Source organism: Flavobacterium sp. (genome assembly GCF_043760115.1).
GTDB lineage: Bacteria > Bacteroidota > Bacteroidia > Flavobacteriales > Flavobacteriaceae > Flavobacterium.
This window is the reverse complement of record NZ_JAYUPK010000065.1, coordinates 1-55,805: the sequence shown is the minus strand read 5'-3', so window position 1 is coordinate 55,805 and position 55,805 is coordinate 1. Positions and strand designations below refer to the sequence as shown.

The following is a 55,805-nucleotide window of genomic DNA, read 5'->3' as shown; positions in this document are numbered from 1 at the left end:
CAACAAACGGTCATATTTTAAGCCACGAACGTTTATCAATTATCGATTTACATTCTGGTAAACAACCAATAAAAGGAACAACTTCTGCCTATATGGTTCATAACGGTGAAATTTACAATCATCAAGAATTACGAGACGGAATTCTAAAAGACCATACCTTTAAAACAAAATCCGATTCAGAAGTTATAGTTCATCTGTACGAAGAATTCAAATATGATTTTCTTCATCATTTAGATGGCGATTTTGCTTTTGTAGTTGTAGATGGCGATGATTTTATTGCTGGTCGTGATCCGCTTGGCGTAAAACCATTATATTATGGAATGGACGAAAGAGGAAGAACTTATTTCGCCTCAGAAATGAAACCCATATCAGATCAATGCAAAACATTTTCAACATTTCCTCCAGGACATTATTATACAGCAGAAACAGGATTTGTAAAATACTATAAACCAGAATATGAAGATTTTACAAAATGCGATAAAGAACTAAATTTAACCGCAATTAGAGAAGCATTGACAGAAGCTACTCGTAAACGATTAATGAGCGATGTTCCCATTGGAGTTTTACTTTCTGGTGGATTAGATTCATCGTTAACATCATCAATTGCAGCACGTTTATTAAAAGAAAAAGGCAAAGAATTACATTCGTTTTCAATAGGTTTAAATGAAGATGCTCCAGATGCAAAAGCAGCTAGAAAAGTAGCCGAATTTTTAGGCACAAATCACCACGAAGTACATTTTACAATAGAACAAGGAATAGAAATTCTAGACAAATTAGTTTGGCATTTAGAAACCTACGATGTAACCTCAATTCGCGCCAGCACACCAATGTATTTCTTGTCTAAAGCAATTACCGATATGGGAATTAAAGTAGTACTTTCTGGCGAAGGTGCAGACGAAATTTTTGGAGGATATCTTTATTTTAGAAACGCACCATCAACCGAAGATTTTACCAAAGAAACCATCGAAAGAGTACAAAAATTATTTACTGCCGATTTACTTCGTGCAGATAAATCAACTATGGCTCACGGTCTAGAAGCTAGAGTTCCGTTTCTTGACAAAGCATTTCTTGATGTTTCAATGAAAATAAAAGGAGAAGAAAAATTGCCAAAAACCTACGACGGAAAAGAAAAATACATCCTTAGAAAAGCATTCGACACACCAGACAATCCATACCTTCCAGACGAAGTTTTGTGGCGTCAAAAAGAACAATTTTCAGATGGCGTTGGTTACAACTGGATAGACCAATTAATAGAATATTGCTCCTCTAAAGTTACAGATGAACAACTTGAAAATGCAGCTATAGAATTTCCATATAATTCACCAACAACCAAAGAAGCTTACTTTTACAGAACCATTTTTCACAAATATTATCCACAACTTAGCGCAGCACAAACCGTTAGAAAATGGATACCAAAATGGCAAGAAAATCAAGATCCATCAGGTAGAGCAAACTCGGCACACGTTCAAGCCGATGTAGAAATCGCCAAAGCCACAATAGTTGCATAATTTAAAGTTACTATTAAAGTTTAGTTTGTTTGTTCAATCTGAACTAGATTCAGATTCTCTAACGTTTGTCAGCAATGGCAAGCGTTTTTTGTTAGTCATTGCGAGGCACGAAGCAATCTCATATTAATTAATTTTCAAGCAGCATAATATTAATTTCTCTAGAAGCAATTTCCAGCTTTACATTACAAGTTTTCACAATTAAACACTATTTTTCTAAGCCATAAAACGTGCTTCCGTTGGTCGCAGTTTTCTGTCAAGAAAAAGTAGCATTTAATTGTAAAAAGCTTTCCATTTCACTCTGGGCTAGACCAATCACTAGTGGTAATTAATAAATCACTAGTTCAGTAAAATCTAGTATGTACAATAAATATATTGATTTAAATCTCTCCAATTTCAAAATCAATTAAAGAGAATCTTCCATATTAAATTTTACCATATAAAAGTTAAAAATCTGTGTAAATCAGTAAAGATCCGTAAAATCCGTGGCAAAAAATTAAAAAACACATCGCTTTTAAAACTCAAAAACCAATATCAACAAATGTTAATAACTTACCATTCAAAACCGCTTAAAACACTTTAAAATCACTTCCGTTTTTATATATTTGCGTGTTAGACAAAATTCATACCAACGATACAAATTTTATGAGCGACGAGATTAAAAAAAATAATTATTCAGCCGATAGTATTCAAGCATTAGAAGGAATGGAGCACGTAAGAATGCGTCCATCAATGTACATCGGTGATACTGGAGTTAGAGGTTTACATCATCTTGTATATGAAGTAGTTGACAACTCAATTGATGAAGCACTTGCAGGTCATTGTGATACCATTTCACTTTTTATTAACGAAGATAATTCCATTACAGTTGAAGACAATGGTCGTGGTATTCCAGTTGATATGCACAAAAAAGAAGGAGTTTCTGCTCTAGAAGTAGTAATGACTAAAATTGGTGCAGGAGGAAAATTTGACAAAGATTCATACAAAGTTTCTGGTGGACTTCATGGAGTTGGAGTTTCTTGTGTAAACGCACTTTCCAATCACCTTCGTGCAACTGTTTTTAGAGACGGAAAAATCTACGAACAAGAGTACGAAAAAGGAAAAGCAATGTATCCAGTTAAGCAAATTGGCGAAAGCACAAAGCGCGGAACAATGGTTACTTTTCTTCCAGACAATACTATTTTTACACAATCAACCGAGTATAATTACGATACTATTGCAGGTAGAATGAGAGAATTGTCGTTCCTTAATAAAGGAATAACAATTACACTTACAGACAAACGCGATGTTAACGATAAAGGTGAATTTGCTTCAGAAGTTTTTCATTCAACCGAAGGATTAAAAGAGTTTGTTCGCTTTTTAGATAAAGGTCGTGAGGCAATTATTTCTCACGTAATTAGCATGGAGCACGAAAAAGGAGAAGTTCCTGTTGAGGTTGCTTTAATATACAATACAAGTTACTCAGAAAATATTTTTTCTTACGTAAATAATATCAATACACACGAAGGTGGAACGCACTTGCAAGGATTCCGTATGGGATTAACGCGTACACTTAAAAAATATGCTGACGCTTCTGGATTATTAGAAAAATTAAAATTTGAAATTTCTGGAGACGATTTCCGTGAAGGTTTAACAGCAATTATATCAGTAAAAGTTCAAGAACCACAATTCGAAGGACAAACTAAAACCAAGTTAGGAAATAGAGAAGTAGTTTCTCCAGTATCTCAAGCAGTTTCTGAAATGTTAGAAAACTACCTTGAAGAAAATCCTAACGATGCTAGAATTATTGTTCAAAAAGTGATTTTGGCTGCACAAGCACGTCACGCTGCAAAAAAAGCACGTGAAATGGTACAGCGTAAAACCGTACTTGGCGGTGGTGGTTTACCAGGAAAATTATCAGATTGTTCAGAGCAAGATCCAGCAAAATGTGAAGTCTATTTAGTCGAAGGAGACTCGGCTGGTGGAACAGCAAAACAAGGTCGCGATAGAGCATTTCAAGCTATTTTACCATTAAGAGGAAAAATATTGAATGTAGAAAAAGCAATGCACCACAAGGTTTTTGAAAATGAAGAAATTAGAAATATATTTACAGCACTTGGTGTAACAATTGGTACAGAAGAAGATTCTAAAGCATTAAATTTAGAAAAATTGCGTTACCATAAAGTAATTATTATGTGTGATGCCGATGTCGATGGAAGTCACATTTCTACATTAATTCTAACATTTTTCTTTAGATTTATGCGTGAATTAATTGAAGGCGGACACATTTACATCGCTGCGCCACCTCTATATTTAGTAAAAAAAGGAAATAAAAAAGAATACGCTTGGAACGACGATCAACGTGATATTGCTAATGAAAGAATGGGTGGAAGCGCTGCAATTCAACGTTATAAAGGTCTTGGAGAAATGAATGCAGAGCAATTGTGGGAAACGACAATGGATCCTTCTTTTAGAACTTTACGTCAAGTAACAATTGATAGTCTTGCAGAAGCAGACAGAGTTTTCTCAATGTTAATGGGAGATGAAGTACCACCAAGAAGAGAATTTATTGAAAAAAATGCAGTTTATGCTAAAATTGATGCGTAAGTAAAAGTTTATTGTTTTTGGTTTATAGTTTTTAGTTAACAAAAAACAATAAACCAAAAACTACAAACCATAAACATAACTATAAAATTATTATAAAATGAAAGTTACCATTGTAGGAGCAGGAAACGTAGGCGCAACTTGTGCTGACGCTATTGCTTATAGAAGAATTACAAGCGAAATTGTATTGCTAGACATTAGAGAAGGATTTGCAGAAGGAAAAGCATTAGATATTATGCAAACCCAAACCACACTTGGATTTAATACTAAAGTGGTTGGTGTTACTAATGATTATGCTAGAACAGCAGGAAGTGATGTTGTAGTTATAACGTCTGGTATTCCAAGAAAACCCGGAATGACACGTGAAGAGTTAATAAGCATTAATGCCGGAATTGTAAAATCGGTAGCAGAAAGTTTGTTGCAACATTCGCCTAATGCAATTGTTGTTGTAGTTTCTAACCCAATGGATACAATGACTTACTTAACATTAAAAGCTACAGGTTTACCTAAAAACAGAATAATAGGTATGGGTGGAACGCTAGACAGTTCTAGATTTAAAACCTATTTATCGCAAGCATTAGACAAACCAGCCAATGATATTTCTGGAATGGTAATTGGTGGTCATGGAGACACTACAATGATTCCGTTAACGCGTTTGGCAACTTATAATGGTGTTCCAGTTTCACAATTTTTATCGCAAGAACAACTTGATAAAGTAGCTGCAGATACTATGGTTGGTGGCGCAACTTTAACAGCATTACTTGGTACTTCTGCTTGGTATGCACCTGGAGCTTCGGTTGCTTATTTGGTAGATAGTATTTTAAACGATCAAAAGAAATTAATTCCTTGCTCAGTCTTTGTAGAAGGCGAATATGGGCAAAATGATATTTGCATTGGTGTACCTTGTATTATAGGTAAAAATGGTGTAGAAGAAATTGTTGATATCAAACTAAACGATGTTGAAAAAGCGTTGTTTGCTAAAAGTGCCGATGCTGTAAGAAGTATGAACGATGCCTTGAAATCGGTTTTATAAAAAAACTATTAATTTATATTTAAAAAGACTGCAATTTTTGTGGTCTTTTTTTATCTATAATGGTTTTATACAATTATTTTTTTTTTTTGGATAAATTTTCTTGCGAAATGTAAACTTGAATTTATTACAAAATTCACAATCTTGCCAAAAGCATTATAGAAGCTGGCTTTTATGATAAATTTCATTAATTTTCAATCTAATGACGTCATTCATATTTTAAATTAATCGTTGCTTTCAGAAATCAATTTATAAGAACAATAGAACAATGTTGACGCCAATAAATAAATTGCAATTAGTGAAAGGCCATAATTGTTATTTTCAGGAAATACAATATCGCCTAAATTATTTGAGTAATTCTTGTATTTATTTTCCAAAAAAGTAATTGGCGATATTGTTAATATTATACCAAGAATTAAAAATAGTTTTGATAAATTTTTTTTGTTGTATTGAATCATTAGTTTTTTTTATTTCAATTATTTAATTTTGAATGGTTTTTTATATGCATGCTTATCACAATTTAATAATTTTCCATCTTAAAAGCTTAAGCTAAATTCTTGTATTCTCCAAATCGGCTACGAGCTTGCTGCTAACTTATCAACAGACGCAATAATCAATTTATAAGCACCTCCAAATATAAAAAAAATCCTCAACCGTATTTACAATTAAGGATTAAAATTATTATAGCTAATTTTTATTTCTTTTTTAACACCTTGTATTCTTCATAACATTGACTTTTTGCATCAAGAATTTGCAAGTCATTGTCGGTCTGTATAAACGCATCAGAGTAACTATAATTTGATAGAATTTCTACAATTTCTAACACCAATTGGCAATTATCTCAAGAGGATATTTTAGAAAAAAGGTTGCTTTGGGCAAAGAATACTATTAAAGATATAAAGAGGATTGAGGAACGGTATTTCGCTGAAAATTAATATAATACTTGACTTTTAAATTGAATATCGGTTATTAAACTTGGATTTAATTCATATCTATAAAGTCCGTTATTGCCAATAGCAAAAAGTGAGTTTTCTTTTATAATTAAATCAAAACAATTTTTTTCGATAGTATTTACCAAAACTGGCTCATTTGGATTAGTAATATTGAATATTTTGATAACATCATCACACACAAAAAGATAGTTATTATAAAGTGCTAAACCTTTAGGATAAGTTAAATTTCTAGAATGAATTAATATTGGATTGTTTAAATTCGTTGTATTGTAAACTTGTAAAACATTTAGATTATTTCCACAAAAAGTACCAGAATGTAGTGTTACAAATGAATGTGTAGCATTTGCAACAACTGGATCACAAGAAGTAAAATGTTGCGCACTAGATAATTGAACAGGATTTTCTGGATTTTCTAAGGAGTAAATAAACATTCCGTTTCTTGAACCAATAAATAAATATTGATCATAAAAGAATAATGTTTCAATATTAAATCCAACTTCAACTTCGTTTACACTAACAGGAACTGATGAATTTAATAACGAAAAAACATTTAATTTAGAATTATCAACCGCATAAAGATAGTTTCCTTTTAGTGCAAATATTGCCAAAGAACCGCCTTGACCATCACTAGTTGATGAATTAGCTTTATCAGTGGAACAACTTGTTATCAATAAAATAAATACAAATAATGATATAATTTTTTTCATAATTTAGTTGTTAGGAATCCAATTTATAATTATCTGATCATTTGATCCATTGCCATTAAAACCTTGTGGAGAAAGTTTTTGAGGAAAAGCATTTTGAATTCTGTTGGTAACTAAAATAGAATTAGTAGAAACATTATAATTTACACTGACTAAATCTACTGCTTGATTAACATATAAAATACTATTTCGAATTGCCAAATCTGTTGCTCCAGGAAAGTTTATGTAACCTATTGCGATAGGATTAGAAGGATTGGAATAATTATATATTTGAAAACCTTTATTTACATCGTTAACAAACATTACATCATCTTTTATGTAAATTTTTCCAGAATTGATAGTTGTTTTTGGATTTTCTAATACAATCGAACTTTCTAATTGAGCTCTTGTTAAATATACAGGTTTATAATTATTAGGTAGCGTTTCTATTGGTTCAGGACGAAAAATACAACTTGTAAAAAGCTGCATAATAATTGCAAAATATAGAATGTATTTTTTATCCATTTTTATTTTTTCCTAAGATGAAAAATTATTGAAATGGTTGCGTTGGAATTTGTTAAAGTTTTAAATATGTTTTTTTAAAAAGAGTTTAATTTTTTTTTAATTGCTCCAAATGGCTGTGCTTGTTGCACAACTAAATAAATCTGCTAAAATTGATTTTGTATAAATAAAAAAACAAATTGTATTTGAAAATCAGATAGTTATATTTTTAATAAATTACTAAAACTAATTTTTTTGAAAATTTTTAGTTGTACAACAAGCATTGCTGTTGGCGGTAGTTTTCGTTCTAAATTTAGTCACTTTCATTTTTAAATCTTTCTGCCCATTTTGGATTTAATTGAAATAAAGTAAACTCAACTTTCCTTTTCAAAATTGTAGATGAACTTTTTTTCCACTTCGAGTTATTGATAAACATCCATGCGGTTGACCGGAAAATGAAATATAAAACTTCGCTTTTATCTTTGGTTTTAAATATTATCTTTGTTTCAAATTCTTCAATGTTTTGATAATCTTCGACAAAGTAATAATCAGGATTAACGCAAATAGCTTGAAGAATATAATATTCATCCTCGATTGATAAGAATGGTAAACAATCTTTATTCTCCTTTTCGTTTGGCAAATATTCAGATAAGCTACTACCAAATTTAGCCGCAATCTCTTCCATGTTTAGCTTCAAAGTTTGATAATTTTCTGGCATTGTCTTAATGTCTAGTTTTTGGTTTACGGTTCTCGAGAAAATTACGACTAACTCATAAACAGTCACAACAATCAATTCAAAAACATCACCAAATATAAAAAAATCCTTAACCGTATTTACAATTAAGGATTAAAATTATTATTTCTTAAAACCGCTATAAGCTGCTGTCTTTTATTTACATAAAGAATTATAAATCACAATCATTTTTGTAAACTCTTCATAACTGCTATCAAAATCTCCATTATATTCTGAATTAAAAGCATCACACTGTTTTAGATAGGGAATTATGTATTTTTTTCGGTCTCTACTTTTTCTTATGTCATAAAAAGTACCATCTGGCATTTTAATAAAAAATTTAGTTATAGAAGAATTTGTATTAACTCCACCCATAAAACCAGTGCCCATATTGTTAACACTCATTCCGTTATAATAGTAGTTTACTTTTAATTTGCCATCTACAACACGTCTTGCCCACTTTACATAGCTTTTAGGTTTATTAGCTTTTTGAGGGATTTTATCAATTACATTACCATTCATGTAAAATGATGTTACGTCAGTTAAGTTTTTCTTTCCCTTTAATTCGACAGTTTTACCTTCCATATCTGTGTAGTCTATACTTGACAAGTAGCTTTGAATAGTGAGGCTGTAATTTAATTGCTTTGCATATATAGTATCTGTGCCACGAACGAAATAAAAAACTTTATTCTGTGCAAAGGAACTTAAACAGCAAAAAATAGACATCAATAAAATTTTTTTCATAAATTTAAGATTTAGATTATAATTGCAAATATATTATTTAAATAATTACTTTTAATTTTGAATAGTCATTATTTTGAAATATAATACTACAACATATGCTATCAACCTATTTCAGGAAATGTCATTTATTTAGTTGTGCAACAAGTACCACTGTTAGGGGTAACTTTATTTTTTTCTATTTAAAATGATTTTTATAACTTTACTTATTGTTTTGTTGGATTGTTGTAATTTAATAGCTATTTTTTTGTGTATGCCAATTTCCCATGGTTCTTCTGGTAAAAGCTTCTCAACTTCATCAATTAATTCGTCACTAATTTCAACTTTTGGTTTTGGTTGTATATGAATTTTTTCCTTTTTTGGGAAATTAGGAATAATATAGTCATCATAAAGTATTTGAAAAAATTTCAAATTTTGATTTGTTTTCGATGTTTTTTTGAAAACATTTATAAAGTCTTTAATTTTATTTTTTTCTGAACATATTTTTACTTCAATAAAATTATCAAATAAAATTCTTTTTTCTAATAAAATATCTTTAAATGTAACTAATTCATCATTACACCAAAATGTATAATTATCATTAATTAAATCTAAATTTTCAGATTTTAGTTGAAATGAAAACCAAATCGTTCTGTTATCAATTTGTTTTTCATCAATTTGTTTTATGCTTTGCAAATATTTCAAAGTGTTTTTATTTACAATTTCTGCAAAGATTTTTATATCATCAATTGCGTTTGTAATATATTCATGACTTATTGAAACACCTAATTTGTCAGTATCATATTTTTTTCTATATTGTTTATCTGTTTTTCCAAGATTGTAAACGTGTAAATGTCTTCTATCATGATATTCAATAATTCTTTCTTTTGACGGAAAAAAAGAATTCAAATCTAGGTTAAATTTAGTTTTATAATATTTGATGATTTTATCAAATCCACCACTAGATAATTGTCTGCATTCTTTGTTAATAATTTTAGTAAAAATTTCTGTCAAAGATTTATATGATAAAAGCTCTTGATGTTGAAACTCAATTATATTATTGGTTCGAAATGGTTGTTTAGTTTCAGTAAAAATAAATTTAATATTGTCAATTAAATACTGTTCAAGTATTGAAATAGGTTTTATTAATAATAATTCTTTGAAATCAAATGAAAGAGTATTTATATTTGATTCAAAATCTTTTAGATTTTTAACTATACAATTTTCTATAGTACTTTCTATTTCCCAACTTGTTTTTTTTATTAGCCTTGTTTGTTCATATGCTATTAATGTAGAATTGTAGAGATTCAATAAATCTTCTATTTCATTTGTAAATATTTTATAAGCAATTTTCAAGATATTTCGTGTTTTTTAGAAACAATTACTGCCAACTCATAACCAGTCACAATAATCAATTCAAAAGTATCTCCAAATATAAAAAAATCCTTAACCGTTTTTACAATTAAGGATTAAAATTAGTATTTCTAATAATTATTTCTTTTTCAACACCTTATATTCTTCATAACATTGACTTATTGCATCAAGAATTTGCAAGTCATTGGCGGTTTGAATAAAAGCTTCGGAGTAACTGCAATGGGTTAAAATCTCTGCAATTTCTTTTTTGTCAATTCCTAAAAGTGCGGCTATGGTTTCTCTATCAAATTTGGTTTCTAATAAATTTCTAACCGTATCGTCTTTTTTCATTTCTTTTAATCGCTTCAATTCTTTAGGTTTTTTTCCAAAGAAATTATAAAGCATATCTGCCGGATTAAAAATAGAATTCATAACTCTAGAAAATGCATTGGGCGATTTATCGCCACCTTCATAAGCATTGGGCAAACCAGAAATGCTGTATCTATAATTCTCTTGCTCTGGAATTAGTTTGGTATCAACTTCTAAATATCCGGTAAGTTTGTATTTTCTAATTATAACTTCTTCTAGTGCAATTGCTTTTTCTGTAAGTTGAATTTTAGCGTCGCCATTTTTTATCCAGTCATTTGTAACCTTTACTTTAATAGATTGATAACCTATCATAGTAATGTGCAAAGTATCAGTTGCATCAGCATCAATTTCAAAATATCCGCTTGTATTAGAAACGGTTCCTTTTACTTTATTAACATTTATAATATTTACGTTTGATAACGGATTTAAAGTGTTTCCATTAACAATTGTTCCTTTCACTTTTGTTTGAAATGAAACTCCTTGTCCTAACGAAATGGTAATGGTAAAAAAAAGTAAAAATGCTATACTATATTTCATCTTATTATTTGAAGGTTTAAAAGTAAAAAACTCTAAATGATATTTTGTTGCTTTTTTAAATTATTATAAGAAAATTAACAAATCAAAATTAGAATTTTATAATCTAAATAAAAAAAACACTAATCTTGATTTTGCAAAATTAGTGTTTTTAATAGTATAATTTTCAAGTTAAAATTTAACTTCTTCTTGGTCTTTTTGGTCTGTCTTCAGATGAATTACTTGAAGAACGTTCTTCACCATTGGCAGTAAAAGGTCTTGATTCTCTTTGAGCTGAACCTGGTTCTCTTCTTGGAGATGCACCTCTATCGCTTCCAAATCTGTTTTCTCTTGGAGCCGAATTTCTATCACTTCTAAAACCGCCTTCTCTTGGAGCTGCGTTTCTATCACTTCTAAATCCACCTTCTCTTGGAGCAGAATTTCTGTCGCTTCTAAAACCTCCAGAACCAGAACTTCTTTCGTTTCCACCTCTAAATCCGCCAGAACTTCTTCCGCCAAAACTTCCACCAGAACCTCTGTTGTTGTGATCGCGTCTTCCGCCACCATCGTTTTTAGAAATTTCTACATTAATACGTCTTCCTTCTAGTTGAACATTATTCAACACTTCCATTACTTTATCAGTATGTTCTGGATCAGTATTAAAGAAAGAAAATCCTTCTTTTACATCTACTTTAAAGACATCATCACGACCTAAATCTAATGTTTCTTTTAAATAATCTTTTAATGACATCCAATCGAAATTGTCTCTAGAACCAATATTTACAAAATAGCGAACTGCTCCACCATTATTGTTTTCTCTTGGTTCTCTATCGTCACGTCTTTCAGAACCTGATGATTGAGAAGATAAATCTCTAGTTTTCTTGTAATAATTAATAAATCTATTAAATTCTACAGAAACCATTTTTTTGATCAACTCTTCTTTAGATAAACTTTCCAATACATTATTAATTGCTGGAAGGTAATTGTCAATTTCGTGATCTACTTCGGTATCTTTAATTTTGTTTGCCAAATGCAGTAATTGTATTTCGCAAATTTCTATTCCAGACGGAATTGTTTTTTCTTCAAATTTTTGCTTAATAATTCTTTCAATTGAAGAAATTTTACGCAATTCACTTTTAGTAACAATTACAATAGAAGTTCCTAATTTTCCTGCTCTACCAGTTCTTCCAGAACGGTGATTGTAGGTTTCAATTTCGTCTGGCAATTGATAATTTACTACGTGAGTAATGTTATCAACATCAATTCCACGAGCTGCAACATCTGTAGCAACAAGCATTTGAATTTGTCTTCCTCTAAACGATTTCATAACGCCATCACGTTGTGCTTGAGATAAATCTCCGTGCAATGCTGCTGCGCTATAACCGTCTTCAATTAATTTTTCGGCAACGGCTTGTGTATCACGTTTTGTTCTACAAAAAATTACCGAGAAAATATCTGGATTACAATCTGCCAATCGTTTCAATGCTTCGTATCTATCACGAGCATTTACTAAATAATATTCGTGAGAAACTGTAGCCGAACCTGAATTTTTAGCTCCAACTGTAATTTCTACTGGATCGTGCATAAATTGTTTTGCAATTCTAGCGACTTCTGCTGGCATAGTTGCTGAGAACAACCATGTACTTTTTTCATCTGGTGTTGTTGAAAGTATGTTTACGATGTCTTCGTAAAAACCCATATTCAACATTTCGTCTGCTTCGTCTAGAATACAGTAATTAATTTGAGAAATATTTACTAATCCTCTATTAATCATATCTTGCATTCTTCCTGGAGTTGCCACAATTACTTGTGCACCTCTTTTAATGTCTCTAGCTTGCTCTGTAATACTAGCTCCACCGTAAACTGCTACCACATTAATACCTTTTTCGTATTTAGAGTAGTTTTTAATTTCGTTGGTAATCTGTAAGCAAAGTTCGCGAGTAGGAGATAAAATTAACGCCTGTGTATTTCTATTGTTGGCATCAATTTTCTGAATAACTGGAAAACCAAAAGCTGCCGTTTTCCCTGTCCCAGTTTGAGCCAACGCAACTAAATCAATGTCTTTTTCCAATAAGAGAGGTATCGCTTTCTCCTGTACTTCGGTCGGATTCTCAAATCCTAGATCTAAAATCGCCTTCAGTAACGATTCACTCAATCCTAATTGTTCAAATTTATTCATATAATATTTTAAATATTTTGCAAAAGTACGGCAAATTATTGTTAATAACTAATGATAAATTGAGATTTGGCTTTTTATTAATCTTTGATTTTCAGATTATTACGTTTTTAATTTAATAATAAGGAATTTTTAATTAATGATTTAACGTCGTTTAAAGTCAATAATAGCTTTAAAATTCAAAATTATAAGTTATTTAAATAGGTTATTAATTGTTTTACTGCAATTCCGCGATGGCTAATTCTAGCTTTTTCTTCAATTTCAAATTGCCCAAAAGTTATATCACAATTATTTGGTTTAAATAGTGGATCGTATCCAAAACCATTAGTACCGATTTTTTCTTTTGTAATTATTCCATCAATTATTCCTGTAAATAAAGTCTGTTTACCATCTAAATTTAAAGCAATTACTGTTTTAAAATTGGCTTTTCTGTTGGTTACAAATTCTAATTTTGCTAATAATTTATCCATATTATCAGCATCATTTCTTTGTTCGCCAGCATATCTTGCAGAATGTACTCCAGGTTTTCCATTTAAAATTTCTACTTCAAGTCCAGAATCGTCTGCGAAGCAATTGTGACCATATTTAGTAGTTACATAATTGGCTTTTAAAATTGCATTTCCTTCTATTGTTGAAGCATTTTCCTCAATTTCTTCAAAGCAACCAATATCTTCTAGACTTAAAATTGTTATTGAATTAGGTAAAAGAAGTTGAATTTCTTTTATTTTGTTTTTATTATTTGAAGCAAAAACTAATTCCATATTTATTTGTTAAACCAAAGTTAAATTTTTTACGTATGTTTATATTCCCAATCTTAATTAAACCTAAATGAAAAATTTTTACTCACATTTTTTAGTAACAATTTTGTGTCTGTTTTTTTCAAATTTTCTTTATTCACAGTTTGAAATAAATAATAATAGTGAATTTGACGAAAAATCACTTCATACTTTCACAAAAATAATAAATTTAAAACAAGAAAATCTTTCAATAAACGATATTTTAAAAATTTCTGATAAAAAGTTTAAGAATTTAACTTCTGAAAATACCGATTTAGGATTTACAAATGACAATTATTGGCTAAAATTTTCTGTTAAAAATAATTCTATTCAAAAACAAAAGTATTTTATAGAAACATCTAGACCGATTGTAGATTATGCAGCTTTTTATAAAGTTTCAAATAATTATGTTGTAGAAATACAAAAAAGTGGCGATCATATTCCTTTTAACCAGAAAAGTGTAAATCATAGAAAAACCATTTTTAAGCTAAACTTAAATCCTAGCGAATTTTCAGAATATTACATCCATTTAAAAAGCGATGGCGAAGTTATAAATGCTCCAATACTTATTAGAACCACAGAAAATTTAATAGATAATACAGCTTTTGAACAAATTGTATTTGGCTTTTTTTATGGTATTTTATTGATTACAAGTATTTTATATTTTTTCTTTCATTATGCAATGAAAGAAAAAGTTTTTTTGTTTTACAGTTTGTATGTAGTACTAATTGGGTTGTTGCAATTTTCTTTAGATGGCTATTTTCATCAGTATGTTTTGCCAAATGCTGGTTGGTTTTCAGACAAGTCAGTTTTAATTTTCGCTATTTTTTCTGCTATATTTCTTGGAAATTATGCTCAAGATTTTTTACATGTTAAAAAAGTAAATAAAAATTTAGATTATGCTTTTAATGCGTTATACATTTTACTTTCAATACTGTTTTTAATAATTGTTTTTTTACCTTTTTATTTTCAATATTGTTATCCTGCAATGAATGTTTTTGGGTTGTTTTTATTAATACTTATAGTTTCATCAATGGTTCAAATTTATGTAAAACTTAAACAATTTTATTTATTTTTTACATTAGGTATTTTCTTTTTAATATTAGGTTTTGTAGTTTTTATATTAAAGAATTTCAGTATTTTACCTTATAATTTTATTACAGAAAACAGTTCTAAATTAGGCACTGGAGTTGAAGTAATTTTTCTTTCACTTTCTATGGCAAGTTTAATTAAAAAACTGAAAGAAGATAGAGAAAGTTCTCAAGAATTAGCACTTCAAAAATCGGAAGAAATGAACGAGTTAAAATCTTATTTTTTATCAAATATTAGTCACGAATTGCGAACTCCATTAAATACAATTATGAATTTAATTGAACTAATAAATGGTGAAACAGATAGCAATGCTATTCAAAAAAAGTGTGAAATAATTAAATATTCATCTCAAAGTTTATTGAGTTCTGTTAACGATATCTTAGACTTTTCTAAAATTGAAAAAGACGAAATAGTCTTAGAAGAACTAGAATATGATGCACATAAATTATTTGAAGAAATTAAAAATAATTTTGCACAAAGAGCTAAGGAACAAGAAATTGATTTTCAGTTTTCTCAAGCAATAAATGTTCCTAAAATTATAAAAGGTGATTGTAGTAGAGTGCATCAAATTTTGACAAATATTCTTAATAATGCTTTTAAGTTTACTACAGATGGAATTATTAAATTTAAAATAGAATGCAAAGAAATTGACAGTGATAGTGTAGCATTAAATTTTATAATATCAGATACAGGAATTGGAATTCCTAAATCTAAAATAAATTCTATTTTTGATTCTTTTTCTCAATATAGTATTAATAATAAACGAAAATATGGTGGTTTAGGTCTTGGGTTATATATTGTAAAAGCTTTGGTAGATTTACACAAAGGTAAAATAGAAATGGACAGTATTGTAAATCAAGGAACGGTTTGTAAAGTATCATTTTCTGTAATAAAAGTAAAAGAACAAGAAATTATTGAGGTTGTATCAGAAGTAAATTATGATTTAAAAGGAAAACATATTTTGGTGGTAGAAGACAATGCTATGAACCAAATGGTAATTAAAATGATCACTAAAAAATGGTTAAATACAACTTTAGATTATGCTATAAACGGTCAAGAAGCTTTAAATTTAATGACTACAAATAGATATGATTTGATTTTAATGGATTTGCAAATGCCAATTATGGATGGTTATGAAGCCACAATAGCCATACGAAACGGAAATTGTGGCATAAATGATAGGAACATTCCAATAATTGCAGTTACTGCCGATGTTATGGAAACTACAAAAAATCGAGTAAAAGAAATTGGTATGAATCTTTATCTTTCGAAACCAATTAATAAAGAATTACTTTACAACTCTATAAAAGAGTTAATTTTAAAATAATGCATAGTAATTATTATGAATCAATTAAATTTATAATTACTTTTGCCACGTTTTAAAAACACTATTTTATTATGGTAAAAGATTTATTCGAAAGAATTCAAAACAATAAAGGTCCACTGGGAAAATGGGCTTCGCAAGCCGAAGGTTATTTTGTTTTTCCTAAACTTGAAGGAGAACTTGGACCAAGAATGCAATTTCACGGAAAAAATATTTTAAACTGGAGTTTGAACGACTATTTAGGTCTTGCCAATCATCCAGAAGTTAGAAAAGCAGATACTGATGCGGCAATTCAATATGGCGCAGCATATCCAATGGGCGCAAGAATGATGAGTGGTCACACTGATGCTCACGAACAACTTGAAAATGAATTGGCTGCTTTTGTAATGAAAGAATCTGCCTATTTATTAAACTTTGGTTATCAAGGAATTATGTCAACAATTGACGCATTAGTTACTAAAAATGATATTATTGTTTATGATGTAGATGCGCACGCTTGTATTATTGATGGTGTACGTTTGCACATGGGAAAACGCTTTACATACCGTCATAATGATTTAGAAAGTATGGAAAAAAACCTGCAACGTGCTACTAAAATGGCAACAGAAACTGGTGGCGGAATACTTTTTATTACCGAAGGAGTTTTTGGAATGCGAGGTCAGCAAGGAAAATTAAAAGAAATTGTTGCTTTAAAACAAAAATATAATTTTAGATTACTTGTAGACGATGCTCACGGTTTTGGAACCTTAGGAAAAACTGGTGCTGGCGCAGGTGAAGAACAAGGTGTTCAAGATGATATTGATGTTTATTTCTCAACATTTGCAAAATCCATGGCAAGTATTGGTGCTTTTATTGCTGCCGATAAAGAAATTATAGATTATTTAAAATACAATCTTCGTTCTCAAATGTTTGCTAAATCGTTACCAATGATTCAAACACTTGGCGCTTTAAAACGTTTAGAATTATTAAAAAATCATCCAGAATTAAAAGATAAACTTTGGGAAAACGTAAATGCATTACAAAATGGTTTGCGCCAAAGAAATTTTAATATTGGCGATACAAATACTTGTGTAACACCAGTTTATTTAGAAGGAAGTGTACCAGAAGCAATGATTATGGTAAACGATTTAAGAGAAAATTATGGTATTTTCTTGTCAATTGTAATTTATCCTGTAATTCCTAAAGGTATAATTTTACTTAGAATGATTCCTACAACTTCACACACAATTGATGATATTAATGAAACACTAACAGCATTTGAAGCAATTAGAGAAAAATTAGTAAACGGAACTTATAAAGAAATTGCAGACAAAACTACTGTAGATATGGATGCAGTGTAAGGAAATTCAATTGTAAAAAAGTTAAATCAAAATCCAATTTCAATTAGAAGTTGGATTTTTTTGTAGTTTTATAAAAACCAAAATTATGAAAAACAGAATCATTATTTTATCATTAGTAAGTAGTGCATTTTTTTCTTGTAAAAAAGTAGATGTAAGTGTTACAAAAAAGGTTACAGAAGAAAAAGAAATTTCTATAAATAATAGTATAACAGAATGTTATGAATACATTAAAAACAAAGACACAATAAAGGCGCAATTGGTAGTAAATGATACAATTGTTTCTGGCGATTTAAATTATAAATTATTTCAAAAAGACAAAAACACAGGTAAAATTGCAGGAACTTTAAGCGGAGATACAATTTTTGCAGATTATACTTTTATGTCTGAAGGAATAGAATCTGTTAGACAAGTAGCATTTTTAAGAAAAAATAAAACACTAGTTGAAGGTTATGGAGAGAGTAAAGAAATCAAAGGAAAATTAGTTTTTCAAGACACTAAAAAGTTAAATTTCACTTCAAGTTTAGTACTAACCGAAGTAACTTGTAATTAAAAAAAACACCTAAATAAAAACACTTTTTAAACTTTAAAAAGTGTTTTTATTTTTTATAATACGCTTTCAAAACTTCTTTTCTACCAATAGTTTTTGTAATAATATCATTATCTAAATTCCAACCTCTTGCAGGCGAATATTCTCTTCCATACCATATAATCTGAAGATGCAAATCGTTCCAAACATCCATAGGAAATATTTTTTTAGCATCTTTTTCGGTTTCAGTAACATTCTTGCCTGACGTTAAATTCCATCGATACATCAATCTATGAATGTGCGTATCAACAGGAAACGCAGGAAAACCAAATGCCTGACTCATAACTACACTTGCCGTTTTATGACCAACAGCAGGAAACGATTCTAAAGCTTCAAAACTCTTAGGTACAATTCCGTCATATTTATCAATTAAAATGTGCGACAAACCGTGTATTCCTTTACTTTTCATTGGCGATAATCCACAAGGTCTAATAATTTCCTTAATCTCTTCCACACTCATTTTCACCATATCATACGGATTATCCGCTTTGGCAAACAACATTGGCGTAACCAAATTCACTCGCACATCAGTACATTGCGCAGACAACAAAACCGCAATCAATAAAGTATATGGATCTTTGTGATCTAGCGGAATTGGAATAGTAGGATACAATTCTTTTAACGTATTTATAACAAATGTTGCACGCTCTTTTTTGGTCATTTCTTTAAATTTGAATACATTTATGCTGTAAAAATACTAGAAATATTTTAATATGCCACATCCAGCTTTCCGTTTCAAGTTTTATTGAGCAAAGCAGTTTTTGTGTGCACTAAAAAGAGCTTCTTGCGGTCGCTTTTTTAGCACAACAAAAAACTAGCTTTCCTTCAATAAAAGCTTTCCACTTCAATCTGGGGCAAAGTTAAGTGCAAAATTGGAGGTACGAGATTAGAAATACGAAGTTGTATTTCAAATTAAAAGAAAATTAAAGTAAAAAAAAATGAAAAATAATTTATTAAAAGTAGCTTTATTATTTTTTGGGTCATTAATTTTTTTGTTTGGTTGCAATCAAACAAAAAAATCAAATGCTAAAAGTTTTAAAAAAGCGACAGTAGAAAATAATTTTAAACTTAATAAAGTAGCTGATACAAGCAAGTTAGAAACCATATATAACGATGGTAGAATTACAGCAGTTAGAAATGTTAAATATTATGGTTATCTTGTAAGAGATTCAAAACCATTTGGAAATACAAAACTAGGATTAACAACTGTTATTACTGAATGGAATAAATATGATGCCAACGTCGCAACTGCACAAAGTTCATTTATTGAAAAGGCGTTATTTTTAGAAGAAACAGAAAAGAAACAAATGATAGAAAATGGGTTTGAACCATCAAACAGTACAATGGTTGGTGCTGACGAAGAAACAAATAGACGAATCAAAGAACCATCTATAAGATATTGGGCAGTTGCAAGCAAGATGTTTGAAAAAGAATTTAAAAATCTTAAAAAAGCAGATGGCATTTCTAACCGAGACACAACCTATGTAACCTTTGATTTTATAACTACTAATGGATTTTATACTGTTCAAGAGAAGAAAAGTGAACTCGAAAATGGCAAATCAATTTGGAGTAATTTATTTAAAGAATCGAAATTCTTAAACACTGAAATGGCAAGAGTGCAAAATGAATCACAAAAAGATGCAGAAAAAAGATATAATGCAAGTCAGTTAAAAAAGAAATAAACAAAAAAACAATAATTCAAAAACAACAAACCAAAAACAACAAACCAAAAACAAAAAACAATAAACAATAAATCACAAACAACAAACCATAAATAATTAAAAAATGACAAACTTAAAAAAAGGAGATAAAGCACCAAACTTTTCAGGAATAGATCAAGATAACAAATCGCACAAACTAGAAGATTACAAAGGAAAAAAGTTAGTAGTTTTCTTTTATCCAAAAGCAAATACTCCAGGTTGCACTGCCGAAGCTTGCGATTTAAGCGATAATTATGAACGTTTTCAAGCCAATAATTATGAATTACTTGGCGTAAGCGCAGACAATGCCAAAGCGCAAGGAAAATTTAAAGACAAGTTCAGTTTTCCATTTCCATTATTGGCAGACGAAGATAAATCTGTGATAAATGCATTTGGGGTTTGGGGACCAAAAAAGTTTATGGGAAAAGAATACGATGGAATTCACAGAACAACTTTCATAATAAACGAAAACGGAATTATAGATGAAGTAATTTCAGATGTAAAAACCAAAACTCATGCAAGTCAAATATTAGGATAAATTATTTTACCACAATATCATATTTCATCAACAAACCTTTTAAACCTTCAACAGAGAATTGCGCTTTTTTAAGTTTGTTTTTCTCAGGATCGATTGTGTAATTGTAGCTTGTAGAAAAATCGGCTTTGTTGGCAATTGTTCCTTCAAAAACCGCTAATCGTAAATTACAATTATCAAAAATAACTTCTGTTAAATCACTTTCCATAAAATCTACCGAAACCATACTGCAATTTAAAAACTGCATTTTTTTAAGTTTCAGTTTATAGAATTTTGCATAGTCTAAAAGGCAATCTTTAAAACGAAACTCATATATAACTTGATCTGTCATTGCAAAATTAACATTAGTAAAATTACATTTGGTAAAAAAAGCACCACGAAGTGAAACATAATTTATTTTAGTATCGTTAAAATTACAATCAAAAAAATTACAATCTATAAAGGTAACTGCCATAAAATCACACTGAGTAAAATCGCAATTTCTAAACACACAGTTTTCAAAATCTTTGTATTTAATATCAATTTCTTCAAAATTTTTATCTGTAATTTCTTCGTCTAAGATGTAATCTGCGCTCATTTTTTGGTTTTAAAAATGTAAAATTACTCATTTGATTCGTTACTTTAACTAAAAATTAATATTCGTTTTCTAGGAACACCACAATTTTAATACTAATTTTATAATCTATGGAAATGAACACAAAAAAAGGATTTTTCTTCAAGCAATACGAAGCGCCATTTCAATCGCCATTTGACAAACTTTTTGAGATTTTCAAAGAATTAATTACGCATACATCAGGCGATTTTGATGAAGCAATAGATTGGTTACGTCAATTGGATGTAGAATATAAACTTACAGATGCCGATTATACTATTGATGACTTTATTGAAGATTTAAAGAAAAAAGGATACATCCGCGAAGAACTAAAAGAGGATGGAACATCTGGAACTGGCATAACTGCAAAAACAGAAAGAGCAATTCGTCAACAAGCATTGGATCAAATTTTTGGGAATCTTAAAAAATCAGGAAGCGGTAATCACAAAACTAAATATTCTGGTGCTGGCGATGAACAAACTGGCGAATTTAGAAACTACCATTTTGGCGACAGCTTAGAAAGTATTTCACTTACTGAAAGTTTGCGTAATGCTCAAATCAATAATGGTACAGAAGAATTTATGCTCACCGAAAATGATTTGGTTGTAGAAGATGCACAATTCAAATCCCAAATGAGTACGGTTTTAATGATAGACATCAGCCACAGTATGATTTTGTATGGTGAAGATAGAATTACACCAGCCAAAAAAGTGGCAATGGCATTAGCAGAGTTAATTACTACAAGATATCCAAAAGATACTATCGATATTCTGGTTTTTGGTAATGATGCTTGGCCAATCGCAATTAAAGATTTGCCCTATTTAAAAGTTGGACCTTATCATACCAATACAGTTGCAGGTTTGCAATTGGCAATGGATATTTTGAGAAGAAAACGGAATACCAATAAGCAAATTTTTATGATTACCGACGGTAAACCAAGTTGCGTTCGTGAAAAAGATGGAACGTATTATATGAACAGCAATGGTTTGGACGAATATATTGTAGAACAGTGTTATAATCAAGCGCAACAAGCAAGAAAGTTACACATTCCGATAACAACATTTATGATTGCCAACGATCCATATTTGCAAAAATTTGTAAATAGATTTACCGAAGCCAATCAAGGAAAAGCATTTTATACTGGCTTAAAAGGTTTGGGAGAAATGATTTTTGAAGATTATGAAACGAATAGGAAGAAGAAGATTAAATAGTTTCGAGTTTTGGGTTTCTAGTTTTAACTATTTAAGAAGAAAAAATTTTACGAATCCGGAGGATTCAAATGTTTATAGATTCAAATGTTTATAAAAAAAAAAGAATAACGAATCCAGCGAATTCAAATGTTTATAGATTCAAATGTTCATAAAAAAACAAGAATAACGAATCCAGCGGATTCACATATTTATAAAAAAACAACGATAAAACAACAATAACGAATCCAGCGGATTCAAATATTTATAATGAAAAACATAACAACATTAGCAGAATTAAAAGCATCAGGATACGTTTCAAGAAGTATTAAAGATGAATTGAGAGATAATTTACGTGAAAAAATAAAATCGGGAAAACCAGTTTTTGAAGGCGTTCACGGATTTGAAAACACTGTAATTCCAGAATTAGAACGTGCCATTTTATCACGTCATAATATCAATTTACTCGGACTTCGTGGTCAAGCCAAAACACGTTTAGCCAGAAAAATGATTGAACTTTTGGATGAATATATGCCAATAGTTTCTGGGTCTGAAATTAATGATGATCCATTAAATCCAATTTCAAGATTTGCAAAAGATTTAATTGCAGAAAAAGGCGATGCAACACCAATTTCTTGGATTCATAGAAGCGATAGATTTTCAGAAAAATTAGCCACACCAGATGTAACCGTTGCTGATTTAATAGGCGATGTAGATCCGATAAAAGCTGCCAATTTAAAACTTTCGTATGCAGATGACAGAGTAATTCATTTTGGAATGATTCCGAGAGCAAATCGCTGCATATTTGTAATCAATGAGTTACCAGATTTACAAGCTCGAATTCAAGTTGCATTATTTAATATTTTGCAAGAAGGCGATATTCAAATTCGTGGATTCAAATTAAGAATGCCTTTAGACATGCAATTCGTTTTTACTGCAAATCCTGAAGATTATACCAATCGTGGAAGTATTGTTACACCATTAAAAGACAGAATTGGTTCTCAAATTCTTACTCATTATCCAGAAACGGTTGCTATTGCAAGAACAATTACAGAGCAAGAAGCAAAATTAAACAAACAACAATCGGAAAGTGTTTACGTTCCATCATTGGCTAGAGATTTGTTAGAACAAATTGCATTTGAAGCCAGAGAAAGTGAATATATTGACAATAAAAGTGGTGTAAGTGCGAGAATGACTATTACAGCTTTTGAGAATTTAGTAAGTACAGCAGAACGAAGAGCATTAAAATCTGGAAGTGATAAAACTACGGTTCGTTTATCTGATTTTATGGGAATTATTCCTGCATTGACAGGAAAAGTAGAATTGGTTTACGAAGGTGAGCAAGAAGGTGCAGCAGTCGTGGCGCAACATTTAATCGGCGACGCAATTCACACCTTTTTTCCTGCATATTTTCCTAAAATTGAAAAATTAGAACGTGATGCTGACAACAGTCCATTTGCAAAAATATTAGAATGGTTTTTTACAGAAACAGGATTTGAATTACTAGACGATGCAACCGATGAAGAATATAAAAAACAATTGGACGAAGTAAAACCTTTAGAAGATTTAATTCAGAAATATCAACCTACAATTGCACTTGAAGATAAGTATTTCTTGAAAGAATTTGTACTTTGGGGTTTGGTAGAATATGACAAACTGAGCAAAGATAGAGTAGATGTTGGGTATCAGTTTAAAGACTTATACGGAAGTTATATTAGTAAGTTGTAAATTTATTTGAAAATAAAAATCGGTTTAGAATTTTCTAAACCGATTTTTTTATAGTTTCTTTTTTTCTAAATCGGTAACCCAATCACTTATTTCAAAATTAAACCAGTCACAAAAAGTGCTAAAATCTCTATTCTGAGGCCAATCATTTTCATCAGTCCATGTTCCATCTAATTCTAATTCGAAAATTTCTTTGAAATATTTCTTAATTAATTGGTCAGCATTTTCAAAATCTACTTTTGTTAGATAGGTTTTACTTTCTCCAAGCATACTGATATTCAATGCTAATTCTGGAGTTAGGTTGTTATTCCAATCTATAAATGGTTTTTTATAACTAATTGTAATTGAGCTTCTTTCTAGAATTTTCATATTGAATTTTTTTATTCATTTATTTCATTAATTTTATTCAAATGGCGTTTGTAAACCACAACAGTATCTGCAAGTTGGTCACCTACACTTTGCTTTCTATCATTTAGTAAAAAGACAATAACATTAACAAAATAAAATATATTAACCAATCCAACAATTATATAGTTTAAAGGTTGTGAAAAAGATTGTATGTATTTTGTTTTTTCAAACCAGCTTAATCCATTAAAATTATTTTCATTTGCTTTAGTAATTCCATGTATATGTAAAAAAACAGAAAACAAACTTAAAATTAACACTGGTAAATATTTCATAAAAGCATCTTTGTAATTTATATTAGAACCATCACTTTTTAAAATAGTTAAACCCATAATTAATTTTCCAGGAGTTGCACCATATTTAACAGGAAGATAAACAAAATATACTAATGTTAGAATTTGAGAAATTGGAAGAATAAAATAATAATTGTTTAAACTTAGAGTATTAATGTACAAAAATAAAATTGTCATTGGAGATAAAAGTAAACTCTCAAGAAGAGTTGCACTAAATCGTTCTCCAAAGTTTCCATAAATGCTCTTAAATGTGTTTTCTAAATAAAGAGGTAATTTGTTTTTCATATTTTTAGTTTAATTGATACTTAATTTCCAATTGTAAAGTTCTTTTTAATTAATGAAAAATCAAACTTATTACTATTTCAATAAAAATAAGCACAACAATAAGCCACTCTAATTTTGAACTTTCTCTTACGTTTAAAACATCTGTAAAAAGAGTCAAATTATCTTCTACAATTTGCAATCGATAATCCAAATCTTTAAAACGAGTATTAATATCAAAATTGGCTTTAAGATTTCGATTTAATAAATTCAATTCTTCATTATCCCAAACCAAGTTTGGATCATCTAAAATATACAAGTTATCAATAATACTGTTTTTAACATTCAGCACTTTACCAATATACTTAAGCAAATTAGTTTTTGAAATATCAATTTTGCCTTTTTTTTCTAATTGAAGAATATACAGTTTGGATGACGAAATAAGATCATCAGTAAGATTTTCATAATAATCTAATGCAACAGATTGACCAATATTTAGCATCACAATTCGTAACATTGAAGAATCTATTTTTGCAACACTTACATAATTATTTTTAACTATTGGTTTGTCATTATTAGAATCGGTTTGAATTAAATACTCTTCGGATAAATTCAAATCGACTAAAGTAGTGGCGTAGTTTTTAATAAAATTTACAAACTCGCTTTTAGCAACAGCATCATAATTGGCAAATACCACAACACCATAATCAAAAACATAAAGGTAACGGTCGTGGTTAGTTAAAGAATAAAACAATTCGGTTGTAGAACCAGAATGTGCTTCTGTTTGAAAATCGTTACGGAACTTTTTAATGTTAAAAGATTCTGCTAATTGAATGGCTTCTATCTTGATTTCCATTGTGATTATTTTTTACAAATATAGAAAATAAATAAAGAAGCAATTTATTTTATAAGTAAGGTAAAATTATATTTCTATAAAAAAAGCCCTAAGTTTCGTTAGAGCTTTTACAATTTTTGACCTTGACTGGATTGACTTCGTCTTTTCAAAATAAAATTAGTAATGGAAATAAAAAGCATTTTTCAATCAAAGATTGAAAAACTTTTTTACTATATAATTTGTTTTATGAACAAGTTCAACATCAAATTATATACTAAAAAAGCCCTAACTTTCGTTAGAGCTTTTCATTCTTAAGTGACCTTGACTGGATTCAAACCAGTAACCTCTTGAGCCGTAATCAAGTGCGCTATTCAGTTGCGCCACAAGGCCTTTTTTTGTGAGTGCAAAGATAGTTATTAATGTCAAAATAACAAATTGTAACCTATAAAATTTAGATTATTTTATTGCTCTTGTGGTTATAAAATAGCGCCAACCAATTATTGCCATTTGAAATTTAGTAGCTTTTGATAAATCCAATTGTTTTTTTGTAAAACTTGGTAATAACAATTTGTTTAATTTGGCTAGAAGTTTATACATTTAATTCAGCTATTTTTATAGTTTAAAATTTAATTAAATAATACTATTTTTTCCACCTCGTCCTTCGGACACTCCTCCAAAGGAGGAGAATTGGTAACTTAGAATTATATTTTTTGAGTTTTTAAAGCTGATTTTTTTTCCGATTCTTTTTTTGCTTTTTGCAATTCCTCTTTGGCTTTAATCATATCTTCTTTAGCTTTTAGCATTTCTTCTTTAGTTTTTTCTAAGTCGGAATTAGTAGAATTTGGTTTTAATTTTTCCATATCAATTTGCATTTTCTGCATCTGATTTTTAAAATTTTCCAAACCTTCTTTATTTCTAAAATCAAATTCTTTTCCATCAGAATCAGTTCCGCCAAAATTAAATTTCTGCACTTGATTGTTTTTAGTTATTTCATCCAATTCTTCTTTTGTATAATCATCGCCACCTTCAATTATTTTTCCATCTTCAATTATTAGTGGTTTTTTATTAGAATTTTGAATAATAATTTTAGATTTAGTGTTTCCAAATTGTTGCATACCAGGATTTACAAAATCAAATTTTTCTTGCGAAAGTGAATCATTTTCAATTTGAAATTTAAATTGTTTTATTAAATCGTTTCCACCAAAATTTTGAAAAAATGCATCGCCACCTAAAATATTATTAGTATTGTTTGGTTGTCCAAAACCAATTTCATCATCTTGTTTAAAAAATTGAATGGTATTTATTGGTTTTTGATTATCCAACTCCATTGTACCTTTATTTCCTTGACGATCTGAGTATTCAATTTTTAAAGCCGTAATTTCATTGTTAGAATTTCGTTTAACTTTAGAATATTTAATGGTAATTCCTTTTACGGCTAACGCTTTAATATCGTCTTTCATTTCACTTTCTGGTGTGTCTTTATTCCAAGTCATTACAACATCATTATTGTCATTATTTAGAATAAATTGCTTTTTTTCTTGTGCAACAGCAGTAAATTGCAATAATGTAAGTAATAATAGAAGAAATAATTTTTTAGCATTCATAATTATAAAATTAATAAGTAAACAATTGGTTTTAAATTATCTTTCAAAAATATAATTTTAAATAATTGATTGAAATAGATTTGCAAATTTTTAACTTTTTAATAAAAAAAATCACTTTTAAAAACTTGTTTTAAAAGTGATTATAATTAGTTAAAAATAAAATCACTTAGATTTTTGTGTTTCTAAATAAACTTTAATTTTCATTTCATAAATTTTCATTTCTTCTTCAAATAATTTCATTTTTGTTTCAAATTTTTTCATTTCCTCTTCAAATGGTTTCATTTGTTCATCAATGTTAAACATTTGTTTAGAATAAGCTTCCATTTCTGGTTCTATTGCTTCCATCTTTTTTTCAAATTCTTCCATTTTTTTCTCAAATTTTTTCCATTCTTTTTCGTTTGTTATTGGTGAACCAATTGGAGCTTTTGGTGCTGTTGGAAAATTTGGAACTGGTATAGAATTTACTTTAATTTCTGGTGCAGTTGGTGCTATTGGTGGCGTTGGTTGAATTGGAAAGTTTTCGTCGTTTTCTATTAATACGGCTTCAGCTATTATTTCATCAGATTCTTTTACTTCTTCAGCCCAAGCTTGTTTTTTTTGATTTGACGAATACTTATTATCTTTAACAAATCCGATTCTACCTTTACCTTTTTGATCAATATCTCTTATAAAATGTATCGGTTCAATTCCATTCGTGTCAGAATACGTTTCAGTTAAGTTATTATTCAATTCGTCTTTAATGTTGATTGTAATAGACGTTATTTCACCTTTAGAATTTCTTTTAACTTTAGAGATATCTAATTTTATTTTAGCTTTTTTAACACTTTTTATGTCGTTTTTAAATTCTTCATCAGAAGTGTTTTTGTCCCAATTCATTTCGGTGACTTCTCTAGTTGTGGATGAAATTGTAGAACCATCTTCCAACTTAATTTCTCTTTCTTGTGCAATAACTTTTATTTGAAAAAGCATTACAAACCCAATTAATGCTGGAAGTATAACTGCATACTTCCAGGAATTTCTTTTTTGTGACTGATTTTTGTTTAACATAACAATTCGTTTTTTGATTAATGATTGATAAAAATGATTAGTAATAGGTAAGCAGTTCTGATTAGAAACTACTTTTAAAAGTGCCATTTGATAGGACTTTTTATCTTCAATTTGCGCAATAGCTTCACTATCGGCAATGTATTCTAGGTTTTGAATTACTGCTTTTTTGTACCAATATAAAATTGGGTTAAACCAAAAAATAACAGTAAATAAATTGGTAATTAAAACATCAATAGAGTGTTTTTGTGAGCTATGAATTTTCTCGTGTAACAATATACTTTCTAATTCTGCTTGAGTATACAAACTAGAGTTTAAAACAATATAATTAAAGAATGAAAATGGTGCAATATTCTGTTTGGTATCAATTACTTTAAAGTTTTTGTCTATTGTAATCTCTTTATTTTCAAATACTTTCATTAGTGAAAATAAATCATAAATTATTTTAAAAAATAAAATAATTGCTATGGTTATGTATAGGTACAATGAAATTTCAAACCAATTAATAGTTGTGTTTTCAATAGTGTTTTCAGTTAGTACAGGTTTAAAATTTGTATTTGATATTGCATTAGAAACTATTTTTTGAGTTTCAACAAACACTATTTTTTTAATAAAAAATAATGGCAAAATGACAGAAGTAACTAACCCTGAAAGTAGAAACCATCTATTAGTATTAAAAAAAGTTTCTTTTCTAAGTAAGAAGTGGTAAGCAAGAAAGAACATAAGTGTCAATCCGCTAGATTTTAGTAAATAGGTTAGTAGCTCTTCCATTTTTTTTCTATTTTCTATTTTCTATAATTTCCAAAATTTCTCTAAGTTCATCGGCAGAAATTTTATCTTCTTGAGCAAAAAACGAAACCATACTTTTATAAGAGTTGTCAAAATAATTTTCGATTGCAGTATTCATAAAACGCTTTCTATAGTCTTCCATACTTACAATTGGATAATATTGATGTGTATTTCCAAAAGCATTATAAGATACAAAACCTTTCTCTTCAAGATTTCTAATTATAGTAGAAAGTGTATTGTAATGTGGTTGATCTTCAGTAATTTCTGCTAATACTTCTTTTACAAATGCTTTTTTAAGCTTCCATAAAATTTGCATTATTTCTTCTTCTTTGTTTGTTAACTTTTGCATAGTATTTTATTTGATAAAGCAAACTTATAACTATATTTTTAGTTACACAACTATTTTTATAGTTATTTAACTATTTTTTGCGTTTATTATTTTAAATTATTGAAAATCAATTATTTAAATATTTTAATAATAAATTATTTGAAGTATTAAATAAGATATTCTTTCTGTTTCAGAAAGACAATTTTGAGTAGAAAATCCGTGAAAATCTGTTAAATCCGTAAAATCAGTGGCAAAAAAAATATAAGTGATAATATAAACACAACAAAATAATTAGTGAAAATTGGTGAAATTCGTGTAAAGATAATTAAGCATGTTTCTCACGACCAACTAAAACCATAACCCAATAGCCAAGTAAAACACCAACCAAACCTAGCATTCCCATGAAAAACCAATTCGCCTGATACCCAAAATTATCAATAATGGTCATACCAACTTTCGCACTAAGAATGTGCGCCAAGCTAAAACTCATTGTAAAAATTGCCATATATCTGCCTTCATGACCTTTTGGCGCGCGTCCAATAGCAAAAGAATTAGAAAAAGGAAACGCAAACATCTCACCAAACGTCATAAACAACATCATAACAACTAAAATGCCAACCCAAAAATTCACCAGCATTAAAAACATACTAATCGCCATTGCCAAACAACCCAAGTTTACAATCTTAACTTTGTTCATTTTATTGCGTTCCACATAACTCACAATTGGCATTTCTAGAAAGAAAATCATCAATCCATTTAACGTTAAAAGCAATCCAGTTTGTAGTTCGGTCAAGTTAAATTGATCAGTATGATACAACGGAATTGTAGTAAAAAGTTGAAAGAAAAGTATTCCAGTAATCATGCAGCTTCCAAGAAATATCCAAAAAGGTTTGTCTTTAAAAACCGAATGCGTAAGCACATTATCAGGATCTTTTTTATCAATAAATTTTGACTTTTTCTTTTCTTTTACCAAAATTGCAAACACAGTAATTGCCAAAATACAAGTTGCGCCATCAGCCCAAAAAAGACCTTTGTAACCCATATTCATAATAATTAATCCGCCCAAAGCTGGTCCAGCCGCAAACCCAAGATTAATTGCTAATCGCACTAAAGTTAACGATCGTGTTCTGTTTTCTGGCGTTGCATATGCGCCAAGCGATACAAACATTGCAGGACGAAACATATCGGCAACCACCATTATCACAAACATTCCAATGCAAAGACCTACAAAACTAGTAATAAATTGAAGCGCAAAAAACAGCAATCCACTCACAAACAAGCTAAAAATCATGATTCTGTAAAACCCAATTTTGTCTGATAATTTTCCGCCAAGCCACGAACCAAGCATCGATCCAAACCCAAAACTTACCAAAATCCAACCTACTTCATCTAGCGTAAAATGCAAATCTTCCTTCAAGTATTTCGACAAAAACGGCAAAACCATCGTTCCAGCACGATTAATAAAAGTAATCAGTGTTAAAATCCAAATTTCTCTAGAAAATCCTCTAAAATTATTGATGTATTTTTGAAAAGCTCGTGCAATCATAAAAGTTGTAAAATGCAAATTTAGTTGTTTTTTAGAAGCTATTTCCAGCTTTTCACTATATCTTTTATAAAATTACTTGTCAAGAAAAATGACAAGTAATTCTATAAAAGGATGCCATTTCAATCTGGGCTAACACATCAGCAATTGTTAGTGATTTATTCAAAATTCGGTACCAATCTATTTAAAAAAGTAATAAAAAATAAAAGTAAAATAGTGTTTACATTTCTAACTAATAAATTATTTTTGCCAAATGATTTTTTTCAATTTACATACACATTCATTTACTAACAATTCTGATATTTTAGAATTGGTAAATCAATATCCGTGGGATTTTAAAGAAAACATACCTAATTATTCCATCGGTATTCATCCTTGGTATATTGATGAAAGTAGAGTAGAAGCAGACCTAAATGTAATAGAAAAAAAGTTACAATTAAAAGAATGTTTGGCACTGGGCGAATGTGGATTAGATAAACGAATAGAAATTCCATTGGCATTACAAATACAAGTATTTGAAAAGCAAATCGCACTAGCCGAAAAATACAAAAAACCTTTAGTTTTGCATTTAGTTACAGCATTTGATGAAGTAATAGAAATCAAAAACCGATTAAAAATTTCTGTTCCAATAATTATTCACGGATTTTCTAAGAACAAGCAAGTGGCAAAGCAGTTATTAGATAACGGATTTTATATTTCCTTTGGAAAATATTTAATAAAAAATCCAGAAATGGAAGCCGTTTTTAAATCTATACCAAACGATAAATTTTTTCTAGAAACAGATACAATCAATGAAACATTAGAAGAAGTGTATCAACTAGCAGCAAAATATAAAAACATAAAAATTGAAGATGTAATAGAAATTGTAAATTCAAATTTTAACACAGTTTTTAAACAACCTTAAACTTTTAAACAATTCAAACAAAATAAAGAATGGCAAAGTGGCAAGAAAGAGCTGAATTATTATTTAAAAAAGAAGGATTAGAAAATCTTAAAAATGCCAATGTTTTGATAGTTGGTGTTGGTGGCGTAGGTTCATTTGCAGCAGAATTCTTGGCTCGTGCAGGCGTCGGAAATCTTACAATTGTTGATGGCGATGTTGTAGATATAACTAATATTAACAGACAATTACCAGCTTTGCACTCAACTGTAGGTTTATCTAAAATTGATGTTGTTGGTAGCAGATTATTAGATATAAATCCAGAGTTACATTTGACGAAAGTCCAAGAATTTTTATCGCCAGAAAGAGCATTTGAAATTGTAGAAGAAAAGTATGATTACGTTTTAGACTGCATTGATAGTGTTACACCAAAATTAAATTTGATACTTGGTGCCAAACGCAAACGAGTAAAAATAATTTCAAGTATGGGCGCAGGCGGTAAAATGGAAGCTGCCAAAGTAAAAGTTGCAGATATTTCCAATACTGTAAATTGTATGTTTGCAAAAACCATCAGAAGAAGATTAAAAGAATATAAAATTGACAAATTAAAAGTGGTTTTTTCATCAGAAATTCAAGACGAAAGCAGTTTAAAAATGACTGACGGAAGCAATTATAAAAAATCATTTTACGGAACAAATAGTTATATGCCAGGACTTTTTGGATTGTATACGGCAGAAACGGTTATTCGATATTTGATTAAAGGAGAAAAGTAAAAATGTATAATGTAAATATGTATAATGTAAATATGTATAATGTATATTGTAGAAAAGTATAATGTAAAAATGTATATTGTAGAAAAGTATAATGTAAAAAATGTATGTTGTAAAAATGTATGTTGTAAAAATGTAAGTTGTAAAAATGTATTTTGTAAGAAGGAATATTATAAAAAACATATTATAAAAATGTAAATTGTATATAGTGCAAAGTTGAAGATTTATATTTAAAGTATTTAAATTATATAATTTCGCTACATATAATTTACATTTTTACATTTTACATTATACTTTTTTACAATTTACATTATACTTTTTTACATTATACATTATACTTTTCTACAACATACAATATACTTTTCTACAATATAAATAAACATTAAAAAAATGGTAAAAACAGTAATTTTCGATATGGATGGTGTAATTGTAGATACAGAACCAGTACATCATTATGCTTACGTTCAACATTTTAAGCAATTAAATATTGATGTCTCGCCAGAAATGTATGCATCATTTACAGGAAATTCTACCAAAAATATTTACGAGCGATTGAAAACAATTTTCAATCTTGAACAAGATGTTCAAACATTAGTAGAAGAAAAAAGAAGTTTTTTTGACAAAGCTTTTGACACTAAAGAAGATTTGTATTTGTTGGAAGGTGTAGAAGATTTAATTAAAGAATTGTACAGTAATGGAATGCAATTGGTTCTAGCATCATCATCTGCAAATGTTACTATCATTAAAATTTTTAATAGATTTAATTTAAGTCAATATTTTACTTATAAAGTTTCTGGTGAAGATTTTCCAAAATCTAAACCACATCCAGCAATTTTTTTAAAAGCCGCCGAATTATCGCAAACCTCTGTAGAAAATTGTATAGTAATTGAAGACAGTACTAACGGAATTAAAGCCGCAAATGCTGCCAATATTTTTTGCGTTGGTTATAAAAGTTTACATTCACAATTGCAAGATTATTCTAGTGCCGATTTAGTTATTAGTGAGTTTAAAGAATTGAGTTTTGAAAGAATTAGAAATTTGTAGATTTAGAATTCCTCTCCTTTGGAGAGGTGGCCGAAGGTCGGAGTGGCTTTAGTTTTAAAAAATAAAATCGAAATGGAAATAACTGCATATATAAATAACATTCCAATTAAAAGAAATTTCGTAGAAAATTTACCTTATAATATCAAATTAAAATCGCGTGCAAGAGCTTTAAGAAAAGCAGGAAACTATTCTGAAGTAGTTTTTTGGCAACAAGTTCACAAAAGGAAATTTTATGCAATAGATTTTGATAGACAAAGAATAATTGGTAATTTTATTGTAGATTTTTATGTAAAAACTTTAGGATTAGTAGTAGAAATTGATGGTGAAAGTCATAATGATAAAGAAGAATATGACACAATGAGAGAAAACTTTTTAATTTCTTTAGGGTTGAAGATATTTAAAACTACCAATATTAGAGTTCTTCATGATTTAGAAAATGTTATGAATGAACTTGAAAATTTTATTATTGAAAATTATTCTATTAGATAAATTTTATTTTTTTATATTTTTCCCACCTCGTCCGCGAAAGGCGGACACTCCTCCAAAGGAGGAGAATGTTTACCGATAAAGTTTACTAAAATCATTTAACTCATTTCTCTATCTGGCAAAGTATGCTTATCTACAATTCGTTTGCCATCTTTTTTAACATCATCCTTTTTGCGCATAGACCAAAAGAAATCACTAGAAAAGCGTCTTGCTTCTTCTAGATTTACAATTGGAAACGGATAATCATTTCCAATTTCAAAATCATATAAAAGTTGTTCAATTGGAGTTAATTTCCAAGGTTCGTGAACAAATTCTGATGGGATATTTACCAATTCTGGAACCCATTTTTTTATAAAAATTCCGTCTGCATCGTGTTCATAAGAATTTTTTACAGGATTATAAACGCGTAAAGTATTCACACCTGTAACACCAGCTTGCATTTGAATTTGAGGATAATGAATTCCGGGTTCAAAATCTAGAAATTGTTGTGCCAAATGCGGACTACAATTCTGCCAAGGTTGAAACAAATGATGCGTGTAAAATGAAACCACCAATGCACGCATTCTAAAATTTAAATAACCAGTTGTATTTAAACAGCGCATGCAAGCATCAACAAGTGGAACACCAGTATTTCCAGTAGTCCAAGCGTTATGGTATTTTTTATTTACTGTTTGATTTAATATTCTGTATCCTTTATTTACAGCAACAAATTCCATTTGACTTTCCATTTCAAACTTCTGAATAAAATGTGCTTGCCAACGTAATCTGGATGCAAAATTATCAATTTGTCTTTTAAAATTTCCTTTTTGTCTCATTTCCCAAGCTGCAGTATAAACTTGTCTTATGGATAAATTTCCCCAAGCTATGTATGGAGATAATCTACTGCAACCTTTACGTGCCAACTCTGGTTTGGAAATGTGTTTGCTATAATTCTCAACTCTTCCATTTAAAAAATTATTTAAATAGCGCATCGCAGTTGGCGTTCCACCTTTTTGAAAAGGCAAACTTAAATCTGTTTTTAAAGATGGAATGCTGAATTGATTTTCTATTTCCTCTAAATCTTTGTATTTAATAAAACTTCTGGCATCAGCATTTAATGGAAGTGGATCTTTATCCATAAATTCACTCCAAGTTTCTTTCCATGTTTTTCTATTTTTTAATCCTCTAACAACTCCATTTGTGATGTATTCATTCCAAGTTATATTGTTGTTTATAAAATACTTAGCAATTTCTTTATCTCTATCAAATGTTAGTTTTATTCCAGTTTCTTGATGAGAAAAAACAGATTCTATTTTTACTAATTTCGATAATTTTTCAAATATTAAAATTGCTTCGCCTTCAATAATAAGTATTTGGGTGTGATATTGTTGTAACTCTTTTTGGAGTGATTCGAGTGATTGTTTTATAAAATCAAAATGACGTTGCGCGTAGTGATAATCTTTCATCAAACTTGGTTCAAAAATATAAAGAAGCAATACTTTCCCAGATGATGATAAAGCGGTGTGAAGTGCTTCATTATCAAGTAGTCGTAAATCTCTTTTGAACCAAACTATTTTCATTTTTAAAGTTGCTAAGTTTTTTCTTTTGCCACGAAGTCACTAAGGCACTAAGATATTTTTAAAGTATTAATACATAAGTTGTTACTGAATACTAATAACTGAACACTGATTACTATTTATCCAACTGCTTCTTTATAAACTCTCAAACAACGTTCACGAGCTTCTTTATGGTCTACAATTGGTTGTGGATAGTTCAAAGTTTCCAATTCTGGAATCCATTTTTTAATGTATTTAAGTTCTTTATCAAACTTCTTTACTTGTTCTGTTGGATTAAAAATTCTGAAATATGGTGCAGCATCAACGCCACTTCCTGCTGCCCATTGCCAGTTTCCAACATTACTTGACTGCTCATAATCTAATAATTTTTGCGCAAAATAAGTTTCTCCCCAACGCCAATCTATTAATAAATGTTTGCATAAAAAACTTGCCGTAATCATTCTAACACGATTGTGCATATGACCCGTTTTATTTAATTCGCGCATTCCTGCGTCAACAAAAGGATAACCTGTTTTTCCATCGCACCATTTCTTAAATAAATCTTCATTATTTTCCCAAATTATGGCGTCGTATTTTGGACGAAAACTTGATTTAGAAGTATGTGGAAAATGCCATAGAATTTGCATAAAAAATTCTCTCCAAATTAATTCTTTTAAAAAAGTTTCATTTTTACTTTCTAATGCTTTTAAAATCATTTTTCTTATAGACACTGCACCAAATCTTAGATAAATTCCTAAATAGGATGTTTTGTCTTGCGATGGAAAATTTCTAGTTGCTTCGTAATTATCGATTAAATTTTTAGATACATCAAAAGTTGGAATTTTTATTTTAGAAGCTTCAAATCCAATATCTTTTAAACTCAAAAAAGGATAGGAGTGAAGTGAGATTTTTTCTAAGTAATCCTCTGAATTGTAATTTATTAGTTGAATCTTCTTAAAGTTTTCTTTCCATTTATTTGAAAACGGAGTGTAAACCACATAAGGCGTTCCATCATCTTTTACAACTTCACTTTTTTCAAAAATTACTTGGTCTTTACTTGTTTTAAACTCTACTTCATTTTCTTTAAAAAGCTGAAATAATTCTAAATCACGCTTTCTAGCATAAGGTTCGTAATCAGAATTTGTGTAAACAGTTTTTATATTATTTTCTGAGATTAATTGGTTAAAAACAGCAATTGGTTTTCCGTGAAAAACGGCTAGCGATTTTCCAATTTCATGAAATTTACTTTGAATTTTCTCTAACTGATTGTGAATAAAAGTTACACGAGCATCATCTTTTGGCAATTGTGAAAGTATCGAATCATCAAAAATAAATATAGGTAAGACTTCTACATCAGCATTTAATGCGTGAAAAAGTCCAACATTATCGTCTAATCGTAAATCTCTTCTAAACCAGAATATGTTCATAAAAAAAAATTAATATCAATTACAAAAATCAAAATCAAAATTCAAAAAACAATATAGATTTAATATTCAAGGTTAAAATTGAAAATTATAAATCATTTTATTGATTTTTGAAATTGTAATTGATTTTCGCTATTGATTAGTTAATAAAGTTGACATTCCGCCATCTACATGAAAAATTTGACCAGAAATCCAATTGCTTTTATCCGATAATAAAAAACTTGCCATTTGTGCAATATCATCTGAAGTTCCTACTTTTTTCATCGGATTTCTTAAAGCTGACTTCTCTTTTTTCTCATCAGAATTTAAAAATTTATTTGCCAATGGTGTATCCGTTAATGAAGGTGCAATTACATTTACTCTAATTTTTGGCGCATATTCTGCTGCCAATGCTTTTGCAAAACCTTCAATTGCACCTTTAGAAGCCGAAACACTTGTATGAAATGGCATTCCCATTTTTACAGCAACTGTACTAAACAATACAATACTTGATTGATTAGAAGCTGTTAAGTTGGGTAAAATGGTTTGTATTACTTTTACTAAACTTAAAAAATTTACTTGTAAATCTTGTTCAAAAGCATCAATTTTTAATGCTTTAAATGGTCGCAAATTGATACTTCCAGGACAATAAACTAATCCGTCAATTACTTCTGGTAATTTTGAAGTGTCTAAATTTTCTGTTAAAACATCAAATGGAATGTGCGTTACATTTAATTCTGATAAATTTTCATTGGTTCTTGATGCTACAAATATATTATTTCCAGCTTGTAATTCTTTTGCAATTGCGAATCCTATTCCGTACGATCCACCAATTAGTAGTGTGTTTTTCATTTTTATGCTGAATTTATTTCAGCATCTCTCGATGCTTAGTTATTTATTTTTAATTTATTTCAGCATCTTTCGATGCTTAGTTATTTATGCTGAATTTATTTCAGCATCTATCGCTGCTAGTTATTTATTTTTAAAATTTAATTAAATTTTATCCTTTATAATCACCAAATAGTTCAATTAACTTTTTGGTTCTGTAATCAAATATTTCATTCAATTTTGGTTTAACCAAAAACGGATGTACTAATTGTCCTAGAATTCCCATTGGAACTTTATAATCTACAACATCTTCAATTTCTACGCCACCAGGAATTTCTTTAAAAAAATGTTTGTGATGCCAAAGCGAATATGGTCCATACAATTGTTGATCTACAAAATATTTTTTATCCTCAACATTTGTAATTTCTGTAACCCATTTCAAAGGAATCCCAAGTAATGGTGTTACAATATATTGAATTAATTGTCCAGCAAATAAAGGTTTATCGTCGCCAGATTTTGTAATAAATCCCATATATTCTGGTGTAATAACTTTTAGATTTTTGGGATTAGAGAAAAAATTCCAAGCTTCATCAAGCGATATTGGTAATTTTTGAACTCCTTTATAATTATAAATTTTCATTATTAATTTTTTGTAAAAGTACAAAATGTTTAACTAATTCTGTTATTTGTTAAACAAAAATAATTTCTATTTAAGTTTAAATTAACATTTCAAAAAAATAGTATTTGTAATTTTGACAAACTAAATTTAATATTATGAAAAAAGTTATTGTTTTATTGGCATTAATAATTGCCAATTTTGCTATTGAAGCACAAGTAAAAACACCACAACCAAGCCCAAAAGCTACTGTAGAACAGGTAGTTGGATTAACAACTGTTACTGTAGAATATTCTAGACCAAGTACAAAAGGAAGAACTGTTTTTGGAGATTTAGTTCCATTTGGAAAGTTATGGAGAACAGGTGCAAATGCAAATACATTAATCTCTTTTGGTGATGATGTTACAATAGATGGTAAGTCGTTGCCAAAAGGAAAATATTCTTTATTTACTTTACCAAAAGCTGATAATTGGGAAATTATTTTTTACAAAACAACAGACAATTGGGGAAATCCAGAAGAATGGAAAGAAACTGATGTTGCGCTTAGAGCAAATGCTAAACCAATTATGACTGATAGAAAAGTAGAAACTTTTACGATTGGAATTAATAATGTAAGTAATGATTCTGGCGATTTAGAAATTTCTTGGGAGAAAACTTTGGTAGCATTAAAATTTGATGTTCCTACACAAAAAACCGCAATTGCAAGTATTACCAAAGCTTTAGCTGGACCAACTGCTGGAGATTATTTCTCGTCTGCACAATACTTTTTTCAATCTAATGGTGATATGAATAAAGCATTGGAATATGTAAACAAAGCAATTTCTTTGGCAAAAGTTGGTGAAGATGTTCCTTTTTGGCATTTGCGTCAAAAATCTTTAATTCAAGCGAAATTGAATGATAAGAAAGGTGCAATTGAAACTGCAAAATTATCTTTAGCAAATGCAACAAAAGCTAAAAATGATGATTATGTAAAAATGAATAACGATAGTATTGCTGAATGGAGTAAGAAATAATTCTATTTATTTTCTTTGAAAAAGCCACAAATTCCTATGAATTTGTGGCTTTTTTGTATAATTTTTTTTTATATTATTTCTTGAAACTTTATTTTATTCTTCTGATTTAAAATAATTTGAACCATAAACGACAAAGTAACCGTAAGCATTGCACCAATAAAATTCAACCATAAGAAACTCACAATATCTAAATAATAAATGTAAAAAATTAATAATTGACTAACTAATGCGCTGTAAAATATTGAAGCAGCTTTTATGTATTTGATATAAAATCCTACCAAGAAAATCCCTAAAACTGTTCCGTAAAATATTGATCCCACAATATTTACTAATTGAATTAAATTTTCAAATAATGTACCAACACAAGCAAATAAAATAGCGATAATTCCCCATAATAAAGTAAAATACTTAGTTGCATCAACAAAATGTTTATCAGATTTTGGAGTTTTTAAATTTCGTCTGTAAATATCAATTGCCGTTGTAGATGCCAATGCTGTTAATCCAGAAGCTGATGATGACATTGCTGCCGAAAGTATTACTGCAAGTAATAATCCAATTAATCCTTTGGGTAAATAATTTAATATGAAATATAAAAACACATAATCTTTATCGTTGGTTTCAGCTTTAGCATCAGCTTTTGTAATTAAAACCTTGGCTTGATCTCTTAAATCGCGTTCTTTTCCAGAAATGGCAACCAGTTTATTTCTCAAAATTGGATTGTCATAATTCTGATTCAAATGATCCATATAAAGTAAATTGTACTCCTTTTTTTCTTCTGTTAAGTCTTTCAATTGTTTTTCTAATCCATGATATTGATCTGCATAAATAGATTTTTCAATTGCTTCTTTATTTACAGGATTAAAATTTAAAGGCACATCATTAAACTGAAAAAACACAAAAACCATTACGCCAATTAATAGAATAAAAAATTGCATTGGTACTTTTAAAAATCCGTTCATTATTAATCCCATTTGACTTTCTTTATTGGATTTACCAGATAAATAGCGTCCAACTTGCGATTGATCGGTTCCAAAATAAGCCAAACTCAAGAAAAATCCACCAGCAATTCCACTCCAAAAAGTATATCGAGTTTCAGGATTAAAAGAAAAATCTACTACATTCATTTTTTCATTTGCGCCAGCAATGTGTAACGCATTCGAAAAGGTCATTTCGTTTGGCAACAAATGTAATATTAAGAAAAAAGTAATAAACATTCCGCTCATTATAACAAACATTTGTTGTTTTTGAGTTACGTTAACTGCTTTTGTTCCACCAGAATACGTATAAATAATCACTAAAATTCCAATTATAATATTTAGTAAAGTTAAATTCCATCCCAACAAAGTTGAAAGTATAATTGAAGGTGCATAAATGGTTAAACCAGTTCCTAAACCACGCTGAATCATAAATAAAATAGATGCTAACGTTCTGGTTTTTAAGTCGAAACGCTGTTCTAAATATTCATATGCAGTAAAAACTTTGAGTTTATGATAAATTGGAATAAAAGTTATACAAATTACCACCATTGCAATTGGAAGTCCGAAGTAAAATTGCACAAATCCCATTCCGTCATGATATGCTTGTCCTGGCGTTGATAAAAACGTTATTGCGCTGGCTTGCGTTGCCATTACAGACAATCCAACTGTCCACCAATTGGTTTGTTTATTGCCTAAAATATAATCTTCTACATTCTTGCTTCCTTTGGTTTTATAAACACCATAAGTTACTATAAATAAAAGAGTTACCGATAAAACTATCCAATCAATTTGTTGCATATTAAGAAAAAATTTGCATTAAAATATAGAAAATAATTATATAAATGGCGTTCATTACCAAAAGCCAACTGTAACTATTTTTCATTTTTTTTTGTTTCTCTACACTCATTTTTTTATTTTTTTAGAAGCACAAAATCTTTATTTTAAACAACATTTGTCCTGCTTTCATCCCAAAACTTTTTATTATTATTTCGTTCCTCACAATAATAAAAAGGTTTTTCCTTTCAATCAGGGCTAAATTAGACTTTTATCTTTTTAACAAATTTTGCTACTTGTTTGTTTTTAATTTATACCTAACAAGTTAAAAAAAACCTTTTAGGATATTAATACGCAATCATATTTGCCAATAATCTAAAAGCTCCAGCAACACCTTCTGGAAGTTCTCTAAAAAAAGAAATTCCGGTATAAATGTATTTTCCTTTTCCGTAATTGGCTGCTAAAATTGCACCATCTTTAGGTTTTTCACCTTTATCATTTGCCGAAATTATTGGTGTAAAATTTTTGTCCCATTCGCTTGGATAATACAAACCTTGTTCTTGTTTCCAACTTTCAAAATCTTTTATAGTAATTTTGTTTGGCGAATTTAAAATAGGATGTTCTGGTGCTAAAAATCTAACTTCGGCATTTTCTTCTGTAACTCTATCTCTTGAAATTTTTAATGAATATGGCGCAAAATCTTTAGTAACTAAATCGTCCAATGTGTTGTATTGTACAATCATTGTTTTGCCATTTTTAACCAAATCAAGTAAGATATTTTGCTTTATTGCCAAAGTTGTAACCACATTGTAAGCACGAATTCCTGTAATAATTACATCAAAAGATTGTAATTTTTCGGTGGTAATTTCTTCTGGTTTTATAATTGTAACTTCATAACCCATTTGCTTTAAGCTTTTTGGAACTTCGTCGCCTGCGCCCATTATGTAAGCAATTTTTTCGTTATTGGTTTTTATATTTAATTTTATTGCTTTGGCTTCGGCAGGTTTTAAAACCATTTGTTTGTAAATATGCGAGTAATTGATGTCAATTTTTTCGTTATCATATTCTTTTCCATCTACGGTTACGATACTTTTTATAATTATTTCTGATGCTTCTTTTGAAGGAGAAACAGTAAAAATAGCTATTTGTTCTTCATCTTTATTTTTTAATTTAAAGTCAATAGAAGTAGGAGTAACCTTCCAACTTTGAGGTACATCTAATTTAATTGAACCATTACTATTTTCTTTTCCAGCTTTAATTTTAACACTAATAGTTTTTTCTTTACCGTTAGGGAAAATATATACTTTTTCTTGAAATGACGATGTTATAACTGGAACAATATCAAGTGGTTGATACACTTCTCCTTTTACATCGTCGTTGTATTTATAAATTATATTTTTTTCAAATGGAATTGTAACACCTTCAATTTCAATTAAAAAAGTTACTTTTGCCTCTCTAATAATATCTGATTTTCCAATATTTTTTTGGTCGTTTACTTTATACATTCCAACAGTTCCTATTTCTTTTAAATAATAAGGTTGAGTATATTCAAAATCATTAAGTATATTTAATTCTACACCTACAATTTTTGAAACATTATTAGGTAATTCTGTTTTTTTTAATATATTTTTATAAATAGAAAAAGATTCAATTCCATTCCAACTCATATTTATTGAACTTCTATTAATTACTTCTAAATTAACCATAAAAAGTTTATTTTTAGTAATTTCATTAGATTTAGTAGAAGCTTCAAGATACAATCCAGCGCAAGCAGAAATTATCTTTTTAATTTCTTCTAATTTTATAGTTTTCCAATGTACATCTTCTAATTTTTCAATTAAAATATATGCTTTTACTAACTCAGAAATACTTGCTGGCGGATTTTTAAAATCGAAATTCATTTGAACATTTGCTAAAATAGTTCCAATTTCTTTTCCGTTTTTTATTCTGTTCCAAGAAGTGTCAATTCCTTCAAAAATATTTGTTTTATCCGTTAAAGATTCGCCTTTTAAAAATTCTAAATATTCATCTTCTTCACCACGAGTTCCAGTACTACCAAAACCTTGCGATTGATGACGACTTCTACTTAATGCTGCAATTTCTTGATTGGATTTTCCAAATTGTTCATAGTAAATACCAATTTGTAACTTGCTAAAATTAGTTTTATCTGCAGCTTCAAATTTTTCTTTGCTACCATAAAACCACCACGAAGTATTAAAAAATAATCGTTTGGGTTGCCAAGTTGTAGTAAGTTGTAATTGTTCTGGAAAAAAAGACGCATCGTTAACTTTGTCGAAAGCTTCAATACTTAACATTGCAGATGCAGTATGATGTCCGTGAGTTGTACCTGGTGAACGATGGTCAAAACGATTAATTATAACATCGGGTTTAAAATTTCTGATAACCCAAATTACGTCGCTCATTACTTGATTTTCATCCCAAATTTGTAAAGTTTCATCAGGATTTTTAGAGAAACCAAAATCGTTTGCTCTGGTAAAAAATTGTTCTCCACCATCAATTTTTCTGGCTTCAATTAATTCTTGTGTTCTAATAACGCCAAGTAATTCTCTTAATTCTGGTCCAATTAAATTTTGTCCGCCATCGCCTCGAGTTAATGATAAATAACCAGTTCTAGCATTTTTTTCATTAGATAAATAAGATATTAATCTGGTGTTTTCGTCATCTGGATGTGCAGCAATATAAAGAACAGAACCTAGAAAATTAAGTTTTTCTAGTTGATGATAAATTTCTACAGCATTAGGTTTTGTAGGTTGTTGGGCATATATTATTTGAAAAATAAAAATAAAAATTATAGTAAATTTGAAATGCTTCATTTGAAAGTATTTTTGCAATAGTTTCAAAAGTACTAATTATATAACGTAGTATAAATATTTTGTTGAATTTTGGAATTACTTTAACAAAAAAAAAGAGTAAAAGCATTATACTTTTACTCTTTTTTAATATTGAAGTCGATTAATCTTTATGTTTTTTACCGTGACCTTTATTTTTCTTTCCTTTATGTTTTTCTACATAAATTACTTCATTAGGTTCTCTATAAACAGTTGTTACATATTTCACTTTATGTTTTTTATGATATACATAAGGAGATTTTCCTTTATAATCTGTTAAGTAAACAACTCTTCCAGAATTTAGATTATAGCTTCTATATCTTACAGGAAGTACGGTAGAACGAATCCATTTTCCATTGCTGATGTAAATAAAACGTTCTGATGGAACATCATAATAGGTGTCAATTTCTGGCAAATAATAGTATTGAACTTCAACTCTATCTGCTGGAGCCCAAACTGGTGGTGTTCCTAAATTAATATTTACATTTACTTGTGCTTGAATACTTGCTGTAGCAATAAAAAGCAATCCTAATACTACTAATTTTAGCTTTTTCATAATTTTAAATTTTAAATTAAACTTTATCATTAATGAATGAATAATTTCAAAAGTTGTGCCATAAAACTTTTATTGGCAATTATTTAACGTGATGTTAAAGTAATAAAATCAACAATAATATAATAATAATTACTGCTCCAACAGATAAATAAACTCCGTTACCAGTAGTTCTTAATGTTTTTTTGATACTTCTAACTTCTTTGCGTAATTCTTTTTTTTCTACAGATGATAAATTGGATTTATCTAATTTTTTTATTTCTTCCAATCTGTTTAGCATTGTTTTTACTTCTGCAGGAACTTCTTTTGGATTGCTAGAACTAGAAATTGGTTCTATAGTTTTTGCTGTAGCAAAATTTGGAATAATAGTCAATGATAAAAGAACTATCATTGAAAAAAGTGTGATTTTTTTCATTTTTATTTGTGTTAAGGGTTATAAAAAAATATTGAGTAAATGTAAATAGTATCTTGATAAATAATTTACACATTCACATTTAAAAGTTTCATAATTCTCACTTAATCCTCGTTGTAAACTATTTCAGGAATAATTTTGGCATCTTTGAGCTGTTTTGCTTTTAATTGAGCTAATTTTCCTTGTCTATCGTTTCTATAATAAGGATACAATTTTTTATGTTCTGCAATTTTTTCGTTAGGATTATCGCCTTTATAATCACTAATTTCTATTTTATAATTATTGTAAATTGAATATCCACCATAAGCATTTGGAAGTGATTTACTTCTTGTCCAAACACCTTTTAATTTATACACATAATCTGAAGTTTTATTATCATAATATGCCAATAAATTTGGATAAAAATAATAGCGAAAAATTAAGTTTGGTTCGCTAACTTGTTGTTGTTCTTTTACTTCTAAATTTGGTAAAGTATTTTGTGCTGAAACATTCATAGCAGTAAATGCAAGCAACGTTGTGAATAATGTAGCTATCTTTTTCATAATCTTTGAATTTATTATGTAAAGGTCTAGTTTTTAGATAAATATACGTTACATTATTGCATTTTAAGTTTATAGAATTCACATTGTTTATTGATAAGGAACAACAATTGGTTTAGAAAATTCAAAGTCTTGAAATCCAAAATCTTCTGTGTTAAAAGAATTGGTTTTAAAGACATTGGAACCATTACCTGGAATATTTGGATAGAACGAAAAAGAAATTTGAAAAGAATTAAAAACTAAATAATCATTACTTATTATTAAACCAACTCCAAGTTGAGTGTATAATTTACTTTTTTTAAAGCTATCACTACCATTGGCAAGCATTCCCATTGTATTACTAAGAAACGGATTTAATCTAAAACCCCATAAATTCCAAGGCGAATAACCTTGAGTTTGAAAAGTGAATAGTAATTTTTTAGTTCCTAAAAGTGATTGACTATCAAATCCTTGTATTCCATTATTATTATTTAATGAAACTCTATCAAAGGTGGATTCAATTCGTTTATTTCCAATAATCATTTCGGGTTTAAAAAATTGCCTAAATTTCCATTTTCCAGCAGTAATTAAGTTGGTAAAATATATTAGTTTTAATGAAAAGACATTTTGCTCAGAAACGGCATCTTTAAAGAATGTTCCATACTCTATGTTAGAACTTAAATAGCCAAATTTATAAAATCTACCAAAACTAAATCGTCCTCCAAAATAATACCTGTGAAAATTATTTTTTTGTTGGTAACCAGATGTAAATCCATAAACTATTCCAGTTGGAACATCTTCTATAACGCCATAATTATATATAAATTTTTCTTGTTTAAATTTTCTATTGGCAATTCCTATACCTAAAAGATAAAAACGTTCATTAGAAAAAACATCTTTAACATCATAAATTATTGAAGGTTTTTCTATATAATTTGTTCTAAAAAAACGAGTTGAAAGAATTAAATTGGTAGTTCTATCGTTTTCGGTATTGCCTTTAAAAATCCTAAAAGATCTACCTAGCCAAAAATCTTGACTGCTAAATTTTATACTTTCAATAGTTTGTATTCCTGTTAAAGTATCTATTGGAAATTCTCGTTTAAATTGCTGTGTAAAATTAATTCCTCCAGCCCAACGTGTAAATGATGAGAAAAATGGTCTGTCAAAAGCTAAAAATTTATTGTAATTTCTATCTAAATCTATTTCATAACTAAGTGTAGTTTTTATAAAAGTATTTTTAAAATTTGGAATAACATAGCTTGTACTAAAAGCATTATCGCTTGTTTTTAAACTCTGTTGAAATGAATTGTTAAATTCGTGTCCTGTTCCTAAAAAATTTCGTTCTCTAAGTTTAAAAGTAGATTTAGAAGTTGATGTTGTAAAATCTGGTATTAAGCTCCAAGAATCTAAAACTCGAATATAAATATCTACAGAATCTGAATTTTTGGATGTTAATGCTGTAGTTGTTGCAACTCTTCTAACAAATCGTTGACTTCTAATTAATCGTTCAGATTCTTTTATAAGTAATGAATCTAAAGGTTGATTTTTTTTATATAAAAGTATGTTTTTAATTGCCCAAAGACTGGTTTTATCGTGGATAATATTTCCAGCTTTTTTAGGAAATCCTTTTGGTTTTACTGTAGAATCTATTTCAGAATATCCAAACGGATCTAATGTTTCAATTTTAATTTTTCTTATTATTTTACCTTCAAATTTTATATAATTTGGAATAACTTCCTTGTCAAGTGACTTTTTACTTTGAACATTAGTAGTTGTTGGTTCAAATATTAACTTGTGTAAAAATTTGGTAAATTTTCTTTTTTTAGAATATTTTTCAATATCCTTATACATTTTAGTTGAATCTTTTACAATAGGTTTTTCTTGACAAAATGAAGTACTACAAAAGCAAATTACTATTATAAAGAATATATAGTTTACTTTTAATGTACTTATTTTCAAGATTTTTACAGTTAAAGATGATGATTATTACTACTTCTATTAGAATTTGCCAATTGATGTTCTGCAACGTATTTTCTAAATAAATTTAATAAAGAATCATAATACTTTTGCAAATTTATAAGATTTACTTTTGGATGATTGTCTATCGGAATAGTTACAGGCATTTCGTTTAAAAACTTAGATAATTCAGGATAATTTTCTTGAATTACCATAGTAATTTTCATAATTTTTGCGTTTAACTCGTCTTCAGTTTCCATAATTCAATTGCAATTTAAAATCTAATTTAATAACGTTTAAAATTACTATTTATTTTTTAATTTTTCGGCTGCTTTTTCGGCTTCTTTTTTCTTTTTTTCGGCAGCTCTTTTTTTCTTATTAAAATAACCTTTTAAAAGAAAATTACTTTTGGCTGCTTCCATATTTTCTTCAAGACCTTTTGAACTATTTTTTAAATTTACAAGAGTTTTGTCAAGATTATTAGCCATAGATTTATCTTGAATTAGTCTACCAAGAGTTCCTTCGCCACGATTAACTTTTTGTAAAATTTCTCCAATTTCGCTTGTAGCAACCGCTGCATTTCCTACTGTTGTTTCTAAACTTCTCATTATTGCATCAGTTTCAATTGGTTCTTGAGATGGTATAATTTGTCCATCTTTTGCGGTTTTAGATTTAGGATTTCCTTGAGAAATAACAATAAGTTTATCGCCAATTAAACCTTCAGATCCAATTCCTGCTTTAGAATCGGCACGAATAAATTTTTGAACATCTTTTTTTAATAACATATCAACTTTTACCATAGAATCGTTAATGATTTCGATATTATCAACTGTTCCAACATTTATTCCTGAAAATCTTATGGCACTTCCAACTTGTAAACCACTAACATTTTGAAACTTACTTGACAATTTGAAAACAGGATCAAATAAGTTTTTTTGTTTTCCGATAATAAAAATTGCTAACAGGAAAAGTGTAATACCTACTATAATGAATAAGCCCAATCTAACTTTAAATCCTTGATTTTTAGTTTCCATATTAATTTTGTTTTTTTGTTTTAAAAAATGAGCTTATATATTCATCTGTAGAATTTTCAAATTCTTTTAAATTTCCTTCTTTGTAAACACTGCCATCTTTTAACATTACAATTCTATCGGCAACAGTTCTAACACATTCCATATCGTGTGTAATAATTATTGATGCTGTTTTATATTTTTTTTGTATGTCGTTAATTAACTCACTAATTTCTAATGCTGTAACTGGATCTAAACCTGTAGTTGGTTCATCATAAAGCATTATTTCTGGATCGACAATTATTGTTCTTGCTAAACTTATTCTTTTTCTCATTCCTCCAGAAAGTTCAGATGGCATTTTGTATAAAACATCTTCAAGACCAACATTGGCCAATGCTTCATTGACTTTGGCATCAATTTCTGAATTTGATAATTCTTTTTTTATTCTTTTTAACGGAAACTCAAGATTCTCTTTTACAGTCATAGAATCATACAATGCGCCACTTTGAAATAGAAATCCAATTTTTTTTCTAATTTCGTCTAATTCATCACTTTTTATAGTATTAACCTCTTTTCCAAGTACGTTTATAGTTCCATTATCTGCTTTTAATAATTGAGAAATACATTTTATTAATACCGATTTTCCGGAGCCAGATTTTCCTAGAACAACTAAATTTTCTTGTTTGTTAAGTTGTAACGAAACATCATTTAAAACGCTTAAATTTCCGAAACTTTTTTTAAGATTTTTAATATCAATAATGCAGTTTGAAGTGGTAGTTTTTTCCATTATAAAAGTAAATCGGTTATTTGTACAGCAATTAAATCTACCAAAATTACAAAAAACGAAGCAGTTACAACCGCAGTATTAGCAGCAATACCTACACTTTCTGTTCCTCTTCCTGCATTAAAACCTTTGTAACAACCAACTAATCCAATTACTGCACCAAAGAAAAATGATTTAATAACTGCTGGAATTAAATCTATAAAATCTACTTTTCCAAAAGCTTGAGAAATGAATAAAACAAAATTTAAATCACCTTTAATATTGGCTCCAACCCAACTTCCTAAAATTCCGAAAGCATCGGCAAAAATACTTAATAACGGAATCATTAAAGTTGCAGCAAGAACTCTTGGAACGATTAAAAATTTTATGGGATTGGCAGATGAAACTTCTAAGGCATCAATTTGTTCTGTAACACGCATGGAACCAAGTTCTGCACCCATGCTAGAACCAATTTTTCCTGCACAAATTAACGCTGTAATTACTGGTCCCATTTCTCTAATTAAAGAAATAGCAACCATATTGGGTAACATATTTACTGCGCCAAATTTTACTAAAACTGGTCGAGATTGAATGGTTAAAACCAATCCAATAATTGTACCTGTAACTGATATAAGTGCGAACGATTTGTTTCCTATTTGAAAACATTGCTTTAAAAATTCTTTAAATTCGAATCCGCCAGAGAATGTATTTTTTATAACTTTAAGTAGAAATAAAAACACGTTGGCGATATCTGTTAAAAATTTTGAAAATTTAGAAGTTTCTTCAATTGATCTATCAGATATTTTAATAGATTTATTTATTGCAAATTCCTTAATTTTAGTAATTGGAATAATTTTTTTCATATGGGTTAATATTTATTCTAATTAGAAAATTAAAGTTGTAGCATAAAAAAATAGGTAATAAATTATTTAATTTTTAATTTTTGTAACATATCTTGAACAAACGAAATGCTTTTATCTTTTACGTCTGTTGGAGGATTGTCTACTAGTTTTTTAACTTGAGTTTGAAGTAAAGTAACAGCTATTTTTTTTATGGGATTTAAAGAAGATCCAATTAATAAATTTTTTGTAACCATGCCAGTTCCTAAATTAAAAAGAGTACTAAAAATTTTACCTTTAATTCCAGGTGAATTTACAGCGCTTGTAATTTTTTCTTTGATCACATTTATTGGATTTAAACTATCTACAGTAAAATCAAAATGTTGTTTTATTAAACCAAGTTCCGATTTTTTTTTGTTTTCGTAAAAAGCAATGGCTTCTGTTAGCGTTTTATTATCTTTAATTCGTTGCATTTTTCTTTTCTTTAAATATTTGATTGATTAAATAATTATTAAAGCCATCTTCAACTTTTTTTCTTATTAATAGAAAAATAATAAAAAGAAGTAAGTAAAATCCAGACATTGCAAAGAAGCCATAATAAATCTGACCTAATAATTCTCCAATATAGAAACAAAGACCTAACGTAATTAAAAGGAAAAATAAAGCAATTATAAGTACTAATACTATTCTTGTTGTAATTGAAGCGAATATGTCTGTAGATTTATCAATTGCTTTTAATCTATATAGTTCCATATTAGTTTTACCATATTGCTCTAATTTTTCAACTAGCATTTCTACTAAAATTACTTTATCTTTCATTTTATTATAATTTATTGTTTAGTATTTTCTACAAAACCTTTTCCTTCATCGTACATTTTTAAACCGTCATCTTTTGCTTTATCAAGTTTAGATGTTAAATTGTCGATTGCATCATTATATTTAGATTTTAAATCTTCTAATGAATCTTTTCCTCTATTAGCAATTTTTTTTCTGGTATCTGAACCTTTTTCTGGTGCAAATAAAATTCCTAAAACTGTACCTGCGGCTAAACCTGCAAGTAATCCTACGGCTACGTTACCTTTAGACATAATAATTGTTTTTAATTGTTTTATAATAAGTAGGGATTTAATAAAAATTAAATCCCTACAATTTTTTTGTTAGAATCTGTAACCTAGTGTTAACTGAATAACTTGATTTTTATATCTTGGTTCTGTGTTGTTTCCATCAGTATCATTTTTACTAATATCCCAACCAGCACGACCAGAAATTACAAAATCTTCTAAGTTAACATCAGCACCAACTACAAATCCGAAAATGTTCTTTTTGTAATTATCACTATTAACATCTGGTTGAGTTGTAGTATTACTAGAATTATTAAATTCATCTTTAGTATCCAATAAATAAGAATATTGAGGTCCAACTAAAAATGTTAATTGTTCTAATGGTTTAATTTGCAATTGTAAAGGAATATCAATAAATGATGATGTTCTTTTAAATTCATAATTTTGACCTAAAACTGAACCTGATTGTTTGAAACCTTTTTGAGAATACATAACCTCTGGTTGAAAACCAATAAATTGGCCTAATGGAATTGAGACAAATGCACCAGCTGCAAATCCTGTTTTACCGTCGGCAACAAAATCTTCACCTTCTTCATCATAAACATTGGCAAAATTTACACCAGCTTTTAAACCAAATTTTAGTTCTTGACGAGAATCTGATGATGGAATACTTGAATCTTGTGCAAAACCTAAAGTTCCTGCTAATAAGGTTAATGTTAATGCGATTGTTCTTGAAATAGTCTTCATAATTTTTCTTTTTTAATTTAATTTTTTTGTTTAAATATTATGGTACAAAGTTGCAATGAACATCAATATTGTGTGTTACATAACATTTTGATAATTTTATAATATTCACACTTTTAAATTTTAACAGCTAAAAAAAAGGTTATAGAATCTACTAAAATAGAATTTTCTATAACCTTAAAGCATTATAAACACTATGATTTTGCTGATTATTCTGATGTTTCTGATGTTGGAGCTTTTACAATTTCTATATTAATTTCGTTAGAATTTGGAGTTGTATCTGTAAAGTTTTCAAAATCGTATCTTGGAAATCTGATGTTGTGCCATTCGTAAGTTTTGGGTAAAGTATCGCCCATTAAATATCCCCAAGGTTCTAAAGTTTCAATTCTGTCAAAAATAACTTTTAGAATTGCAATGATTGGAATTGCCAAGAACATTCCAGAAATTCCTGCCATTGCGCCACCAATTATTATTCCTACTATAGAAACTAATGCATTAATTTTAACTTTAGAACTTACTATTAATGGTACTAATAAATTGTTATCTATTAATTGAACAATTAAATTTACAATAATTACACCTATTATTACAGATAAATCGGCACTTCCTGTTAAAGTTGCAACGATAGTTAAAATTCCGGCTACTAAAATTCCTATATATGGTATAATATTTAGCAATCCAGTAATTACTCCAAGTAAAATGGCATATTTAACTCCAATAATCATTAATCCTACAGAAGTTAAAACACTTATAAATATCATTTCTAAAATTAATCCAACAATGTAACTTTTTACAACAACTTTAATTTGTTCTAAAATATCAAATAATGTTGATTTATTGTCTTGGGAAACCAATTTTTCAAAGAATTTCACAAATAACGATTTGTATAAAAGTATTAGAAAAATATAAATTGGAATTAAAATAGCATTTAATAATGTATCAGAAAAAGAGAGTAGTGTAGTGCCAATTAATTCTTTACCTTTTTCTATAGAATCTACAGTTGCATCGTCTATATATTCTGCCTGTTCTTTTTTACTTAAATTAAAATTTTCTCTAACAAAGTTTTGAAAATGACTAAGATGCGTATTTAAATTTCTTTGAATTTTATCAAAATCATTTACCATATCAGATATTTGCATTGATATAATAGTAAAAATTCCGAGTATTAAAATTACAAAAAAGGTTACTGTTAATGCAATTGCAATTACATTGGGAAGTCTTAATTTTTTATTAAAAAAATCTACAATTGGTCTTAAAATTATTGCAATAAAAAACGCTAAAAGTATAGGTACAATTATACCTTGACCAATATAAAAAAGATATCCAGATAGAAGTAATGCCAATAAAACAAAAGCAAACTTAGCATAAAAAGGAAGTTTAATGGTTTCAATCATAGCGATTTAGTTTATTTTAATTAAAAAACAAAACTATTTATGATTGCTACTTTATTAATTACATAATTTATTATAAAACTTACATAATTATTAATCTGTAAATTCTTGATTTTCAAAAGTTGTAGTAATAATTCCGATACCTTTTTGAAGTAAAAGATTGTTAGGATAAGTTACTTTTTCACCATCAGAAGTTTTTAGATTTACATGGAATGCGCTAATGTCTTCAATTTCTCCTTGAACAGGAAAATCTTTATCATAAATTTTAATTGTATCTCCAATTCTAAAAGGAAAAAAGAAAAACAAAATAACACCAGAAGTAACATTGCTTAAAATTGACCATTGAGCAAAAAGTGCTACGCCAACTACTGTAGTTATTGATGAAATGGTTAAAAATATATCATCTTTTTTTACACCCCAAATTACAATTAATGCAATTGTTGCAATAATATTTATTAGTAAGTTGATGTATTTTATAACTAAATTGGTTCTGTGTTCTAATAAGTGACTTGTTCTAGCAAAACTTTTTATTAATCTAAAAACTATAAATCGTAAAATAATTATTAAGACAATAACAATTCCTGTTGCAAAAATTTCTTGTGTAAAATCTTTAAAAAAATTCATAATATTTTATTTAAAATTCATTAAATAGTGATACACTTTTTCTGTTGGTAAACCTACAACATTGGTATATGAACCTTCAATTTTAGAAATTCCTGTTAGTCCAATCCATTCTTGAATTCCGTATGCGCCAGCTTTATCAAATGGTTTGTAATTATCTAAATAATAACGAATTGCATCATCTGATAAGTAATTAAAAGTAACTTTAGTAACTTCATAAATAGTATCAGTTTTCTCTAAAGTTTTAAAACAAACTGATGTAATTACCTCGTGTGTTTCATTAGATAATGATTGTAAAATACTAAAAGCATCATCATAGTTTTTAGGTTTGCCCAATGCTTTTTCGTTTAACCAAACAATAGTATCACTTGTAATTAAAAGTTCATTTTTATTTAATTCTCCTTCAAATGCTTTTGCTTTTAATTGAGCTAGAAAATTAGTAATTTCTTCTGCTTTTAAATGATTTGGATAAATTTCTTCGATGTCTTTTAAGCGAATTTCGAATTCTAAATCTAAATCTTTAAAAAATTGCTGACGTCTTGGTGAGCCTGATGCCAAAATGATTTTATAGTTACTAAACATTGAATTTTATATTTAAGGTAATCACAACAATTGATAAAATACCGAAGAAAATAATCCATTTTAGTAGTTTGCTACTTGCTGTAAAATCTTGTTTTTCTTTGGCATTCCAAATTTTAATTAAGCAAAAAATCATTGGAGCAATTACAAAGATAATAAGATAAAAAATTCCGAAATATAAATTATTACTAAACAAATAATTATAGATATAATAAAACAAATATAAAGTTGGTAAAAGTAATAATGCAAATGCAATTTTAGAGGTTTTCTCAATTCCAAAAACAATTGGTAAGGTTCTCATTACATGTAAATTATCTCCTTTTATGTCTTCAATGTCTTTGATTATTTCCCTAACTAAATTTAGTATAAAAGCAAATTTAGCATAATCTAAAAGTATAGAAAATGCAATTGTCATTTGTGGTTTATTTACCTCAAATGTATTTGGAAAAATATCAAAAATTCCAATAATTATTACACTAAAACCTAACAAAGTTGCAATAGTTACGTTTCCTAAAATTGCAATTTGTTTTAATTGACTAGCATAAAAGTAAAGTAGTGTAGCAATTAAAACAAAAATTATGGCAAAGTTAGGATGCGAAATAGAGTTAGCCAACAAAAAACCAAGAGCAACTCCAGTGATTGTTAATCCAGCATAGATTTTGTATGCCAAATCTTCTGAAATAAATTTACCAATTATTACTTTATTGGGTTTGTTTATTTGATCTGTTTCAATATCAAAAATATCATTAATTACATAACCGCCAGCAGCAATAAATAGTGTAGAAAATACTAATAACGCATATTGCCAATAGAACAATGATAACGGAATATTGATGAGTTCTAGATATCCAAATCTAAATATTAATTGCATTAATGCTAGTAGAAGTAGGTTTTGGAAACGTATAAGTTTTAGGAAAATCATAATTTTTAAGTTGGAAGTTGGAAGTTAGAAGTAAATCCATCTAAATTTTCAAATTCATTTTATTATTTAAGGGTTTTATTATTTGCTGAATTCAAGTTACAAATGCAACTTTTTGGTTAAACATATAATTTGGTGATTCAAAATTAAATCTTTTTCTTGGTCTATTGTTAATTTTTTCTTGTA

At 28.6% G+C, this 55,805-nt stretch carries 55 protein-coding genes and 1 tRNA gene; 15 read left to right on the top strand and 41 right to left on the bottom strand.

Annotated features, from left to right (window positions below; all coding sequences use genetic code 11):
• From asnB to mdh, 3 genes are all read left to right on the top strand, one after another.
• A partial coding sequence (gene asnB / locus ACH2BC_RS05590; RefSeq protein ID WP_395053001.1) for an asparagine synthase B occupies positions 1-1,508 on the top strand: 1,508 nt, incomplete at its 5' end.
• A gap of 642 nt (positions 1,509-2,150) precedes the next feature.
• The gene (gyrB, locus tag ACH2BC_RS05585) at positions 2,151-4,091 is read left to right on the top strand and encodes a DNA topoisomerase (ATP-hydrolyzing) subunit B (protein WP_395053000.1); all 1,941 of its coding nucleotides are present in this window, start codon (positions 2,151-2,153) and stop codon (positions 4,089-4,091) included.
• Between the two features lie 97 nt (positions 4,092-4,188).
• A complete protein-coding gene (gene mdh / locus ACH2BC_RS05580) occupies positions 4,189-5,121 on the top strand; it encodes a malate dehydrogenase (protein WP_395052999.1) in 933 nt (310 codons plus the stop codon).
• A 928-nt stretch (positions 5,122-6,049) separates the two neighbouring features.
• Here the strand turns inward: mdh and ACH2BC_RS05575 are convergent.
• The 8 genes from ACH2BC_RS05575 to ACH2BC_RS05540 form a co-directional block, all read right to left on the bottom strand.
• Positions 6,050-6,778, bottom strand: a complete 729-nt coding sequence (locus ACH2BC_RS05575) for a hypothetical protein (RefSeq protein ID WP_395052998.1) — start codon at positions 6,776-6,778, stop codon at positions 6,050-6,052.
• Between the two features lie 3 nt (positions 6,779-6,781).
• Positions 6,782-7,279 carry a hypothetical protein gene (locus ACH2BC_RS05570; protein ID WP_395052997.1) on the bottom strand — a complete coding sequence of 166 codons (498 nt, stop codon included), beginning with the start codon at positions 7,277-7,279 and terminating at the stop codon, positions 6,782-6,784.
• A gap of 289 nt (positions 7,280-7,568) precedes the next feature.
• Positions 7,569-7,973, bottom strand: coding sequence for a hypothetical protein (locus ACH2BC_RS05565; protein WP_395052996.1), 405 nt, complete (start codon positions 7,971-7,973; stop codon positions 7,569-7,571).
• A gap of 171 nt (positions 7,974-8,144) precedes the next feature.
• Complete coding sequence (locus ACH2BC_RS05560; RefSeq protein WP_395052995.1) at positions 8,145-8,597, bottom strand: hypothetical protein; 453 nt, start codon at positions 8,595-8,597, stop codon at positions 8,145-8,147.
• A 300-nt stretch (positions 8,598-8,897) separates the two neighbouring features.
• Positions 8,898-10,064 carry a hypothetical protein gene (locus tag ACH2BC_RS05555; RefSeq protein WP_395052994.1) on the bottom strand — a complete coding sequence of 389 codons (1,167 nt, stop codon included), beginning with the start codon at positions 10,062-10,064 and terminating at the stop codon, positions 8,898-8,900.
• Between the two features lie 135 nt (positions 10,065-10,199).
• Entirely contained in the window at positions 10,200-10,967 is a 768-nt protein-coding gene (locus ACH2BC_RS05550; RefSeq protein WP_395052993.1) for a carboxypeptidase-like regulatory domain-containing protein, read from the bottom strand.
• Between the two features lie 175 nt (positions 10,968-11,142).
• A complete protein-coding gene (locus ACH2BC_RS05545; RefSeq protein WP_395052992.1) occupies positions 11,143-13,122 on the bottom strand; it encodes a DEAD/DEAH box helicase in 1,980 nt (659 codons plus the stop codon).
• Between the two features lie 182 nt (positions 13,123-13,304).
• The gene (locus ACH2BC_RS05540) at positions 13,305-13,880 is read right to left on the bottom strand and encodes a non-canonical purine NTP diphosphatase (RefSeq protein WP_395052991.1); all 576 of its coding nucleotides are present in this window, start codon (positions 13,878-13,880) and stop codon (positions 13,305-13,307) included.
• Between the two features lie 67 nt (positions 13,881-13,947).
• On the opposite strand from ACH2BC_RS05540, the gene ACH2BC_RS05535 reads away from it, so the two are divergent.
• The 3 genes from ACH2BC_RS05535 (at position 13,948) to ACH2BC_RS05525 (ending at position 18,201) form a co-directional block, all read left to right on the top strand.
• The gene (locus ACH2BC_RS05535) at positions 13,948-16,314 is read left to right on the top strand and encodes a 7TM diverse intracellular signaling domain-containing protein (RefSeq protein WP_395052990.1); all 2,367 of its coding nucleotides are present in this window, start codon (positions 13,948-13,950) and stop codon (positions 16,312-16,314) included.
• A 71-nt stretch (positions 16,315-16,385) separates the two neighbouring features.
• A complete protein-coding gene (locus ACH2BC_RS05530) occupies positions 16,386-17,651 on the top strand; it encodes an aminotransferase class I/II-fold pyridoxal phosphate-dependent enzyme (RefSeq protein WP_395052989.1) in 1,266 nt (421 codons plus the stop codon).
• Between the two features lie 85 nt (positions 17,652-17,736).
• Positions 17,737-18,201: a hypothetical protein gene (locus ACH2BC_RS05525; protein WP_395052988.1), complete on the top strand. Its 465-nt coding sequence runs from the start codon at positions 17,737-17,739 to the stop codon at positions 18,199-18,201.
• Positions 18,202-18,247: 46 nt separating this feature from the next.
• Here ACH2BC_RS05525 and nth read toward each other — a convergent pair whose 3' ends face one another.
• Entirely contained in the window at positions 18,248-18,898 is a 651-nt protein-coding gene (gene nth, locus ACH2BC_RS05520) for an endonuclease III domain-containing protein (protein ID WP_395052987.1), read from the bottom strand.
• A 277-nt stretch (positions 18,899-19,175) separates the two neighbouring features.
• Between nth and ACH2BC_RS05515 the strand changes: the two genes are divergently transcribed.
• Together ACH2BC_RS05515 and bcp are read left to right on the top strand one after the other, a co-directional pair.
• Entirely contained in the window at positions 19,176-19,919 is a 744-nt protein-coding gene (locus tag ACH2BC_RS05515) for a hypothetical protein (RefSeq protein WP_395052986.1), read from the top strand.
• Positions 19,920-20,022: 103 nt separating this feature from the next.
• On the top strand, positions 20,023-20,475 hold the full coding sequence (gene bcp / locus ACH2BC_RS05510; RefSeq protein ID WP_395052985.1) for a thioredoxin-dependent thiol peroxidase: 453 nt from the start codon (positions 20,023-20,025) through the stop codon (positions 20,473-20,475).
• Between the two features lies 1 nt (position 20,476).
• Here bcp and ACH2BC_RS05505 read toward each other — a convergent pair whose 3' ends face one another.
• Complete coding sequence (locus ACH2BC_RS05505) at positions 20,477-21,049, bottom strand: pentapeptide repeat-containing protein (protein ID WP_395052984.1); 573 nt, start codon at positions 21,047-21,049, stop codon at positions 20,477-20,479.
• A 107-nt stretch (positions 21,050-21,156) separates the two neighbouring features.
• On the opposite strand from ACH2BC_RS05505, the gene ACH2BC_RS05500 reads away from it, so the two are divergent.
• Together ACH2BC_RS05500 and ACH2BC_RS05495 are read left to right on the top strand one after the other, a co-directional pair.
• Complete coding sequence (locus ACH2BC_RS05500; RefSeq protein ID WP_395052983.1) at positions 21,157-22,275, top strand: VWA domain-containing protein; 1,119 nt, start codon at positions 21,157-21,159, stop codon at positions 22,273-22,275.
• Positions 22,276-22,521: 246 nt separating this feature from the next.
• Positions 22,522-23,979, top strand: a complete 1,458-nt coding sequence (locus ACH2BC_RS05495) for a magnesium chelatase (protein ID WP_395052982.1) — start codon at positions 22,522-22,524, stop codon at positions 23,977-23,979.
• A gap of 48 nt (positions 23,980-24,027) precedes the next feature.
• On the opposite strand, the gene ACH2BC_RS05490 is transcribed toward ACH2BC_RS05495, so the two are convergent.
• From ACH2BC_RS05490 to ACH2BC_RS05450, 9 genes are all read right to left on the bottom strand, one after another.
• Complete coding sequence (locus ACH2BC_RS05490; protein WP_395052981.1) at positions 24,028-24,345, bottom strand: hypothetical protein; 318 nt, start codon at positions 24,343-24,345, stop codon at positions 24,028-24,030.
• Positions 24,346-24,356: 11 nt separating this feature from the next.
• Entirely contained in the window at positions 24,357-24,959 is a 603-nt protein-coding gene (locus ACH2BC_RS05485; protein ID WP_395052980.1) for an RDD family protein, read from the bottom strand.
• Between the two features lie 49 nt (positions 24,960-25,008).
• Positions 25,009-25,791, bottom strand: a complete 783-nt coding sequence (locus ACH2BC_RS05480; protein WP_395052979.1) for an RMD1 family protein — start codon at positions 25,789-25,791, stop codon at positions 25,009-25,011.
• A gap of 295 nt (positions 25,792-26,086) precedes the next feature.
• Positions 26,087-26,160: transfer RNA gene (locus ACH2BC_RS05475), tRNA-Arg, on the bottom strand.
• Between the two features lie 66 nt (positions 26,161-26,226).
• Complete coding sequence (locus ACH2BC_RS05470; protein WP_395052978.1) at positions 26,227-26,367, bottom strand: SsrA-binding protein; 141 nt, start codon at positions 26,365-26,367, stop codon at positions 26,227-26,229.
• 104 nt (positions 26,368-26,471) lie between these two features.
• A complete protein-coding gene (locus ACH2BC_RS05465; RefSeq protein WP_395052977.1) occupies positions 26,472-27,374 on the bottom strand; it encodes a hypothetical protein in 903 nt (300 codons plus the stop codon).
• Between the two features lie 162 nt (positions 27,375-27,536).
• Positions 27,537-29,189, bottom strand: coding sequence for a M56 family metallopeptidase (locus ACH2BC_RS05460; protein ID WP_395052976.1), 1,653 nt, complete (start codon positions 29,187-29,189; stop codon positions 27,537-27,539).
• 7 nt (positions 29,190-29,196) lie between these two features.
• A complete protein-coding gene (locus ACH2BC_RS05455; protein WP_395052975.1) occupies positions 29,197-29,556 on the bottom strand; it encodes a BlaI/MecI/CopY family transcriptional regulator in 360 nt (119 codons plus the stop codon).
• A 304-nt stretch (positions 29,557-29,860) separates the two neighbouring features.
• Positions 29,861-31,081 (bottom strand): MFS transporter, encoded by a 1,221-nt coding sequence (locus ACH2BC_RS05450; RefSeq protein ID WP_395052974.1) that lies wholly within the window; start codon positions 31,079-31,081, stop codon positions 29,861-29,863.
• A gap of 250 nt (positions 31,082-31,331) precedes the next feature.
• Between ACH2BC_RS05450 and ACH2BC_RS05445 the strand changes: the two genes are divergently transcribed.
• The 4 genes from ACH2BC_RS05445 to ACH2BC_RS05430 all read left to right on the top strand — a co-directional run bounded on the left by ACH2BC_RS05445 (position 31,332) and on the right by ACH2BC_RS05430 (position 34,261).
• Positions 31,332-31,982, top strand: coding sequence for a TatD family hydrolase (locus ACH2BC_RS05445; protein ID WP_395052973.1), 651 nt, complete (start codon positions 31,332-31,334; stop codon positions 31,980-31,982).
• 29 nt (positions 31,983-32,011) lie between these two features.
• Positions 32,012-32,731, top strand: coding sequence for a ThiF family adenylyltransferase (locus tag ACH2BC_RS05440; protein WP_395052972.1), 720 nt, complete (start codon positions 32,012-32,014; stop codon positions 32,729-32,731).
• 387 nt (positions 32,732-33,118) lie between these two features.
• Positions 33,119-33,772: an HAD family hydrolase gene (locus ACH2BC_RS05435; protein ID WP_395052971.1), complete on the top strand. Its 654-nt coding sequence runs from the start codon at positions 33,119-33,121 to the stop codon at positions 33,770-33,772.
• 72 nt (positions 33,773-33,844) lie between these two features.
• Positions 33,845-34,261: an endonuclease domain-containing protein gene (locus ACH2BC_RS05430; RefSeq protein ID WP_395052970.1), complete on the top strand. Its 417-nt coding sequence runs from the start codon at positions 33,845-33,847 to the stop codon at positions 34,259-34,261.
• A gap of 95 nt (positions 34,262-34,356) precedes the next feature.
• On the opposite strand, the gene ACH2BC_RS05425 is transcribed toward ACH2BC_RS05430, so the two are convergent.
• The 4 genes from ACH2BC_RS05425 to ACH2BC_RS05410 all read right to left on the bottom strand — a co-directional run bounded on the left by ACH2BC_RS05425 (position 34,357) and on the right by ACH2BC_RS05410 (position 38,664).
• Positions 34,357-35,817 (bottom strand): FAD-binding domain-containing protein, encoded by a 1,461-nt coding sequence (locus ACH2BC_RS05425; protein ID WP_395052969.1) that lies wholly within the window; start codon positions 35,815-35,817, stop codon positions 34,357-34,359.
• A 116-nt stretch (positions 35,818-35,933) separates the two neighbouring features.
• Positions 35,934-37,220 (bottom strand): cryptochrome/photolyase family protein, encoded by a 1,287-nt coding sequence (locus ACH2BC_RS05420; RefSeq protein WP_395052968.1) that lies wholly within the window; start codon positions 37,218-37,220, stop codon positions 35,934-35,936.
• 129 nt (positions 37,221-37,349) lie between these two features.
• The gene (locus tag ACH2BC_RS05415; protein WP_395052967.1) at positions 37,350-38,048 is read right to left on the bottom strand and encodes an SDR family NAD(P)-dependent oxidoreductase; all 699 of its coding nucleotides are present in this window, start codon (positions 38,046-38,048) and stop codon (positions 37,350-37,352) included.
• A 148-nt stretch (positions 38,049-38,196) separates the two neighbouring features.
• Entirely contained in the window at positions 38,197-38,664 is a 468-nt protein-coding gene (locus ACH2BC_RS05410) for a cell division inhibitor (RefSeq protein WP_395052966.1), read from the bottom strand.
• Positions 38,665-38,798: 134 nt separating this feature from the next.
• On the opposite strand from ACH2BC_RS05410, the gene ACH2BC_RS05405 reads away from it, so the two are divergent.
• Positions 38,799-39,653 (top strand): DUF2911 domain-containing protein, encoded by an 855-nt coding sequence (locus ACH2BC_RS05405; protein ID WP_395052965.1) that lies wholly within the window; start codon positions 38,799-38,801, stop codon positions 39,651-39,653.
• Positions 39,654-39,721: 68 nt separating this feature from the next.
• Here ACH2BC_RS05405 and ACH2BC_RS05400 read toward each other — a convergent pair whose 3' ends face one another.
• From ACH2BC_RS05400 to ACH2BC_RS05315, 18 genes are all read right to left on the bottom strand, one after another.
• Positions 39,722-41,428 (bottom strand): sodium:solute symporter, encoded by a 1,707-nt coding sequence (locus tag ACH2BC_RS05400; RefSeq protein WP_395052964.1) that lies wholly within the window; start codon positions 41,426-41,428, stop codon positions 39,722-39,724.
• 323 nt (positions 41,429-41,751) lie between these two features.
• The gene (locus ACH2BC_RS05395; protein ID WP_395052963.1) at positions 41,752-44,238 is read right to left on the bottom strand and encodes a PIG-L family deacetylase; all 2,487 of its coding nucleotides are present in this window, start codon (positions 44,236-44,238) and stop codon (positions 41,752-41,754) included.
• A gap of 139 nt (positions 44,239-44,377) precedes the next feature.
• Positions 44,378-44,809: a hypothetical protein gene (locus tag ACH2BC_RS05390; RefSeq protein WP_395052962.1), complete on the bottom strand. Its 432-nt coding sequence runs from the start codon at positions 44,807-44,809 to the stop codon at positions 44,378-44,380.
• Between the two features lie 94 nt (positions 44,810-44,903).
• The gene (locus tag ACH2BC_RS05385; protein ID WP_395052961.1) at positions 44,904-45,221 is read right to left on the bottom strand and encodes a hypothetical protein; all 318 of its coding nucleotides are present in this window, start codon (positions 45,219-45,221) and stop codon (positions 44,904-44,906) included.
• A gap of 101 nt (positions 45,222-45,322) precedes the next feature.
• Entirely contained in the window at positions 45,323-45,760 is a 438-nt protein-coding gene (locus tag ACH2BC_RS05380; protein ID WP_395052960.1) for a hypothetical protein, read from the bottom strand.
• An 87-nt stretch (positions 45,761-45,847) separates the two neighbouring features.
• A complete protein-coding gene (locus tag ACH2BC_RS05375) occupies positions 45,848-47,695 on the bottom strand; it encodes a hypothetical protein (RefSeq protein ID WP_395052959.1) in 1,848 nt (615 codons plus the stop codon).
• Between the two features lie 11 nt (positions 47,696-47,706).
• A complete protein-coding gene (locus ACH2BC_RS05370; protein ID WP_395052958.1) occupies positions 47,707-47,952 on the bottom strand; it encodes a hypothetical protein in 246 nt (81 codons plus the stop codon).
• 45 nt (positions 47,953-47,997) lie between these two features.
• Positions 47,998-48,726, bottom strand: coding sequence for an MlaD family protein (locus ACH2BC_RS05365; protein ID WP_395052957.1), 729 nt, complete (start codon positions 48,724-48,726; stop codon positions 47,998-48,000).
• Between the two features lies 1 nt (position 48,727).
• Positions 48,728-49,489: an ABC transporter ATP-binding protein gene (locus tag ACH2BC_RS05360; RefSeq protein WP_395052956.1), complete on the bottom strand. Its 762-nt coding sequence runs from the start codon at positions 49,487-49,489 to the stop codon at positions 48,728-48,730.
• Positions 49,489-50,328 (bottom strand): MlaE family ABC transporter permease, encoded by an 840-nt coding sequence (locus tag ACH2BC_RS05355; RefSeq protein WP_395052955.1) that lies wholly within the window; start codon positions 50,326-50,328, stop codon positions 49,489-49,491. Before ACH2BC_RS05355 ends, ACH2BC_RS05360 begins: the two co-directional genes overlap by 1 nt.
• Before the next feature lie 62 nt (positions 50,329-50,390).
• Positions 50,391-50,777: a hypothetical protein gene (locus ACH2BC_RS05350; protein ID WP_395052954.1), complete on the bottom strand. Its 387-nt coding sequence runs from the start codon at positions 50,775-50,777 to the stop codon at positions 50,391-50,393.
• A complete protein-coding gene (locus ACH2BC_RS05345) occupies positions 50,764-51,123 on the bottom strand; it encodes a hypothetical protein (protein WP_395052953.1) in 360 nt (119 codons plus the stop codon). The genes ACH2BC_RS05350 and ACH2BC_RS05345 overlap by 14 nt, the downstream gene beginning before the upstream one ends.
• Before the next feature lie 11 nt (positions 51,124-51,134).
• Entirely contained in the window at positions 51,135-51,392 is a 258-nt protein-coding gene (locus ACH2BC_RS05340) for a YtxH domain-containing protein (protein WP_395052952.1), read from the bottom strand.
• 69 nt (positions 51,393-51,461) lie between these two features.
• Complete coding sequence (locus ACH2BC_RS05335; RefSeq protein WP_395052951.1) at positions 51,462-52,112, bottom strand: porin family protein; 651 nt, start codon at positions 52,110-52,112, stop codon at positions 51,462-51,464.
• Between the two features lie 206 nt (positions 52,113-52,318).
• A complete protein-coding gene (locus ACH2BC_RS05330) occupies positions 52,319-53,503 on the bottom strand; it encodes an AI-2E family transporter (RefSeq protein WP_395052950.1) in 1,185 nt (394 codons plus the stop codon).
• A 90-nt stretch (positions 53,504-53,593) separates the two neighbouring features.
• On the bottom strand, positions 53,594-54,124 hold the full coding sequence (locus tag ACH2BC_RS05325) for a mechanosensitive ion channel domain-containing protein (protein ID WP_395052949.1): 531 nt from the start codon (positions 54,122-54,124) through the stop codon (positions 53,594-53,596).
• Positions 54,125-54,130: 6 nt separating this feature from the next.
• Positions 54,131-54,703, bottom strand: a complete 573-nt coding sequence (locus ACH2BC_RS05320) for a Maf-like protein (RefSeq protein WP_395052948.1) — start codon at positions 54,701-54,703, stop codon at positions 54,131-54,133.
• Positions 54,696-55,622, bottom strand: coding sequence for a geranylgeranylglycerol-phosphate geranylgeranyltransferase (locus ACH2BC_RS05315; protein ID WP_395052947.1), 927 nt, complete (start codon positions 55,620-55,622; stop codon positions 54,696-54,698). The genes ACH2BC_RS05320 and ACH2BC_RS05315 overlap by 8 nt, the downstream gene beginning before the upstream one ends.
• Positions 55,623-55,805 lie beyond the last annotated feature (183 nt).

What these genes read in the sequence shown, in the direction of transcription:
- ACH2BC_RS05485 (WP_395052980.1), bottom strand. Translation starts at nt 24,959, where the DNA reads ATGAAAAACAAATTACCTCTTTATTTAGAAAACACATTTAAGAGCATT.
- ACH2BC_RS05430 (WP_395052970.1), top strand. Translation starts at nt 33,845, where the DNA reads ATGGAAATAACTGCATATATAAATAACATTCCAATTAAAAGAAATTTC.
- ACH2BC_RS05395 (WP_395052963.1), bottom strand. Translation starts at nt 44,238, where the DNA reads ATGAAGCATTTCAAATTTACTATAATTTTTATTTTTATTTTTCAAATA.
- ACH2BC_RS05330 (WP_395052950.1), bottom strand. Translation starts at nt 53,503, where the DNA reads ATGATTGAAACCATTAAACTTCCTTTTTATGCTAAGTTTGCTTTTGTT.
- ACH2BC_RS05455 (WP_395052975.1), bottom strand. Translation starts at nt 29,556, where the DNA reads ATGCAAAAGTTAACAAACAAAGAAGAAGAAATAATGCAAATTTTATGG.
- ACH2BC_RS05460 (WP_395052976.1), bottom strand. Translation starts at nt 29,189, where the DNA reads ATGGAAGAGCTACTAACCTATTTACTAAAATCTAGCGGATTGACACTT.
- ACH2BC_RS05570 (WP_395052997.1), bottom strand. Translation starts at nt 7,279, where the DNA reads ATGGATAAAAAATACATTCTATATTTTGCAATTATTATGCAGCTTTTT.
- ACH2BC_RS05420 (WP_395052968.1), bottom strand. Translation starts at nt 37,220, where the DNA reads ATGAACATATTCTGGTTTAGAAGAGATTTACGATTAGACGATAATGTT.
- ACH2BC_RS05360 (WP_395052956.1), bottom strand. Translation starts at nt 49,489, where the DNA reads ATGGAAAAAACTACCACTTCAAACTGCATTATTGATATTAAAAATCTT.
- ACH2BC_RS05535 (WP_395052990.1), top strand. Translation starts at nt 13,948, where the DNA reads ATGAAAAATTTTTACTCACATTTTTTAGTAACAATTTTGTGTCTGTTT.
- ACH2BC_RS05550 (WP_395052993.1), bottom strand. Translation starts at nt 10,967, where the DNA reads ATGAAATATAGTATAGCATTTTTACTTTTTTTTACCATTACCATTTCG.
- ACH2BC_RS05345 (WP_395052953.1), bottom strand. Translation starts at nt 51,123, where the DNA reads ATGAAAGATAAAGTAATTTTAGTAGAAATGCTAGTTGAAAAATTAGAG.
- ACH2BC_RS05365 (WP_395052957.1), bottom strand. Translation starts at nt 48,726, where the DNA reads ATGGAAACTAAAAATCAAGGATTTAAAGTTAGATTGGGCTTATTCATT.
- ACH2BC_RS05515 (WP_395052986.1), top strand. Translation starts at nt 19,176, where the DNA reads ATGAAAAATAATTTATTAAAAGTAGCTTTATTATTTTTTGGGTCATTA.
- ACH2BC_RS05340 (WP_395052952.1), bottom strand. Translation starts at nt 51,392, where the DNA reads ATGTCTAAAGGTAACGTAGCCGTAGGATTACTTGCAGGTTTAGCCGCA.
- ACH2BC_RS05500 (WP_395052983.1), top strand. Translation starts at nt 21,157, where the DNA reads ATGGAAATGAACACAAAAAAAGGATTTTTCTTCAAGCAATACGAAGCG.
- ACH2BC_RS05575 (WP_395052998.1), bottom strand. Translation starts at nt 6,778, where the DNA reads ATGAAAAAAATTATATCATTATTTGTATTTATTTTATTGATAACAAGT.
- ACH2BC_RS05450 (WP_395052974.1), bottom strand. Translation starts at nt 31,081, where the DNA reads ATGATTGCACGAGCTTTTCAAAAATACATCAATAATTTTAGAGGATTT.
- ACH2BC_RS05505 (WP_395052984.1), bottom strand. Translation starts at nt 21,049, where the DNA reads ATGAGCGCAGATTACATCTTAGACGAAGAAATTACAGATAAAAATTTT.
- ACH2BC_RS05440 (WP_395052972.1), top strand. Translation starts at nt 32,012, where the DNA reads ATGGCAAAGTGGCAAGAAAGAGCTGAATTATTATTTAAAAAAGAAGGA.
- mdh (WP_395052999.1), top strand. Translation starts at nt 4,189, where the DNA reads ATGAAAGTTACCATTGTAGGAGCAGGAAACGTAGGCGCAACTTGTGCT.
- ACH2BC_RS05380 (WP_395052960.1), bottom strand. Translation starts at nt 45,760, where the DNA reads ATGAAAAAGATAGCTACATTATTCACAACGTTGCTTGCATTTACTGCT.
- ACH2BC_RS05320 (WP_395052948.1), bottom strand. Translation starts at nt 54,703, where the DNA reads ATGTTTAGTAACTATAAAATCATTTTGGCATCAGGCTCACCAAGACGT.
- bcp (WP_395052985.1), top strand. Translation starts at nt 20,023, where the DNA reads ATGACAAACTTAAAAAAAGGAGATAAAGCACCAAACTTTTCAGGAATA.
- ACH2BC_RS05335 (WP_395052951.1), bottom strand. Translation starts at nt 52,112, where the DNA reads ATGAAGACTATTTCAAGAACAATCGCATTAACATTAACCTTATTAGCA.
- ACH2BC_RS05495 (WP_395052982.1), top strand. Translation starts at nt 22,522, where the DNA reads ATGAAAAACATAACAACATTAGCAGAATTAAAAGCATCAGGATACGTT.
- ACH2BC_RS05480 (WP_395052979.1), bottom strand. Translation starts at nt 25,791, where the DNA reads ATGGAAATCAAGATAGAAGCCATTCAATTAGCAGAATCTTTTAACATT.
- ACH2BC_RS05525 (WP_395052988.1), top strand. Translation starts at nt 17,737, where the DNA reads ATGAAAAACAGAATCATTATTTTATCATTAGTAAGTAGTGCATTTTTT.
- ACH2BC_RS05445 (WP_395052973.1), top strand. Translation starts at nt 31,332, where the DNA reads ATGATTTTTTTCAATTTACATACACATTCATTTACTAACAATTCTGAT.
- ACH2BC_RS05385 (WP_395052961.1), bottom strand. Translation starts at nt 45,221, where the DNA reads ATGAAAAAAATCACACTTTTTTCAATGATAGTTCTTTTATCATTGACT.
- ACH2BC_RS05315 (WP_395052947.1), bottom strand. Translation starts at nt 55,622, where the DNA reads ATGATTTTCCTAAAACTTATACGTTTCCAAAACCTACTTCTACTAGCA.
- nth (WP_395052987.1), bottom strand. Translation starts at nt 18,898, where the DNA reads ATGACCAAAAAAGAGCGTGCAACATTTGTTATAAATACGTTAAAAGAA.
- ACH2BC_RS05405 (WP_395052965.1), top strand. Translation starts at nt 38,799, where the DNA reads ATGAAAAAAGTTATTGTTTTATTGGCATTAATAATTGCCAATTTTGCT.
- ACH2BC_RS05435 (WP_395052971.1), top strand. Translation starts at nt 33,119, where the DNA reads ATGGTAAAAACAGTAATTTTCGATATGGATGGTGTAATTGTAGATACA.
- ACH2BC_RS05410 (WP_395052966.1), bottom strand. Translation starts at nt 38,664, where the DNA reads ATGAAAATTTATAATTATAAAGGAGTTCAAAAATTACCAATATCGCTT.
- ACH2BC_RS05490 (WP_395052981.1), bottom strand. Translation starts at nt 24,345, where the DNA reads ATGAAAATTCTAGAAAGAAGCTCAATTACAATTAGTTATAAAAAACCA.
- ACH2BC_RS05545 (WP_395052992.1), bottom strand. Translation starts at nt 13,122, where the DNA reads ATGAATAAATTTGAACAATTAGGATTGAGTGAATCGTTACTGAAGGCG.
- ACH2BC_RS05400 (WP_395052964.1), bottom strand. Translation starts at nt 41,428, where the DNA reads ATGCAACAAATTGATTGGATAGTTTTATCGGTAACTCTTTTATTTATA.
- ACH2BC_RS05425 (WP_395052969.1), bottom strand. Translation starts at nt 35,817, where the DNA reads ATGAAAATAGTTTGGTTCAAAAGAGATTTACGACTACTTGATAATGAA.
- ACH2BC_RS05355 (WP_395052955.1), bottom strand. Translation starts at nt 50,328, where the DNA reads ATGAAAAAAATTATTCCAATTACTAAAATTAAGGAATTTGCAATAAAT.
- ACH2BC_RS05370 (WP_395052958.1), bottom strand. Translation starts at nt 47,952, where the DNA reads ATGGAAACTGAAGACGAGTTAAACGCAAAAATTATGAAAATTACTATG.
- ACH2BC_RS05325 (WP_395052949.1), bottom strand. Translation starts at nt 54,124, where the DNA reads ATGAATTTTTTTAAAGATTTTACACAAGAAATTTTTGCAACAGGAATT.
- ACH2BC_RS05390 (WP_395052962.1), bottom strand. Translation starts at nt 44,809, where the DNA reads ATGAAAAAGCTAAAATTAGTAGTATTAGGATTGCTTTTTATTGCTACA.
- ACH2BC_RS05530 (WP_395052989.1), top strand. Translation starts at nt 16,386, where the DNA reads ATGGTAAAAGATTTATTCGAAAGAATTCAAAACAATAAAGGTCCACTG.
- gyrB (WP_395053000.1), top strand. Translation starts at nt 2,151, where the DNA reads ATGAGCGACGAGATTAAAAAAAATAATTATTCAGCCGATAGTATTCAA.
- ACH2BC_RS05540 (WP_395052991.1), bottom strand. Translation starts at nt 13,880, where the DNA reads ATGGAATTAGTTTTTGCTTCAAATAATAAAAACAAAATAAAAGAAATT.
- ACH2BC_RS05565 (WP_395052996.1), bottom strand. Translation starts at nt 7,973, where the DNA reads ATGCCAGAAAATTATCAAACTTTGAAGCTAAACATGGAAGAGATTGCG.
- ACH2BC_RS05465 (WP_395052977.1), bottom strand. Translation starts at nt 27,374, where the DNA reads ATGAATGCTAAAAAATTATTTCTTCTATTATTACTTACATTATTGCAA.
- ACH2BC_RS05415 (WP_395052967.1), bottom strand. Translation starts at nt 38,048, where the DNA reads ATGAAAAACACACTACTAATTGGTGGATCGTACGGAATAGGATTCGCA.
- ACH2BC_RS05350 (WP_395052954.1), bottom strand. Translation starts at nt 50,777, where the DNA reads ATGCAACGAATTAAAGATAATAAAACGCTAACAGAAGCCATTGCTTTT.
- ACH2BC_RS05470 (WP_395052978.1), bottom strand. Translation starts at nt 26,367, where the DNA reads ATGTATAAACTTCTAGCCAAATTAAACAAATTGTTATTACCAAGTTTT.